Here is a 57,671-nt window from a genome sequence, read left to right as displayed (position 1 = left end):
GTGTCAACATTACCGGTAATTATCATCTATCCATTTTTACAAAAGTATTTTGTAAAAGGTATGATGGTTGGTTCATTAAAAGGTTAAAAGGGGAGAAAAAGAAAGATGAAGACAAAGAACGGAACAAAGTTAGCAATTGGTTTATTAGTTTGTGGCCTATTCCTAACAGCATGTGGTGGCAATAACAAAAGTGCTGATGGAGGTAAAGAAAGCAAAATAGAGTTAACAGAAAAAGGTTTTCCTATTGTAAAAGATGAAGTGACAATGAAAATGATGGGACCTAGTACTGGTTTAGCTGAGTGGAAAGATATGGCATTTTTCAAAGATTATGCGAAAAAAACAGGCATTAACTTTAAATTTACTACGCCACCAACTAGTGACTTTTCAACTAAATTGAACTTAGCATTAGCAAGTGGAGATTTACCAGATGTTATTTTTGCAACTAGCTCAAATGATTTAACGCCTTCTATGGAGATGGATTATGGATCCCAAGGAATTTTGGTTGCAATTGAAGATAAAATTGAAAAAAATATGCCTAATTTAACTAAGGCTATGGAGGAAGATCCATCGATTAGAAAATCAATTACTACACCAGATGGACATATTTATTCTCTTCCAATGATTTCAAGAGGAGATACAGCTATTTGGCCAAGAGGACCAATGTGGTACAGAGGGGATTGGTTAAAAGCTTTAGGAGTAACAGAATTACCTAAAACAACAGATGAGTTTTACGCACTAATGAAACGATTTAAAGAAGAGGATCCAAATGGTAATGGTAAAGCAGATGAAGTTCCACTAACAGATGTTAAAATGGAAAGCACTCGTCCTTGGCTAATGGCTGGTTTTGGAATGAGAACTCTAGGTATTCAAGAAGATGATGGCAAAGTAACCTATACCCCAATTTCTGAAAACTATAAAGCTTATTTAGAATTTATGAATAAATTATATAGTGAAAAATTATTAGATCAAGAAGTATATGGTCAATCTGATGAACAAAGAAAAGCAAAAGGTCAAAACAATCAAGTAGGAGTATTTCCAGATTGGTTTTCTTATTTCACAACAGGTAAAGATGAAAAAACAGCTTTAGATGATCCAATGTTCCAACCTTTAAGTTCTAAATGGTCTAAAGAAACAGTGGTACCAGGTAGTCCTCGAATGGTTCGTGAAACAATGACGATTACTAAAACGTGTCCTTCACCAGATGCTATTCTTCGTTGGGCAGATTACTTCTATTCTAAAGAAGGAGCAGACTATTTAAGTAATGGTCCAGAAGGTTCTTTATGGGAGTGGAAAGAAAACGATAAGGGAGAAAAAGTTAGAGTTTATGCAGAAGGTATTGATTTAACTAATACGGAAGATGAGCGTGGAAAAATTACACCGAACTATGGTTTAACAGTCCCAACTTTAGGTTACCCACTTGAAACAAAAGACATTATTAAAAAAGATGCTAATGAAGAACCTTACACAGCTTTCAATGATTTTATTGCAAGTGAAACTGAAAATAAAATTACTAAGTATGCGAAAGTACCTTTCCCACTTTTATACTTAACAAATGAAGAAACAGAACAAGTGAGAGATATTAAAACGGATTTAGAAACTTATGTAGAACAAATGGAAGCTAAATTCATTACAGGAGTAGAACCTATAGAAAATTGGGATAAATATGTTAAAACCATAGAATCTATGGGAGTTAAAAAATACGTTAAAACGTATCAAAGTGCTTATGATCGTTGGGAAAAATCTGAATAATTAATGACTTGAATAGTAAGAGGCTAAGACCTCTTACTATTTCTGCTATTTAAATAATACTCGTTATTTATAAAAAAGCTATTGCACTGTATCAATTTCTTTGTTAAATTAAACCTCGTAGAATGAAAAAGGAGGAGATTATAATAGATAATACAACAGGATTTGTTAAGGGAAGTTACCGGCTAGGAAGTTTTATCATAAAAGCATTGTGGCTTCAATTGTTAACTGTTTGCTATACATTAAAAGGTTGTTTATTATTAGGTCTATTTCCGTCAATAACTACTAGTTTTAGATTAGTTCATCAAAACTTTAAGGAAGATTTAACAGCAAAAGAATTGAGACAAAAATTTAAACATTATTATCAAGAAACCTTTAAAGAAAGTAATCAAGTAGGATATATTTTAACTGTGTTAGGTCTATTTCTAGTTATTGATTTAAAAGTTTCTAGTATCTATATCCAATCTGTTATGCTACATATGTTGCTACTTGTTTTTTTTATTGGTTATTTAGGGGTTTGTTTATTTATTTTCCCTGTAATAGCTCGGTATCAGTTAACTACCCAACAATATCTTAAACAAGCTTTCCTGCTTTTTCTAGCTAGTCCCGTTGAAACAATAGCAATTGTAATCGCTTTATCCTTGTTAGGCATTATTTGGACAGCGTGTCCCATCCTTTTATTTATAGCAAGCATTCCTATGGTTACGGGAGTGATTCTTTGGTTTTCAAAGCAAGGAATACTGAGAAGTGAAAGGAAACATTTATCCAATGAATAAGATTAAAACATATCTGAACAATCATGCTAAAACATTCATGTCTAAATATGTCTATTCTTATTTTTTGATTTTTTTGATTCCTTTTTTGCTCGTTTCTACTATTTGGTATCGGACCTCTTTGAAAAGTATTTCCCAGCAAATTGATGCCACAATGGATAGTTATTTGTTGCAAGTAGACAATTCTTGGGTAAATCAGTTGAGTCAATTGGAAAATTTAGCTGCTCAAATTTCACAAGATTATAAACTTTCTAGTTACATGGTAAATCACAGTTATTATTCAAAAGAGGCGAAAGAAGAGTTAGTACGTTATAAACTAAATAGTCAGTTAGTTGATGATGTTTATCTTTATTTTTATAATACCCCCAATCAGTTTTATTCATCAGTAGGTTATTTAAGTTTAGATACCTTTGCTCGTCAGCGATACAGTAATTACAATATTCCGTTGGAGAGTATTAAACAAGACTTGCACCAACAGGTACCAAAGATTTCTCCTATTTATAAAAAAAATTCCCCTTCTCCAATGGAAGAGCTTGGTTTTTTAGTTTATTATGTGCCGTTAGTTAATTCAGAAGGGACTAACTATGGCTCTGTTATGTATAAGTTAAACTTACAAGGTATACAGAAAAAACTAACTCCTTTAATAGAGCACCAAAATGGCAATGTTTTTATTGTAAATAAAGAAGGAAAAATCCTTGCTAATGTTAATGATTCACTGCTAACAACACATCCGCTAAAATCTCAACAGCTGATGGATATTTCTAAGCGAGATAAAATAACGTTGAATAAACAAAAATATTTAGTTAGCAGAGCTCAAAATAAACTATATGGTTTAACATATATTACACTAATGGATGCTAAACAAGCATATCATCCTATAAAAAAAATGCATTACTGGATGATGTTAGGTTTGCTAATTGTGTTTGTGATAGGTACCATAGTAGCAACTTATTTAGGTCGAAGACATTATAAACCTATTCAACAATTAGAAGCAGCGATTCAACAACAAATGGGAGCAGTGCAAGAAACAGATTCTTTAGATGATTTTGACCGAATTGAACAACAATTATCTCAATTTTTTGAACAAAACCAACAGCTTTTAGAAGAAATTAAACGTCAAACTCCCTATGCAAGAGAACAGGTTTTAAGACGGTTACTAAACGGAAAGCTGAATCATACAAAACAACTAGATATTTTGTTAGAATCGGTAGCCATTCAATTTTATGAAGAAATCTTTTTTGTTATTTTAATAGACACGCACATGATGAACAAAAAAGTGACTATTCAGAACCAAGCCTTTTTAATGGAAGTTTTAAGCGAATTGGAAGGTACTAGTTACCGAGCTTATGGTACAGAATTACTAACTTCACCAGCTATAGCTTTATTAGTCAGTACTAATAAACCTGTTGTACCTGTGCAGATGGTAAAAATTATTCAAGAGATACTGACTTACATGGAAAAAGAACAATCCATTATTCCTAATATCTGTGTAGGGAATCCAGTGACTGAATTAACAGAAATTAACCGCTCTTACATTGAAGCATTAGCAGTTTTAGATTATCAGGCCATGCATGGTCAGGCTGAAGAAATTATATTTTATACTGATTTAGATCAACAAGGCTACACTCAGCAGTTTAATTATCCAACCAACGAACAATTAAAGTTAGTTCAAAGTTTAAATCAAGGAGATCTACATATTGCCAGAGAAAGTATCAATCATTTAATTCAATACGGAATTAAGTATCAACAAAGTGTGAATGGTTTACGGTTATATGGGTATTACCTATTAAATACGGTACTAAAAACAGGAATGGATTTATGTGGAGACGATTTTTTCATAGAAGGAGAACAACAAGCTGAGTTTCAATCAATGGAAGATTTAAGAAGGAGATTGGTAACCTTAGTCGAAAAAATTTGTTTAGTCGTTTCTAACAAGCCTAAAAATCAAGAATCTGCATTAAAAGAAGAAATTTTCACCTATATTGATCAATACTATGCTTCTCACGATCTATCACTAGATAGTTTAGCAGAGCATTTAGATGTATCTATTTCATATTTAAGTCGATTTATAAAAAAAGAAAGCGGTTTGACTTTTTCAAAATATGTGCAACAATTACGATTAGAACGAATAAAAGAGGCTTTAGTCGAAACTGATTTACCTATTAAAGATATTATACAATCTTCTGGGTATTATGACGTATCCAACTATACACGAAAATTTAAAACACTGGTCGGTGTAACACCAGGGCAATATCGATTGTTACAACGATACGAAGAAGGGTGATTAACATGGTAAAAAGATTAATTAGTGCTAACTTTAGTGAATTAGGACAAATGAACGGAGCAGAATTAAAAGAATCTATTCGAGCAAGTGAAGGACGTGTCATAGCTAGCGAAAATGTTTGTGTACAACCTCCAGCAGATGGCGAGTTAACTAATGGAGAATTAGCTAGTGCCTTTGGTGCTGACTTGATTTTGTTAAATTTATTTGATTGTTTTAATCCAGTCATTTTAGGCTTACCAGGTATGAGTTTATCTAAAGCGATGAATTTTTGGGAACATCCAGAAGAAAACCAAGAAAATCCTATTGCTCAGTTAAAAGAATTAATCGGTCGTCCAGTTGGGATTAATTTAGAGCCAATTTCTTTAGAGGCAGATTTAATGAGTGAGCGTGTTGGCATTAACCAAGGCCGAATTAGTTCAAAAGAAACTTTCCAACAAGCAGATAAATTGGGAGTTGATTTTATTTGTTTGACAGGAAATCCTGGCACAGGTGTAACTAATCAGCAAATTGGTGAGGCAATTAAGGTAGCAAAAGACAATTTTTCAGGTTTGATTATAGCTGGAAAAATGCATAGTTCAGGGGTAGATGAACCAGTTGCGACGAAAGAATCAGTCGAAATTTTTGCTAAAGCAGGAGCAGATGTATTATTACTTCCTGCTGTAGGAACAGTTCCAGGTTTTACTGAACAAGATATGATTGAAGCTGTTAAAATTGCTAAACAAAATGATCTATTAACGATGTCAGCTATTGGCACTAGTCAAGAAACCTCATCAAGAGAAACTATTCGTCAAATTGCGATTCAAAACAAAATGTGTGGTGTAGACATTCAACATATTGGGGATGCAGGAGCTGGAGGAGTGGCACCGGTTGAAAATATTTATGAAATGTCTGTAGCTATTCGTGGAATGCGTCATACGATTAACCGGATGGCTCGTTCTATTAACCGCTAATATACTAAAAAATAATAAGAAGAAACGAGTAAAGAGCTAATTTTTTATTCGTTTCTTTTTTTGACTAGTGAAAAAGAAATACATATTGCACAGAATACGCTCTCTTAATATAGTGGAAGTAACAAAAAGCAGAAGAAATGAGGAATCTGATATGGAAAAAATATTTCCAGAGTCTTTTCTTTGGGGAGCAGCAGCCTCAGCACCTCAAACAGAAGGGGCAGCGTTGATAGATGGAAAAAGTCCTTCGACTTGGGACAAGTGGTATGAACTAGAACCACAGCAATTTTTTAATCAAATAGGACCAAAAGATACATCTAACACGTATTACCTTTATAAAGAAGATGTTCGGTTAATGAAAGAGATGGGATTAAATTCCTATAGAACATCGATTGCCTGGACTAGATTATTGCCAGATGGACAAACTCTTAATACCAAAGCAGTTTCTTTTTATAGAAATTATTTTACAGAGATGCTTCAAGCAGGAATTAAGCCTATTATTAATCTGTTTCACTTTGATATGCCTTGGTGGTTAATGGAAAAAGGTGGTTGGGAGATGCGTGAAGCAGTTGATGCTTTTGCTTTTTATGCCCAAACTGCTTTTGAACAATTTGGCGATTTGGTTAAAGACTGGACTACTTTTAATGAGCCGATGGTTCACATCGAATGTGGCTATTTAGGAGAGGCCCATTATCCTAAAGTGATTGATTTTAAACGCGCAATTCAAGTAGGCTATCACACGTTAATGGCTCATGTCAAAGCTGTTCAAGCCTTTAGACAAGTTGGAATTTCTAAAGGGAAAATTGGTATTATTTTAAATTTATCGCCAATTTATGCTAAAAGTCAGAACCCAGAAGATCAACAGGCTCAGTTTTATGCAGACTTATTTTATACCCGTAGCTTTTTAGATCCAGTTGTAAAAGGAGAAATTCCCCTTGAGTTAAAAAATGTTTTACAGGAACATGGATTAACACCTAAAACAAATGCTGGTGATAAAGAATTAATCAGACAGTATAAGATTGATTTTTTAGGGGTGAATTACTACCAACCTTTACGGGTTCAAGCACCAAAAAATCAAGTATTTCCTGCTAAATCACCAGGCTATTTTGCCCGAGGCTATAATTGGCCAGAAAAACGGATAAATCCTCACCGAGGATGGGAGATTTATCCTGCAGGTATGTATGATTTAGCTAAAAGAATTCAACAGGAGTATGACAATATTCCCTGGTATGTTTCAGAAAATGGCATGGGAGTAGAAGGGGAAGAAAAATTTACTAAGAATCAGGTTATTCAAGATCAGTACCGGATTGCATTTGTTAAAGAACATTTAGAGTATTTACATCAAGCTATTGCTGAAGGTAGCCATTGTTTTGGTTATCATGTGTGGACATTTATTGATTGTTGGTCATGGCTTAATGGGTATAAAAATCGGTATGGTTTTTATCAAGTTGATTTAGATAATCAGTTTATTCGGAAACCTAAACTAAGCAGTTTTTGGTTTAAAAAGATTAGTTCACAGAATGGATTTTAAATTGATGTATTAAAAAGGTCTTTCCTATTTTGCTAGGAAAGATCTTTTTTAACAAATGGATGGTAAAAAATCCACTCAATTGGCTCTTTTGTTTCAGTCAGTTATTTTGTAAACTGAATGAGAGAAGGAGGGATTGTTTTGGTTAAACATATTTTAACAATTGCAGGTTCAGATTCCACAGGTGGCGGTGGATTTGAAGCAGATTTACGTACCTTTCAAGAATACGAACTATTTGGTTATAGTGCAGTAACTTGTATTGTGACGATTCAGCATGAAAAAGAAGTTGATATCTATCCTATTCCAACTGAAGTATTGGATAAGCAGTTACAGACATTGCTAGATTCTTCAGTTAATTTACCTTATATAAAAGTGGGCATGTTAGGATCACTAGAAAACGTGACTTGGTTTAGTCAATTTATTCAAGAACATCCTAATCAACAATTTATTATCGATCCAGTTTTTTCTTTTAAAGAAACAGGTAGCTACCTAAAAGGACAAACAGATATTGTTTCTTTTTATCAACAAGAAATTTTACCCCATACTTTTTTAACCACTCCCAATTTATTGGAAGCTTCTTTACTAGCTGAGATGCCTCCGTTAACTAGTGAGTCAGAGATGAAGGAAGCGGCTGAAAAAATTTGGCAACTAGGAGTTCAACATGTTGTGATTAAAGGTGGTACACGTATGGCAGGAGAAGAAGCAGTAGATTTATATTATGATGGACAACATTTTCAATTTTTTAGACTACCTAAATTGACAACTAATAGAATTAATGGAGCTGGTTGTACGTTTGCTTCAGCCATAACTGCTCGGTTAGCTCAAGAAGCAACACCAGCAGTAGCAATTAAAGATGCTAAAGAGTTTGTTCATCAAAGTATCCAAGGAGGCCAACCTTTTTATCAACAAATAGGCAATGTTTGGCAAGGAGCGAATCGTTCATGAAAACAAATAAAACCTTAATGATAACTAGAATTGCAGTTATTTCAGCTTTGTCAGTTGGTTTAGCTATGTTATTTGTTATCCCTGTCCCTTTAACAAAAGGTTATATTAACTTATTAGAAGTAGGGATTTATACAAGTGCTATTTTATTTGGTTCAGTAACAGGTGGATTTGTTGGAGGAATCAGCGGTGGGCTATTAGATTTATTGCTAGGTTATCCTCAGTGGATTATTTTTTCCGTGATCATTCATGGTCTACAAGGGTATGTAGCCGGTCGTCTAAAAAAGAGAGGACTGTTTCTTTCTTTAATCATTAGTGCAGGTGTGATGATCGTTGGCTATTTTTTTGCCACATCTTTGTTATACGGAGTAGGAGCAGGAGTTGCTTCTATTATTGGTAATATTTGGCAAAACCTGATAGGTGGTCTATTATCAGTAGTAGTGAGCCGTTTATTAGCACAACGTCAGGCTATCAAACAATAAGGAGGAAGTAACATGATTTCAATGAAACAATTAGAAACAGATTTAACTGAGATTGTGACGGATGTTTTAGAAAAATCCGGTATTCAATCAGGAGAGATCTTTGTGTTAGGATGTAGTAGTAGTGAAGTAGCAGGCGGAACTATTGGTCAAAATTCTAGTAAAGAAATTGGTGAAACAATTATTAGGGTGTTAAAACACATACTAGATGAAAAAGGCATACATTTAGCTGTTCAAGGTTGTGAACATATTAACCGAGCATTGACTATTGAAAAACAAGTTGCGGTTACTCATCATTTTGAACAAGTCAATGTTGTTCCAGCTCTGCATGCAGGAGGTTCATGTGCGGTAGCAGCTTACGAACAAATGACAGATCCTATTGAAATTGAACACATTACAGCTAAAGCTGGTATAGATATTGGAGATACTTCAATTGGTATGCACATTAAGCACGTACAAGTTCCTATTCGACCTGTTCTAAAAGAGTTAGGAGGAGCTCATGTAACAGCGTTAACCTCTAGACCAAAATTAATTGGCGGCGAACGTGCAGTTTATAAATAATAATAAAATGAATAAAAAATTAGTTAGCGATTAGGCTAGCTAATTTTTTTTATTAAAAAACATTTGCTATCATAAAAAAAACGTGCAGTTTACAGTAGATTATTTTATAATACTAGTATTGAGGTGCACATGTTGAAGGTTATAAACATGTAAGCGTTTTTAAAAAAGGGGAAGATTATGGAAGAAAAACAGAAAAGCTTACCAAGAACTCTAGGATTTACAACAGCATTAATGACTATTTTAGGGATTGTGATTGGCTCTGGTATTTTCTTTAAACCTTATGCCATATTTAAGGCTACTGGTGGAGCACCTGGTTTAGGGATGATAGCATGGATTGTAGCAGGAATATTAACTATGGCTGGAGCTTTAACTGTTTCAGAAATAGCGACAATTGTGCCAGAAACAGGTGGCATGGTGACTTATGTTACGAAAGTCTACGGAAAGAAACTAGGTTTTTTAGCAGGTTGGACAGATTCCTTGTTATATCAAGTTGGTTTAGTGGCAGCTTCTGCAGTTATTTTTGGTGTTCAGGCAACTTATTTATTAGGGTTTTCAGAAGATATGAAATGGATGAAGCTAACTATCTCGATAGCAGCCATTTTGTTTGTAGCCTTTATGAATACGTTAAGTGCTAAGCTAAGTGGCTACTTTCAAACGATTATTACATTAGGTAAATTTGTGCCTATTTTAGTTATTATGATAGTTAGTTTTTCTAAAGGAACAGGACATTCGATAGCCAGTCCAATTATAGCGCCAGATATTCAACCGTTTAATGCTTTTTCCATTGCTTTATTAGCTTGTTTATTTGCGTTTGATGGTTGGATGGGAGTAGGACAAATTGCTGGAGAGATGAAAGAACCGGGAAAAGATTTACCGAAAGCTTTAATTATGGGGATTAGTATTGCATCTATGGTGTTTATTTTGATGAATATCGCTTATATGTGGGTACTTCCAGCCAATGAATTAATGTTAACAGAAACTCCTGCAACTCAAGTCGCTATGAAAATCTTTGGTAATAGTGGTGGAAAAATTGTAGCGATGGGTATTTTAGTGGTTGTTTACGGGACCCTTAATGGCTATGTGTTTACAGGAGCTAGATCAACCTATACGTTAGCGAAGACTAATTGCATTCCTATGGCAAAACATTTACAAAAGGTAAATAAATCTGGTGTTCCAGCTAATGCAATTTGGTATGTTAGTGTAGTAGCTTGTATTTACTGTTTAACAGGTAAATATGACATGTTAACAGATATTGCTATTTTTGTAGCATGGATTTTTAATACGTTAACGTTTATCGGTGTTTTAATTCTTAGAAGGAAAGAGCCTGATTTGAAACGGGTTTACCGAGTACCTTTGTATCCGTTTATTCCGATGTTAGCGATTGTTGGCGGAAGTTATGTAGTTATTAGTACACTTTTAGCTCAGCCTTCTAACGCATTAATTGGCTTAGCCGTTTTACTGCTAGGTTTACCAGTTTATGCCATCTATACGAAAAAAAATCAATTGCTAGCGAGTCAGTCATTGCAAAAGATTAAACATTAATTTGATAGCAAGAAGCCTATTTAGTTGTAGAAAATAGGCTTCTTTTTTAAGAGGAATGTCTATCTATTTTATATAATATTGTATATACTGTTTGGTATAGATTTGTAGAAGGAGAGGTACTATGACTCAAGAGAAATTATTTGAACAAGTTGCCCAAGCAATTTATCAAAGAGTACAAGATGGTGTATATGTTAGTTCGCAAAAATTGCCCTCTGAATATGATTTAGCTGAAGAGTTTCAAGTCAGTCGTTTAACAGTGAGACGCGCTATTTCAGAACTTATTAAGCGAAATGTTTTGATTAAACAAAAAGGAAAAGGAACCTATATTTTACCTCAAGAAAAAATTCAAAGTGGTAGTAAAGGATTACAAGGGTTTACTGAAGTAGCAAAAGAACAAGGAAAAGCCCCCGATACCCAAGTTGTTTTATTTGAAAAAAAAGCAAACATTCCTAATCATATAGCCAAAGAATTAGAATTGAATTATGGAGATTATGTCTATCATATTATCCGAATCAGGTCTTTGGATAATGAACCGATGACTATGGAAAATCTGTACATAAAAGAATGTTTCATGCGGAATATATCTGAAGAAAGTGCTAGCCATTCTTTGTTTGATCAAATTGAAGAAAACATCTCGATTGCTTACTCTAATCAAGAAATAGAAGCGTTACTAGCGACTGATGAATTAGCGGAACGATTAACAGTGTCGACGGGAAGTGCCTTATTAAAAGTAAATTCGGTGGTCTATTCTATTACTAGTGTGCCAATTATGTACGATGAATCGTATTACCGAGGAGATAAGTATACGTTTAAAAATATATTGTATAGGAATAGTCATTAAAAAACACTAAATCATCTCATTACTGAGGTGGTTTAGTGTTTTTTATTTTTTAACAATGCTTGCATTTTTATCCTAAATTATTTAAACTAATAACCGGGAATGAAAATCATTCTCAATAAGAGAAAGGAGAAGATGTTTTGAAAAAAGGAATTCTCTTGATTGGTTTGATGATAGCAGCAGTTAGTTCCTTATTTATAGGTGTTCATAGTATTCCAATAACAGATTTATTTCATTTAAATGTGCAGCAAGAATTTATCTTGTGGCAAACCAGAATTCCTAGAACCGTTAGTTTGATGATTGCAGGAGCTACTGCAAGTGTGTCTGGATTAATTATGCAACATTTGACTCAAAATAAATTTGTGTCACCAACTACAGTGGGGACTATGGATAGTGCTAGGCTAGGTATTCTAGTGACTATGTTGTACTTTCCTACAGCTTCAATATTAACTAGATCAGTCGTTGCTTTTATTTTTGCGTTAACTGGTACCTTGTTATTCATGTGGTTACTGCAAAAGATGTCTTTAAAAAATCCTATCATGGTACCGCTTTTAGGAATAATGTTTGGAAATGTCATCGGTTCATTTGTTACATTTATAGCTTACAAGAAACAATTAATTCAAAATATCTCTACTTGGCTTGAAGGAAATTTTGCTACAGTGACAAAAGGTGATTATGAACTTATTTATTTATCCGTTCCTTTATTGATTGTGGCTTATTTATATGCCTATCCCTTAACGGTTAGTGGATTAGGGGAGGATTTAGCTATCAATTTAGGTTTAAATTATCGGTTAGTTCAACTAATTGGTATGACTATTGTAGCGTTAGCCAGCAGTGTCACCTTAGTAACTGTGGGAACATTACCTTTTTTAGGCATTATTATTCCTAATATTATTTCCGTTTACTATGGAGACCAAATGAAAGAAACTTTAGCTATTACAGCAGTAGCTGGCTCTTTATTTTTAATTTTATGTGACATTATAGCCAGAGTAGTTATTTTTCCTTATGAGGTGTCTGTTAGCTTAATTGTCAGCATATTAGGTAGTTTAATTTTTATTTATTTACTATGGAAAGGAGTAAATAAATGAAACAGAAGATGAAATCAAGAGTTTTTTTATTAGGCACTCTATTTTTCGTAGCAGTAGCTATTATGCTTATTTATCTTACATATCACACTTATGGTAACTGGGAGTTTGCTTTAGCTCTGCGTGGTAAAAAAATACTAGGCTTTATTATTGTGGGAGTTGCTATTAGTTTTAGTACGATTACTTTCCAAACAGTTACTCATAGTCATTTTTTAACTCCAAATATTTTAGGGATAGATGCTCTTTATTTGTTAATACAAACTATTTTATTTTATAGTTTTGGGCAAGTCATGTACCAACTCTATCCATATAAATTATTAGTGTTCGCAGTGAATGTACTGATTATGGTAATCATGAGCACCAGTCTTATTAGTTTTTTATTAAAAAAAGGCGGCCATAATTTGTTTCTTTTGTTAATGATTGGCATGATTTTAGGAAGTTTTTTAACTAGTTTGAGTACATTTTTTCAAGTGTTAATGGATCCCAATGAATTTGACAAATTGCAAGGAGCTTTATTTGCCAGCTTTTCTAAAGTAGAAGTAGATTTACTAGCAGTATCAGGTCTTTTATTAATATTAGGTGTTAGTTACTTATTTCGAATGTCTGCTCACTTAGACGTTTTACATTTAGGACAAGATCATGGAATTAACTTAGGGATTAATGTGCCAGTATTTCAAAAAAAATTATTAATTGTGGTTAGTGTTTTAGTCGCTATTTCAACTGCATTAGTTGGTCCTGTAACTTTTTTAGGGTTTATTGTATCCAATGTAACCTATTCTTTTATGAAAGAGTACCAGCATAAGTATTTATTTATAGGAAGTAGTTTGATCAGCCTGATTCTACTTGTTGGGGGACAATTTATGGTGGAACATGTGTTTCATTGGAATACTACGATTAGTGTCATGATTGAATTTGTTGGCGGAATTTATTTTATTTGGAAAACTTATCAGAAAGGTAGTCAGTAATGTATATACAAAATGTTTCAAAAACTTATCGGCAAAAAGAAGTTGTGCAAGAAGTTAATCTAAAACTGTCAGAGCATAAACTAACAGCGTTTATTGGACCTAATGGAGCTGGAAAAAGTACGTTATTATCTATGATGAGTCGCTTACTGGAAAAAGATTGTGGGGATATATATATTTCAGGCAATGAGATTACTACATTTAAATCAAAAGAGTTAGCTAAAAAATTAGCGATTTTAAAGCAAAGTAATCAAATTGATTTAGTGTTAACTGTTAGAGAATTGGTTTCTTTTGGCCGTTTTCCTTATAGTCAAGGGCGTTTAACAGAGGAAGATCACCGGCTAATTGAAGAGGCTTTACATTATTTAGGGTTAGACAATTTAGCGGATAGACAAATTAATGAACTATCAGGTGGACAATTGCAACGAGTCTATATTGCCATGATTTTGGCTCAGGATACAGATTATATTTTATTAGATGAACCGTTAAATAATTTAGATATGAGTTATGCTGCGCAGTTGATGAAAGTGTTAAGACGATTAGTAGATGAAAAAGGGAAGACCGTGGTGATTGTTCTTCATGATATTAATTTTGCTTCAAGTTATGCTGATGAAATTGTAGCGATGAAAGCAGGTCAAGTGGTCTATCATGATATAACAGAACAGGTGATTCAAAAACCAGTGTTAGATGAGTTATACGAGATGAATATTCAAGTGTGCGAGTTAGCTGGAAAACGATTTTGTTTATATTTTAATGAATAAATAATAGTGGAGGAATAGCATGAAGAAAAAATTATTAGGAAGTTTAATTGGTTTAATGGCAATTGGATTATTAGTAACAGGATGTGGCAGTGATAAAAGTGGGGCAAAACAAGCAGAGTCTACTAAGCCACAAGAAGAATTTATTACCATAAAAGATCAGCAACAAGAAGAAGTTAAAATAAAAAAAGACTTAACATCAGTAGTAGTGTTTGATATGGGTTCTTTAGATACAATGGATGAGTTGGGAGAGGGAAGTAAGGTTGTAGGAGTTCCTACTCAAAATTTACCTAACTATTTAAAGTCCTATGACAAGACAGAATCAGTAGGAGGCATTAAAGAGCCAGATTTAGAAAAAATCAATCAGTTACAACCGGATTTAATTATTATTTCTGGTCGTCAAGAAGATTTTAAAGAACAACTTAGCCGAATTGCTCCTACTATTTATTTGGGAGTAGATAGTACTCGAGTATTTCAATCAACAAGTGAAAATATTCAGACAATAGGGAAAATTTTTGGTAAAGAACAACAAGCTAAGAAAGAAATAAGCCAGCTAGAGACAGCTATTCAACAAGTGAAACAGCAAGCCGAAAAAAGTAATAGACGTACGTTAATGACTTTAGTCAACGAAGGGAAATTATCTGCTTTTGGAGAAGGGTCTCGTTTTGCTATTGTGCATGATACGTTTGGTTTTAAACAAGCGGATGATAAAATTGAAGCGTCAACTCACGGTCAATCAGTTTCTTATGAATATGTACTAGATCAAAATCCTGATGTTATTTTTGTAGTCGACCGAACTAAAGCAATTGGTGGAGATGATAGTCATAATCATGTGGCAGAAAATGAATTAGTGAAACAAACAGTAGCTGGAAAAGAGAACCGAGTTATTTCTTTACAACCTGATGTATGGTATTTATCAGGTGGGGGGTTACAGTCAACTAAATTAATGTTAGATGATGTGAAAAAAGGATTAGAGTAAAGAATTAAAAACCATTACAAAACTTTTGTAATGGTTTTTTTATTAATTCATAAAAACAATTTTGTTTTTTAAAAAACAGCTTAAATAAGCCTTTTTAAATTCATTTTTTCTTTAAAAAGAGGATAAATGAAAGTTATAAGCAACAAATAATTGTTTTTTTTAGATGCATGATATACTGCCGATAGTTTAGTAAGGGGGAAAGATAATGGTAAAGGATGCGACTTTTTGGTCAACACAAATTAAACACAAAAGATTAAGTGTGGATGAGCTTTTAAAGGAAACTGAAGACAAAGTCAATAGGTTTAATCCGCTTTATAAGGCGATGGTAACTTTTAATAAAAAACAAGCAATAGATGACTGGTATAGACGACAAGTAGCGATTGACACTCCATTTTATGGGGTACCCATTCCTTTGAAAATGTTAGGACAAGATAAACAGGGATGGCTTGCGACTTCTTCTTCACGGTTATTTAAACATAATATCGCAGCTACAACAGATAATTATGTGAAACAACTAGAAACATTAGGCTTTTTACCTTTAGGACAAACCAATGCACCTGAATTTGGTTTTAAAAATATTACAGATCCAACCTTATACGGAACTACTCGCAACGTTTGGAATAAAAATTATCATGCAGGTGGGTCTAGTGGGGGAGCGGCTTCCGCATTAGCTAGTGGGATGTATCCTATTGCATGTGCCAGTGATGGTGGTGGTTCAATTAGGATACCTGCTTCTTTTTCTAGTTTAATTGGGTTAAAACCAACACGTGGTAGCATGCCAACGGGACCAAATGGCTTTAGAGGTTGGCAAGGTGCGTCTATTAATTTTGCTTTGACCATCTCTATGCGTGATACTGAAAAAATGTTTTATGGTATGAATTATAATACAAAAGCTTCTCCTTACCTAGCGCCTAATGTCCTTAAAATAGGAAAAAGTAATCGACCTTTAAAGATTGCTTTTACCACTGAGTCGCCTATAGGGTTAACTGTTTCCGAACAGGCAAAATTAGCTGTTAAAGATTCAGTGAAATTTCTAGAGAGTTTAGGACATGAAGTAATAGAAATACCTTATCCTGTTGATGGTATTGATTTAATAAAAAGTTATTATTCTATGAATGGTAGTGAAACGAGTGCGATGATGGCTAATATTTCACGATTATTAGAGCGTCCTTTGACTAAACAGGATATGGAGCCAATGACTTGGGCTATTTTCCAATATGGGGAAACAATTTTAGCAAAAGAATATGTGGATATGTTGAATAAATGGGATCAAGCAGCTATGGTAATGGAACGATTGTTTGAGACATTTGATTTATTTTTAACCCCAACTGCAACAGATATAGCTCCGAAATTAGGAGAGGATTTGCAAAGTGAAGTTATTAGGCATCAGTGTGAGTATGCTGAAGAATTAACTAATAAGGAATTAAGTGGGTTAGTTTACGATATGTTTGAAAAAAGTTTAGCCATAACACCTTATACTCAATTAGCTAATTTAACAGGTCAACCAGCTATTAGTTTACCTACACACTTAACTCCTGACAATTTGCCGATTGGAATTCAGTTTATGGCCTCTAAAAGTCGTGAAGACTTATTAATGCGAATAGGTTATGAATTTGAAGGGGAAGATAAATTAATCTTACCTGAATACTACCAAGGATAGGAGAAAATATTTGACTATGAAGAAAAAATTAGTGTTTTTTAGTCTATTAAGCATAATGACGATGGGATTAATCGGTTGTGTAAATAGTAGTGAAAAAAGTCAAAAAGTTTCAAAAGAAGATAATAGTTGGAAGGCTATTCAAAATAAGGGGACGTTAACAGTTGGAACATCTGGTACGCTGTTTCCAACCTCTTATTACAATGATAAAAATGAACTAACTGGCTATGATATAGAAGTTATTAAGGACATTGCGAAACGACTTCATCTTGTTGTTAAATTTAAAGAATATAATGTAGATGGAACAATTGCTGCGCTTAATAACGGGACCATTGATTTAGCAGCCAATGATTTTTCACTAAATAAAGAAAGGGCCAAACAATTTAGTTTATCCACTCCAATTAAGCATTCATTTGATAGTATGATTGTTAGAAAAAAAGATAACTCTGAAATTCACTCATTAGAAGATTTAAAAGGGAAAAAAGCGGCAGGTGAAAGTAGTACAGGGTATATGAAAATAGCTGAAAAATTTGGGGCGACATTAGTTAGTTATGACAATGCTACTAATGATCAATACTTGACAGATGTTGCAAATGGTAGGACTGATGTTATACTAAATGATTATTACTTACAAAAAATGTCTGTTAATGCGCTACCTCATATTCCTGTTAAAATTTTAGAAGGTGTTTATTTTAATCCATCATCTTCTGGTTTTCTATTTAGAAAAGATCAAAAAATATTACGTCAACAGGTAAATGAAGAGCTTAACAACATGGAAGAAGATGGAACATTGTCTAAATTAGCCAAACAATTTTTTGGAGATGACGTGTCGAAACAACCTCAAGTTAAAGTAAACCGAAAGGTATCTGTTAATTGATGGTAATGGATCTAAATGATTTTATTCTAGGTGTTAATTATATGCCAAAGATAAATTTACGGTTAATGATAGATTCCTTACCAGTTGTACTGCAAGGTATTCCTTATACGTTAGGTTTGACTTTGATTTCTTTTATTTTAGGGAATGTTTTGGCTATACTGCTAACCTTAGTTTATTTATATGCTCCTGTTATATTTCAGCTAATGACTCGCTTCTATATTTCTTTTTTTAGAGGGATTCCTGCATTGGTTTTATTGTTTATGTTGTACTTTGGCCTACCTTATCAATTAACGGCTATTCAAGCTGTTATCATTTGTTTTACTATGACTAGTAGTGCCTTTTTAACCGAAATCTATCGAGGAGCGATTCTAGGGATTGATGAAGGGCAATGGGACGCTGCAAGAGCACTAGGTTTACCTTTTTGGATAATCATTCGTAAAATTATCTTACCTCAAGTTTTTAGACTCTCTATTCCGGCATTAAGCAATGTGGCAATGGATTTAGCTAAAGGCACTTCTTTAGCCGCAATGATTACGGTACCTGAAATGTTTCAAAAAGCTAAAATGATAGGGGGAAGAGAATTTGATTATATGACTCTTTACGTACTTGTTGCAATTATTTATTGGTTAATTTGCATTGGCATAGGCTATTTACAAAATAGACTGGAAAAAATATTCCATTATTAAATAAAGAAGAGAGGGTCCTATCCTCTTTTCTTTTTTTTGAAAAAAATTAAAAATCCTGAATATCTTTCATCTTTTTCAATCAATTTAATGATTTTTTTTGAAATTTCAAGTATACTAGCATAGGAATATAAGGAAGCAAGGGGACTTATGATGGCGCAACTTTTTTTTAAATACGGAGCAATGAACAGTGGTAAAACGATTGAAATTTTGAAAGTTGCTCACAATTATGAAGAACAAAATAAGCCTGTTGTATTAATGACTAGTGGGGTTGATACACGGGATGGAATTGGGACTGTTTCAAGTCGGATTGGCTTAACAAGAGAAGCTACCCCTATTTTTCATGAAACAGATATCTTTGACTGGATTCAAGCTCTGTCTTTTAAACCTTATTGTATACTCATTGATGAAGCCCAATTTTTAGAAAAACATCATGTCAAACAGTTAGCACAAATTGTGGATCAGTTGGGAATTCCAGTGATGGCTTTTGGATTAAAAAATGATTTTCGTAATGAATTGTTTGAAGGGTCTAAATATTTATTGCTCTATGCAGATAAAATAGAAGAGCTGAAAACAATTTGTTGGTTTTGTCACAAAAAAGCGACCATGAATTTACGTGTACTAAATGGCAAACCGGTTTATGAAGGCGAACAAATTCAAATCGGTGGGAATGAAGCCTATTTCCCTGTTTGTCGCAAGCATTACCTAGCTCCTCCACTATAGGAATAGTTAGGATGCAAAATAGGAGATTATAAAAAAGGAGATACCAAAATGTACGATCAACTACAAGCGGTAGAAGACCGTTATGAAGAATTAGGGGAGCTGTTAAGCGATCCTGAAGTTATTTCAGATACAAAACGTTTTATGGAATTATCAAAAGAAGAAGCTAATTTGCGAGAAACGGTTGAAGTTTATCGTCGCTATAAAGAAGTCATTCAAGGAATTGCTGATTCTGAAGAGTTGTTAGCTGAAAATTTAGAAGATGAGTTAGCAGAATTAGCTAAAGAAGAGTTAAATGACTTTAAAAAAGAAAAAGAAGCCTTAGAAGAGCAAATTAAAATTTTACTTATTCCAAAAGATCCTAATGATGATAAAAACATTATTATGGAAATTCGCGGAGCAGCTGGCGGAGACGAAGCAGCTTTATTCGCAGGGGATTTATTCAATATGTATCAAAGCTATGCTTCAAGCCAAGGGTGGAAATTTGAAGTGATGGATGCCAATATTACAGACATTGGTGGTTATAAAGAAGTGACCATTATGATTTCTGGTGATAAAGTTTACTCTAAATTGAAGTATGAAAGTGGTGCTCATAGAGTTCAGCGCGTCCCTTCAACTGAATCTCAAGGCCGTGTCCATACATCAACAGCTACAGTGGTGGTATTACCAGAAGCTGAAGATGTTGAAATTGATATTGAAGACAAAGACATTCGAACTGATATCTATCATGCTAGTGGAGCTGGTGGTCAGCACGTCAACAAAACAGCTTCAGCAGTTCGTTTGACTCACTTACCTACAGGCATTGTAGTAGCTATGCAAGATGAGCGTTCTCAGCTTAAAAACCGTGAAAAAGCTATGAAAGTTTTGCGTGCTCGTGTGTATGACCATATCCAACAAGCAGCTCAAAGTAAATATGATGCTAGTCGGAAATCAGCTGTAGGAACAGGGGATCGATCAGAAAGAATTCGAACATATAATTTCCCTCAAAACCGAGTGACTGATCATCGAATTGGTTTAACTATTCAAAAATTAGATCGTATTTTAGCAGGTGAATTAGGTGAGATTGTGGATGCTTTAATTATTTATGATCAAACAGCTAAATTGGAAGAGATGCAAAATGGCGAATAAGACCTACTTAGAAGTCCTAAATTGGGCTTCTTCTTTTTTAGAAGAGAATGGCCAAGAAAAAACTATAGCAAAATATTTGTTAATGGAACGTTATGGGTTTACACTAACAGAATGGATTTCTCACCTACCTAAACAAGTACCAGAAGAAGACTGGTTAGCCATTCAAAATGAGTTACAACGAATTATTCAACATGAACCTGTTCAATACGTACTAGGTCATGCTCCTTTTTACGGTGAAGATTTTATTGTGAATGAACATACCTTAATTCCTCGACCAGAAACAGAAGAATTAGTGGATTTAGCTATTCAGACATTTGCTAAGGAGTTACCTTTAAAGGTAGTGGATGTAGGAACAGGCACAGGGATTATTGGTATTACTCTAAAAAAACAATGTCCTAATTGGCAAGTAACAGCTGTTGATATTTCAAAAGAAGCTCTTGAGGTAGCTTGTCAAAACGCTAAAAAATTAGGCGTATCTGTTCAGTTTGTAGAAGGTAATTTACTAGAGCCGATTGAGGAACCGATTGATTTATTGATAGCCAATCCTCCTTATATTAGTTTTAAAGAATGGGAAGAAATGGACGAAAGTGTGCGAACCCATGAGCCAGCGATTGCTTTGTATGCAGCTAATGATGGTTTAGCTATTTATCAGCAATTAGCTAAGCAAATACAAGGAAAACTAGCAGAAAATGGTGGTATTTTATTAGAAGTAGGTTATCAGCAAGGGAAAGCTGTTCAAGAAATTTTTCAACAAGTCTTTCCAGAGAAACATGTTAAAATTCATCAAGATTTAGCAGGGAAAGACCGAATGATTAGTGTTTGTTAATAAGGTCTAATGAATTCTTTCTTTTGTAATAAATCCTAGATAAAAAAACATGAATAACTCTAGAGATAGCTAGATGTAAAAGAAATCCACAACTTTATCAACAGTCTAATTATTTAAGTTATCCACATTTGTGGATAACTTAAATAATTAGACTGTTGATAACTAAGAGTTAAGGTGTGTAGAAAGGTGTGAATAAACTGTGGAAACAAAAATTTTAAAACCTTCGGAATTAGCTGAAGCAGTCTCAATGTTAGAACAAGGAGGACTAGTTTCTTTTCCAACTGAAACAGTCTATGGATTAGGAGCTGACGCTATGCAGGAGACAGCTGTTAAACGGGTCTATCAGGCGAAAGGACGTCCTAGTGACAATCCCTTGATTGTTCATGTTGCTAGCATAGATGAGATTAAACAATATGTGGAAAACTTTCCTGAAAAAGCGCAACAATTAGGAGAAAAATTCTGGCCTGGACCCTTAACTATGATTTTTCCAATAAAAGAGGGTATTTTTTCAACAGCTGTTACAGGAGGCTTATCCACAGTTGCTTTCAGAATACCTAATAACATAGAAACTATCCGTTTAATAAATCAATTTGGGCATCCTTTAGTAGGTCCTAGTGCTAATACATCAGGTAAACCTAGTCCAACTACTGCAGAACATGTGTACCATGATTTAAATGGGAAAATAGAAGGGATTTTAGATGGAGGAGCGACTACTGTCGGGATTGAGTCAACAGTAGTGGACATGACAGGAGAGTTACCAATGATTTTAAGACCAGGTGCGATTACTTTAGAACAGTTGTCAGAAGTTGTAGGCACTGTTTTAGTGGATAAGCATTTAGTAGCAGAAGAGGAAACTCCTAAAGCCCCAGGTATGAAATACAAACACTACTCTCCTAATACACCGGTGTATATGATTGATTGGCAAAAAAACAATTGGCAGGCAGCCATTGACTGGGCAAAAGCCACTGGTCAACAGTACGGATTACTAGCTAATCAAGAAATTATTGATCAATACGGAGCCGATGCTTATGCTTGTCATACATTATCTGAAAAGCGAAATGTATCAGCAGCCATGACACAGCTTTTTGCTGGATTAAGAGCTTTAGATGAATCAGGATTAGATTCTACTGTTATTTTTTCAGAAACTTATCCTGAAAACGGTCAAGGAATAGCTTTCATGAACCGCTTAAAGAAAGCATCTGGACAAAAATATTTTGATGAGAAAAATCTATAAACTATAGCCACTGTGTCATTTATTTGTTAGAATAAAGGTGAATAAAGTGAAAATGAGGTGGAAGTGGATGGATTACAAAGAGTTTGATAAAGAATTATGGGATGCTATTGAAATGGAAAAGAATCGTCAGGAGCGAAATATTGAATTAATTGCTTCAGAAAATTTTGTTTCAGAAGGTGTCAGAGCAGCTCAAGGAAGTGTATTAACGAATAAATATGCTGAAGGTTATCCAGGACGTCGCTACTATGGTGGGTGTGAATATGTTGATATTGTTGAAAATTTAGCAATTGAAAGAGCTAAGAAATTATTCAATGCCAAATTTGCCAATGTACAAGCCCATTCAGGATCTCAAGCTAACACAGCAGCATACATGTCTTTAATAGAACCTGGAGATACTGTTTTAGGAATGGATTTGACTCACGGCGGACACTTAACTCATGGTTCACCTGTTAACTTTAGTGGGAAAACCTATGATTTTCATGCTTATGGAGTGAATCCAGCAAGTGAAACGATTGATTATGAGGTTGTTAGACTGAAAGCAAGAGAAATTAAACCAAAATTAATCGTTGCTGGTGCTAGTGCGTATGGTCGTTACATTGATTTTGCTAAATTTAGAGAAATAGCTGATGAAGTTGGCGCAAAATTAATGGTAGATATGGCTCATATCGCAGGACTTGTGGCAGCTGGTTTACATCAAAATCCAGTAGAGTATGCGGACATTGTGACTTCTACTACCCATAAAACATTACGTGGTCCACGTGGGGGACTTATTTTAACTAATGATGAAGGATTGGCTAAAAAAATCAACAGCGCTATTTTCCCTGGTATTCAAGGGGGACCTTTAGAGCACGTTATTGCCGGAAAAGCAGTTGCCTTTAAAGAAGCGTTAGACGAGGACTTTGTTGATTACCAAAAACAAGTGCTGGCAAACGCAAAAGCAATGGCTAAAGTCTTTAATCAAAGTGAAAAAGGTCGATTAATCAGTGGAGATGTAGATAATCATTTATTATTAATAGATGTAAGTAATTATGGTTTAACTGGGAAAGATGCTGAAGCTATTTTAGATAGTGTTCACATCACTGTTAATAAAAACACGATTCCTTTTGAAGTTTTAAGTCCATTTAAAACAAGTGGTATTCGTATAGGGACACCAGCGATTACAACTCGTGGTCTTAAAGAAGCTAATGCAACACGTATTGCAGAATTAATTGACAGTGCGTTATTAAACCATGAAGACCAAGCTGTATTAGAAAATATTTCAAAAGAAATTAAAGCTATTACTGAAAAATTCCCACTATATAAATAATAAATAATCTTTTTTGAGTGATTGACTAGTCAATCACTCTTTTTTGCTTTACAATAGATAAGAATAAATTTTGAAGGAGAATCGATATGGGAAAATTTCAAGTAATTGATCATCCGTTAATTCAACACAAGTTAACGATCATTCGTGATAAAAATTGTGGGACAAAAGAATTTCGTGAGGTAGTAAATGAAATTGCAATGTTGATGGCTTATGAAGTTTCAAGAGATATGCCATTAGAAGATGTTGTAATTGAAACACCAATGGGAAAATCTACCCAGAAAAAATTATCTGGTAAGAAAGTGGCAATCGTACCGATTCTTCGTGCAGGTATTGGCATGGTAGATGGTATGTTATCTCTTATTCCAGCTGCTAAGGTTGGTCATATTGGGATGTACCGTGATCATGATACTTTAGAGCCTGTAGAGTATTTTGTAAAATTACCATCTGATATTTCAACACGTCAGCTTTTTGTAGTAGATCCAATGTTAGCTACAGGAGGTTCAGCTATTTTAGCAGTAGATGCTTTGAAACGTCGTGGAGGTAACAATATTAAATTTGTTTGTCTAGTAGCAGCTCCAGAAGGGATTAAAGCTTTACAAGAAGCTCATCCAGATGTAGACATTTATACAGCTGGTTTAGATGATCATCTAAATGAGGATGGTTACATCGTTCCTGGTCTTGGTGACGCAGGGGACCGTTTATTTGGAACAAAATAAGTATAAAAAAATAAGCTCTTGTCTATAGACAAGAGCTTATTTTAGTTGATTTATGATTTTTTATGTAAATCTTGATAACTGACTACCGTATTTCCTTGTGTTTGGAAAATAACTTCATCATTGTTAGTTGTTTCTTTAATTTCTACAATTGCAGCGTTTTGGAGCTGTTTGACAACTTTGCCTGTTTCTAATTGTCCATGCAAATAAAAAGTAACAACGGTTTGTGGTTTAAACTGTTTACCTTCATCAGATACAGTTCTTTTTGTAGGTCTGAACAATAAACTTCACTCCTTTTTTATAGTTCGATAAAACACATAGATATGTACTTACATTATAGCATAAATACTAAAATAAAGCTAATTTACTAACAATAACAATTAAAGAACAAAAAACACACCCTTAAAATTATATAATTTTAAGGGTGTGATGCTGGCTGCAGGAGTTGAACCTGTGACCTACGCATTACGAATGCGTTGCTCTACCAACTGAGCTAAGCCAGCCTAATATCTATTAAAATCCTTTTTAGGTTAAATGTCAATAAAATAATGGAAAATAGAATTGTGATTCTGTCAAAAAAAAGATACAATAGTGGGTACTGTATTAATATTAAGTAAAAGGAGTTCAGTCTATGAAAGAAATGATAAAAGACACTCTTATGATTTTAGGAGTTTGTTTAGTTTTTAGCATATATGTGATGGTATTTACTCCATATCCTGCTATTGACTATTTGAAAGTATCAGAAAAAAATGAATGGGTAACTAAAGAGCCTAAAAATTTTGCTGAGATAAAAAAGACAGTGGCCTACTATAAGGATCAAACCTATCCTTCATTAGCTTCTAATAATCAGTATGATTTATATGTAACAAAAGAACCTAATCGACCTTTAGTGATTTGGATACACGGTGGACAGTTTGTGACAGGAGATAAGTCAGATGCTAGAACGTATGGTTACTTATTAGCTAATCAAGGTTATAACGTAGCGAGTATTAACTACGAACTGCTTCCAAATGGACAAAATCCGTTACCATTAATTCAAGTCAATGATTTCATAAAAGAAATAAAATCAAAGGCTAATAAATATGGGATTAATTTAGAGCAACTTTATTTTGCAGGTAATGGGTCTGGTGGAACTTTAGCAGGTCAGTATGTGAATTTACAAATGAATGAGAAATACCGCAAACAGCTTAGTTTTAACCAAGAGTTAGATCCCACTCACATTAAAGGCGCCTTATTTTATGCCTCACCTTTTTCTATCAAGGAATTTAAAGAAAAGAACAAACTAGTATCTTCTGATTATTTAATGAAACGGTTAGGTTGGGCCTATTTTGGCAAAGCTCAGTGGGAAGAAACATCTGTGGTTTCTGATTTAGCTTGGCCTAAGATGATTGACCACTATCCTCCAGTATTTTTAACAGATGGTAACACTTTGCCTATTTTTGAGCAAAGTAGTGGGTCGTTAACCACCTTACTAGAACGTAAAGGCATACCCGTAACAGCTGTCCATTATTCTAAAGAAAAAAGTAAGGTATCTAATGAATCTTTATTTAATTTCCATCAACCCCAAAGTAAAGAAACATTCATTAAAACTTTACAATTTTTACAGTTACAGGAACGATAAACTTTTCTTAAAATCCTTTTTAACTCAACTTTTTTAAGAAAAGTTGAGTATAATAAAAGAGTTAGATGATAATGAACTAAAGAAAGAGATGAGATATGGTTACTGAAAAAAACAATTTAGATAGCCGCATAGATTATGGAATTATTTTACCTGTATTTCTTTTGTTAGGAGTAGGATTAGTTTCTCTTTATGTGTCCTTGACAAATGATGGAAATGTGATGGATGTTACTAGCCAAATGATTAAGCAAGTATTATGGATCTTGATTGGTTGTTTAGCAGTAATTGTGATGATGCAATTTTCTTCCAAGGCTTTGTGGAAAGCCACGCCTGTTTTTTACGGAGGAGGTCTGTTAGTGATGACCGCCTTGTTAAAGTATTATGATAGTCATTTATATACGTTAACAGGTTCTAAAAACTGGTTTAGTTTCGCAGGATTTACCTTTCAACCTTCTGAAGTTATGAAAATTGCTTATATCTTAATGTTGGCATATATTGTTGCCAATCATAATATGAATCATCCTCATACGATTCAACATGATTTTCAGTTGATTGGGAAACTATTTTTAGCCACTGTACCAGTTGCTATTTTATTAAAATATCAACATGATTTTGGTACACTACTAGTGTATGTAGCGATATTAGGTGGAATTTTTATCATGTCTGGTATTTCTTGGAAAATTATTTTACCAACAATAGCCTTGTTTGTTGCATTTTCTGGCACAGTTCTTTACTTAGTTACCACAGAAAATGGTCGAGCATTTTTGTATCATTTAGGTGTTAAGCAGTATCAATTATTTAGAATTGATTCTTGGTTAGATCCCTTCCATGATTCTACAGGGAATTCTTATCAGCAAGCCCAGGCTTTGATTGCCATTGGATCAGGTGGTATGTTTGGGAAAGGATTTAATGTGACAGATGTGTATGTTCCGGTTAGAGAATCAGATATGATTTTTACTGTGATTGGTGAAAACTTTGGTTTTATTGGAAGTACTTTTGTTATTATTTTATACTTTATGCTGATTTATCGGATGATTCGTGTGTGTTTCGATACAAATAACCAGTTTTATGCTTATATTGCTACAGGAATCATTATGATGATTTTATTCCATGTGTTTGAAAACATTGGGGCTAATATCGGTTTATTACCTTTAACAGGTATTCCGTTACCCTTTATCAGTCAAGGAGGTTCTTCCTTGTTAGGTAATATGATTGGAGTTGGAATTATTTTATCCATGCGTTTCCAACAAGATGATGAATTGCCTTATCAATAAATAAAAAAGAAATCATAGCTTTTATTACAAAGTTATGGTTTCTTTTTATTCTGTTTCTAGAATATGCTATACTAAAAGCAAAAATAACGGAGAAGAGGATTTAAAATATGATAACATTTTATTGGTACCACCGTTGTTCAACTTGTAAAAAAGCTAAAGCTTGGTTAGATAATCAAGGTATTTCTTACCAGCTAGTAGAAATGATAGACACACCGCCTACTCAAGAATTGATTGAGAAGTGGATGGAAGATAACGAATGGCCTATTAGACGCTACTTTAATACGAGTGGTAAATTATATCGTGAAGCAGGCTTGAAAGATTTAGTTGGACAAATGACAGCCAAAGAAGCAGCTAATAAGCTAAGCCAAAATGGTATGCTAATTAAACGTCCAATCTTAGAGAAAGATGGGCAAGTATTACTAGGGTTTAAAGAAGAAGCATACGAAGCCTTAGTGAATAATTAAGAGGAGTTTTTTTATGGAAAATTATGTAACAGGTCAATTGTGGCTGAAAAAAGAAGCAGAAATTATTACTATTGCCTTATCTAAGCAAGGACAAGAAGACTTAGGTGGGATTAGCTTTATAACGTTACCAAAATTAGGAGATAAGTTACAAGTAGATGATCCTATCGCAGATGTAGAGGCGGAAAAAGCAGTGACAGAATTATTAACCCCGATTGCTGGAGAAGTTGTAGCTATTAATGAAGAAGCGATGGATGATCCAACGTTACTAGATAATCCTGAAGAAGGTAGTGCTTGGCTAGTTAAATTAAAAGAAATACCTGAAAATTAAATGAGAAAAAGTTAATAAAAGTGATTGACTTTTTAATCAAGCCCTGATATAGTATCAATTAAACTTAGATAATTAAAAAGCTTTGAAAAGAAGAGTACATTTCAAGAATGTTTTTTTAGAGAGCTCAGTTAGGTGAAAGTGAGTAGCAGGATAGGAATGGAAGATGGTCTTTGAGCAAGAATAAACGAGCTAGTAGTGAGTTTATTACGGGTGCATCCGTTAAAATGCCACAGTATCGGAATATCTTTCCTGTACTGACTGAGTCGATTATTGTAAAATAATTGAAAATTAAGGTGGTAACACGGTGGAATTTATCCTCCCGTCCTTGTTTATTTAACAAGGGCGGGAGTTTTTTTGTCTAAAGAAATTGAATAGGGGGAAATGATGTGGCATTTATTGAATTAAAGCAAGTGAGTAAGCAATTTATTCAAAAAAATCAACGAATTGATGCAGTTAATCAAGTCGATTTAACCATTCAAAAAGGGGAAATTTTTGGGATTGTTGGTTATTCTGGAGCTGGAAAAAGTACGTTGATTCGTTTATTTAATGGGTTAGAAAAGCCAACAGCGGGGAAGATTACTATTAATGGTGAAGAAATTCAGCAACTAAAAGGAAAAGAGTTACGAAAGTTTCGAAAAAAAGTTGGCATGATTTTTCAACATTTTAATCTATTATGGTCTCGGACAGTTGAAGAAAATATTTTATTGCCGTTAGAGTTAGCCGGCGTCGCTAAAGAAGAAAGAGAAGAACGGGCTAAAGAGTTAATCCAGTTAGTTGGTTTATCTGGGAAAAATAACACCTATCCAGCACAGCTTTCCGGGGGACAAAAGCAACGGGTAGGGATTGCTAGAGCTTTAGCTAATCAGCCAGAAATACTATTAGTGGATGAGGGAACTAGTGCACTAGATCCTCAAACAACAGATGAGGTATTAGAGTTATTAGCAGAAGTTAATCAGCGATTAGGAGTCACGATTATTTTTATTACACATGAAATGCACGTGATTAGAAAAATTTGTCAGAAAGTGGCAGTGATGGAATCAGGTAAGGTGGTAGAGTTTGGGGAGGTAACGGAAGTTTTTGAACATCCAAAGCAAGCGGTGACTAAACGATTTGTCCAACAGGAAACTATACCAGAAGCTAACTTAGCTGATTTTTCAGATCAATATACCGAAGGAAAATTAGTTAAATTAACCTTTAGAGGGGATCAAGCAAGACAGCCTATTTTATCTCAAGTGATACGCAAGTTTCAAATTGATATGAGTGTGATTCAAGGCCAAATTCAAGCCATGAGAGAAACGTCTTTTGGGACTTTGATTGTAGAAATTATTGGGGAAGAAAAAGAAATGGACCGAGCTTTATTATTTTTAGTAGAACAAGGAATTGGTGTGGAGGTTGTAGATCATGCATAAAGGGAATTTTAAAGAGATGTATTTAAATACAGAACAGCTAGATTTGGGAAAGTTTAAAGTAGCCACATCAGAAACCTTATATATGACAGTTGTTTCTATGCTATTTGTTATAATTATTGGCTTGATTTTAGGCTTACTCTTATATAATTTAGGAAAAAGTAAACGGATAGGGGCTAAAATTTTTTATAATTTATTGTCGATTATCAGTAATATTTGCCGCTCTGTTCCTTTTATTATCTTAATCATTTTACTGATTCCTTTTACCAAAGCGTTAATGGGAACTTTTTTAGGAGCAAAAGCAGCCATTCCTTCTCTAGTTATTTCCGCCGCTCCCTTTTACGGTCGGCTAGTTGAGATGGCTTTTAGAGAAGTGGATCATGGTGTATTAGAAGCTGCTAATAGTATGGGAGCTAACAAGTGGGAATTAGTCACCAAAGTATTAATTCCGGAAAGCTTACCAGCTTTAATTTCAGGTGTTACAGTCACAGTTATTACGATGATTGGATTCACAGCTATGGCAGGAGCTATTGGAGCAGGTGGTTTAGGAGGTTTGGCTTATCAAGAAGGATTTATGCGTAACCGACCTACGATTACCTTATTTGCTACCATTTGTGTGTTAGTTATTGTTTTTATGGTGCAATGGTTAGGTGATTGGGCTGTGAAAAAAACAGATAAACGTTAAAAAACAATTAGGAGGAAATACAATGAAACGAAAAGTCTTTGGCATTATTTTATGTACTCTATTAGGGGTAAGTTTAGTTGCTTGCGGAGCTCAGAAAGAATCAAAAGAAAGTACGGAAGGAAAAAGTAAGTTAACAGAATTAAAAATAGGGGCTTCCCCTACGCCACATGCTGAAATTTTAGAGCATGTAAAACCTGAATTAGAAAAAGAAGGAATAAAATTGGATATTGTCCCTTTTGAAGACTACATTATGCCCAATAAAGCATTAGCAGAAAATGAAATTGATGCTAATTATTTTCAGCATATTCCTTTCTTTGACAAGTCAGTAAAAGAAAATGACTATGATTTTGCCAATGCAGGTGGCGTTCATATTGAATTGATGGCTCTATATTCTAAACGATTGAAAAATATTGCGGATCTAAAAAAAGGTGGAACAGTCTTAACTAGCAATTCAGAAGCAGATTGGGGCCGGATTTTAACTATTTTAACCGATGCTAAGTTGATAAAATTAAAAGATGGAGTAGATCCATTAACTGCAACATTTGAAGATGTAGTAAGTAACCCTAAACAGTTGAAGTTTAAACATGATGTTAATCCAGAACTTCTTACTACAGCTTATAACAACGATGAAGCAGATTTAATTGCAATTAATGCTAACTTTGTAACAGATTTAGGTCTTTCTCCAGTAGAAGATGGGTTGTTAGTTGAGAAAAACAATTCCCCCTATGCTAACATTGTAGCGGTTCGCTCTGAAGATAAAAATAAAGCAGAGATCAAGAAATTAATGGAAGTCTTACATAGCAAAGAAACCCAAGACTGGATCAGTAAAAAATGGCAAGGACGGATTACTCCTGTGTCAAAATAGTCATTAAAAAAGCCTTAGAAAAATTCTAAGGCTTTTTTAGTGCTATTTTTAATGATTAACTAACTGGCCTTCTTTCATAATAACTGACATGTTTTCTGCTGAAATAGCCCGAATATCGTCTAAAGGATTTCCATCAATGACTAATAAATCAGCAAACTTACCAGCTTCTAAAGTACCAGTAACATCTAAAACATTTAACATGTCAGCTCCGTTTCGAGTTGCGGCTAAAATAACGTCCATATTTGGAATGCCAGCTTTTTCATTGAAGGCATACATTTCTCCAATTGCGGTGATACCATAAGGAGTTAAACTAGAACAGAATGAGTCAGAACCGATTGTTAAGACAATACCTTTTTCTTTTGCTCGTCTTAAATTACCATATACACGATTTAATTCTTTTTCTGCAACAGTATCTCCTGGATATTGATCATGGACTTCAGGAATATAAGGAGGTTCATAGGTCTTAAACCATTCATTTAAAAACTGAATAGTTGGACAGAAATAAATGCCTTTTTCAGCCATAATATCTAGACATTCATCATTTAATGTTTGACCGTGAATAATTAAATGAACACCTGCTTTACATGAGTCTAATGCTCCGCCGTAACCTTCTGCATGAGACCAGACAGGAATGCCCACCATATTACATTCATCTACTACTGCTTGTATTTCTTCTAAGGTGTAGTGTTGATCTAGTTTTTTATCCCAACGCCAAATACCTCCACCAGTTGACCAAATCTTAATGGCATCTGGATTATCTCGTAAGCGACGACGGACAGCCTTTCTTAATTCCCAAGGGCCATCTACTCGTTCAGCCCAAGGATGAGATTCATCATTATACCAAGCAGGAAGGTGGTGAGAGTCGCCGTGACCACAAGTTCTAGCAAAGCCTAAACCAGTCCCAACTACTCTAGGTCCTTCCATGACTCCAGCTTCTACCATATTACGAATATGTAGACCAGAGCGAGAGATTTCCCCAACTGTCGTAAGTCCTCTTTGCAGACATTCATGGGCTTGTTGAACTGCTACTACTGTTTTTTGAACAGGATCTTCTAGTACCCAATCAGTATCATTGTCTGTCAAATTTCCAGAAAAATGTAAGTGACTATCAATTAACCCAGGCATGATAGTTTTTCCTGAAATATCCATCACTTGATAATCAGCTGGTATTTCTTTTTTCTCACCTGCGTAAATAATTTTCTTGTCCTCGACTAACACTAAAGAAGAAGAGATAGGTTTCTCCCCTGTTCCGTTAATTAATAGTCCATTGATAAATGCTTGTTTCATAGACTTGTTTCCCCACTTTCTTTTAAATGTGATTGTTTTGAGAGTATTGAAAAAATAGCGCCTAATACTAACCATGCAATAACGATGATCCACTCAACTGTTGTTAAAGCAGCAGGTGAGAAAGGTAATACCATTAAAAGGACGATACATAGTCCTGCTAGAATAGCTAAAGTAATCCCAAATTTTCCACCAGGAACTTGATAAGGTCTAGGTAAATCAGGTTCTGTGTAACGCATTTTTAAACAAGCTGCACTACACATCATACAAGCGAAGATAAAAGCAAGGGCTGAAACATTGGTTAGAGGTAGTAACATATTCCCTCCAAGGAATGGTCCAATAACTGTTAAAGCAGCCATTAAATAGTTGGCAGTTTTAGGAGCACCTGTTTTTTCATCAATTTCTTCAAATGCTTGAGGTAATTGTTTTTTTCGGCCCATAGCTAATAAAATTCTAGACGTTGCTCCGAAGAATGAATTCATTGGCCCTAAAGGCCCTAAAATGGCGATGCAAGTCATCACATAATAGAAAACTAAATTAATATTTTTTAGCACGCCTAAAGATGGAACAGAACCATCTTTTCCCATAGCAACAAATTCTTTCCACGGAATAATCGTTCCAAAAGCATAAATACAGCAGGCATAAAAAACACCAGAAGCAATTAAAGCTAAAGAAATAACTTGTCCAAATTTTTTCCAATCGAGTCCTTCAGCAGCTTCTTCAGCTTGTTGTGGAATGGTATCGAATCCTGCATAAAAAAATGGTGTCATAACTAAGACAGGGATGATACCTAATAATAAGTTACTTCCTTTGCCAGAAGGAGCTTCATAAAGAGGTTGTAAGTTACTAGGTCCTCCTGTAAATAAAGAAAATCCCATTGCGATTAACATACCACCAAGTAGCATCTTAGTTAGAAAAGCTTGTAGTTTAGCAGCACTAGAAGCTCCTTTAAAGTTTAAACGAATAACATATAAAGCAAATAAAATCGAGATAAGTAAGGGTGGTAAGTAAACGGTTGAGCCCAAAATAGTATACAAGGGAAGAATATTCAGCTGTGGAAATAACATACTCACTAGCTTAGAAATAGCAATCGCTTCCCAAGGGCATAAAATCCCATTGCCTAGAGCTAAAAGCCATCCAGTGTAGTAAGACCATTTTTTTCCAAAAGAGCGGTCGACATATTCAATAATGCCTCCAGAAATTGGAATAGCACTAGTTAATTCTCCGAAAACAGCGCCGATAGGTAATAAAAAAATAGCTCCTACAATAAAGGCAATGATGGCAGCCAGAGGACCTCCGCCAACCTCCATCCAATTATGAACTTGTAAAACCCAACCTGTTCCAATAATGGCACCAAATCCGATTGTGAAGAAGTTCCAATTGGTTAGTGTTTTTTTCATTCCGGAGTTTTCGTTAGATTCTGCCATTATATTTCCTCCTTTCTTTTAATAAAACCTTATGATTAATGATAACGCTTTCTTATGATGAGTTCAATATGTTTATTAAATAAAAAATAATAATTTGTATATTAAATATCTGAAATGTTATTTTTTAAAACAATTATCAAATAAAATGTAATGTTTATTAATTGATAATAAAAACAGTCCTTTTTGAAAAAGGAGGTTAATTAAAAGACTGTTTAGTTGCATAGGTTATGTAATATCGCTAAACTAAAGATAAAATGGGGACAATTGAGGTGAATAGAATGTATCAAGTAATTGAAATGTATGGAGACAATGAACCCTGGTGGTTTTTTGAAGGTTGGGAAGAAGATATTAACCAAGAGAAAGTATTTGAAGAGTTAGAGCAAGCTATTCATTATTACGAAAAAAAATATCAACAATTAGCACAGGAATATAGTATGATGAAAACAAAAGATAGATATCTGACAGCTTTTTGGAAAGACGGAGATAGTCGTTTTTGTGAAGAGTGTGATGATGATCTACAACAATATAAAGGATTGGTTTTATTAAAGAATTGCCACCCTTTAATAAAGAATGGAAAGGAACAACATGAAACAATTAGTTATAGCGGAAAAGCCAAGTGTTGCAAAAGACTTAGCCCAAGTACTAGGAGCCAGCACGAAGCATAAAAATTATTACGAAGGACCACAAGTTGTGGTGACTTGGGCATTAGGACATTTGTTAGGGCTAAAAATGCCAGAAGATTACACTAAAAAATGGCAAAAATGGGAGATGGAAACTCTTCCTATGATTCCTAAAAGTTTTGGAATAAAACCTTTACCCAAAACAAATCACCAACTTAAAACGATTAAACAATTAGCTAATCGCCAAGATATTCAAAGTGCGGTTATTGCCACAGATGCTGGAAGAGAAGGAGAGCTAGTGGCTCGGTGGATTTTAGAGTTTGTAGGCTTTAAAAAACCAGTAAAACGCCTTTGGATTTCTTCTCAAACAGATAAAGCAATTCGAGAAGGATTTAAACACTTACGTCCTAGTAAAGAATACGATGATTTATACGAATCAGCCTTAGCTAGAGCAAAAGCTGATTGGTTAGTAGGATTAAATGTTACCCGAGCGTTAACAGTGAAGTACCAAGATAATTTATCAGCTGGTCGTGTACAAACACCTACTTTAGCCTTGGTCAGAAAACAAGAAGAAAAAATTGAAAAATTTAGACCAAGCACATATTATGTTTTAAGCTTAACAAAAGAGGGATTAACAGGAGAAATGGTAGTAAATCAACCTATTTCTAATCATGAACAGGCAGATAAACTATTAAAACAACTACAAGTTGGCAAAAGCATTGTTTCTCGAGTAGAAGGGACAGCGAAAAAAGAACAGGCTCCTTTACCTTATGATTTAACAGAACTTCAACGAGTAGCTAACCAAAAATATGGTTATTCTGCTAAAAAAACTTTATCTTTGGTTCAGAGCTTATATGAATTTCATAAAATTGTTAGCTACCCTCGGACAGACTCTAAATATTTAACCACAGATATGAAGAGTACTATGAAAGAACGTTTAGATGCAGTGAGGGATATTTATCCAGAGGTATCGAAGCAAATTATGAGAAACGGAGCGAAAGTTACACGATCTGGGGTATTTCAAAATAGTAAAGTAACAGATCACCATGCCTTACTTCCAACAGAGCAAGCTCCTCGCTTTGATAAATTAACGACAGATGAACAGCGAATTTATTTTTTAATTGTAGACCGCTTTTTAGGCTTATTTTTGGAACCTTATCAATATAAAGTAGAAAATATTTGGGTTCAAAACGGGAAACAAACCTTTAAATTCCAACAAAAACAAGTGACTGAATTAGGTTTTAAAAAATTAACAGAAAAACGAGAACAAGGGGCAAAAGTAACTTTTGAAGTGGGGCAAACTATCAGTGGTAACTATACTAGTGAAAAACGCTTAACCCAACCACCCAAACCATTAACGGAAGCAAGTTTGCTAGGTAAAATGGAACATCATCAACTTGGAACACCTGCCACTCGTGCTGAAATCATTGAAAAATTAATTCAGACGGAATTAATGACACGTAATGGTAATTACTTAGGTGTTAGTCCTAAAGGTAAACAATTGTTACAATTAGTTAATCCTTCTTTAGTTAGCCCTGCGTTAACAGCGAAATGGGAGCAAGAGTTGGAAGATATTTCTAAAGGTAAAAAACAAGGTAGTCAGTTTATCAAAGAAATTGAAGCGGCAACTAAAAACTTAGTTAAAGAAATTAAAATGAGTGAAGAAACTTATGTTGATTTTGCTTTAACTCAAAAAAAATGTCCAGAATGTGGTGCTTTCTTAAAAGAAAAGACAACAAGGCAAGGGAAAATATATCAATGTAGTAATACAGAATGTACCTACCATCGTAGGAAAGATCCTAAACTGTCTAATCATCGTTGCCCTCAATGTCATAAAAAAATGGAAATTTTAGAAGGAAAAAATGGAGCATTCTTTAAATGTAAATATTGCTCTATTACAGAGAAAATTCCTGATAAAAAAGAACGCAAAAAGAAAATGACTAAGCACGAGGAAAGACGACTAGTTAAAAAATATAGTCAAGAAGCAACACCAGAAGAAAGTCCTTTAGCTTTAGCATTGAAAGCAGCAATGAAAGAAGAGTAAAGCGTATTTATCCGTTTTACTCTTCTTTCATTCGCTAGGAAATGTGGGCGCTGTGGCTAAATTCGTGTATAATAATGAAGGGAATGAAAGGAGGATATCTATGGCAAAAAAGAAAAATTCACGAGCCAAACAAACTAAAAAAGCCCAAGAGCAAAAAAATCAATTGATGTTTACTTTGACGGGACTAGCATTTATTTTGTTAGGTATCTTTGCTAGTTTTAAATTAGGTTTTTTAGGGCGATTAATTGCCAATGTGTTTCGTTTCTTAGTAGGAAATACTTATCTAGTTTTTTCTATTATGATGGTGTTATATGGTTTGATTTTAGTCTTTTTACGGAAAGAGCCTAGATTAAAAAATCGTAAACACTTTTTAGGTGGCATATTTATTTATACAGGAGTTTTAATTTTTTTACACGCCTGGTTATTTAGAAATATTATGACAAAAGATACCCATGTTTTATCTTTGACCTGGCAAAAATTATTAACAGATATTAGAGCTAACGTTATTGATGCAAATGTGGGAGGAGGAATGATTGGAGCACTGCTATATAATCTGACTCACTTTTTAGTGGATCAAGTAGGCACATACGTGATAGTGTTCTTTCTAATTTTAGTGGGAACTTTTTTTGCGGGGGATTTTCATTGGTCAAACGTAGTCGAAAAACTTCAGCTTTGGATGAAGGGGATCAGTGAAAATCTTTCTCAAAAAAAAGCAGACAACCTAGAAAAAAAGAGAATTCAAGCCTTAAAACAAGAGTTACAACCGGAAAAAGTGGAAGAGGAAAGACCCTCTCCTATGTTGGATGTTAAAGAAACTAAAACAAATCCAACGGAAGTTTCTCCTATTGAAATTGATAGTTATCAAAAGCAATATCAACAAGATACACAAGTTAAACAACAAGACTTAGCTTCAATTGAAGATGAGGAAGAATTAAAAGATTTTACTATGCAAATTGAAACAGAAAATCCAGATTATTTATTACCTACAAGTAGCTTGTTAAATGATATTCCAGTTGTAGATCAAAGTGAAGAATACGCCACGATTGAGAAAAAGATTGGGGTATTGGAAAAAACATTTCAAAGTTTTGGGGTAGATGCAAAAGTTGTGAGAGCTAGCTTAGGACCTGCCGTAACTAAATATGAAATCCAACCTGCTGTAGGCGTTAAGGTAAGTAAAATTGTCAGTTTATCAGATGATTTAGCCTTAGCTTTAGCTGCCAAGGATATTCGAATGGAGGCACCAATACCTGGTAAGTCAGTAATAGGAATCGAAGTGCCTAACAGTCAAGTCAGCACGGTGTCTTTTAGAGATGTAATAGAGTCTCAAGCGCCCAATACTAAAGTGTTAGAAGTTCCTTTAGGTCGGGACATTTCTGGAACGGTTATTTCAGCAGATTTAGCAAAAATGCCTCATTTACTTATTGCTGGCTCAACTGGTAGTGGTAAATCAGTGTGTATTAACGGGATTATTACTAGCCTGTTAATGCGAGCAAAACCCCACGAAGTTAAACTGATGATGATTGATCCTAAGATGGTGGAACTAAATGTTTATAATGGAATTCCTCATTTATTGACCCCGGTCGTAACTAATCCAAGAAAAGCAGCTCAGGCCCTGCATAAAGTAGTAGAAGAGATGGAAAAACGTTATGAGCTATTTGCAGCTAATGGTGTCCGAAACATGCAGGGTTACAATGAGATGATTCAAGAATTTAACGAAGAAACTGGTGAAGCTAAACCGATATTGCCGTTTATTGTGGTTATTGTGGATGAATTAGCTGATTTGATGATGGTTGCCAGTAATGAAGTGGAAGACGCTATTATACGTTTAGCACAAATGGCAAGGGCTGCAGGGATTCACATGATATTAGCTACACAAAGACCGAGTGTAGATGTTATTACTGGGATTATTAAAGCCAACGTACCATCTAGAATTGCTTTTGCTGTGTCTAGTGGAACTGATTCACGAACGATTATTGATAGTAATGGAGCTGAAAAATTGCTTGGTCGAGGAGATATGTTATTTTTACCGATGGGAGAAAACAAACCTGTCCGTGTTCAAGGAGCCTTTATATCAGATCATGAAGTAGAACATATCGTAAACTTTGTTAAAGATCAACAAGAGGCCAACTATCAAGAAGATATGATTCCAACTGATGAGCCAACTGCTAGTCACGGAGAACCTCAAGATGAGTTGTATGATGAGGCTGTAGCTTTAGTAGTAGATATGGAAACCGCGAGTATCTCTATGTTGCAGCGTAAATTCCGTATTGGTTACAACCGAGCGGCCCGGTTAATTGATGAAATGGAAGCTCATCATATAGTAGGACCATCTGAAGGTAGTAAGCCAAGAAAAGTGTTATTAGAGGCTTCTAAGCTAACTAATGAACTAGAATAACTGATTATATGTATGCTAAAAAGAGCTTTAAACGCTAGAAGGACTTTCTCAACGTTTAGAGCTCTTTTTATTTATTGAAATAAAGATGTTTCGTAATAATTAATAGATTGTCGTAATTTGTTTGCCGTACCCATTGAGATTTGTCCATGTTGATAAAGATTTTGAACGGTTTCTCTTTCAGTATCTAAGGCTCTCATATAATACTTCTGTAATAAGTTTTGATATTCTTGGCGAGTAAAACTGCTCAGATGCTTAATCCGTTGTAGTTTGTACAAGTATTCATGGAGCAACTGATTAGTAATATGTTGTTCTAAAGGGTTCACGTGAGTTTTTTCTTCTAACCCTTGTCGGTGATTACGTAAAGCATGAATGGCTCCTTTAGTACTCGCAATTTCTAGTTTAATAAGAGCGGATTCTCCAATAACCTCTGCTTTGTTCATTTTAGAAGCATTATAACGTAGGATAGAGCGATTTAGTTGTCTTTGCATGTTATACAAAGAACGTCTAAACGTATTTTTTAACGTAAAGGTACGAATATGACTTCTAGAACGAATATTTTTTTGATAATTTTTAGCTAAATTATGGGAGATTTCTTTCGTTTCCTCTAACTCTTTAATCCCTAAAAGTTCTCCTTGAATAGCAATTTGTTGCACCTGTTTTTCAATACTAGAATACTTAGAGTTAGTGGACGGATCATTGTCTTCCCGATATAGATAACGTAACCGTGTTTCAAATTCATGAATTAAATCAGTTAAAATCATGGGATGAATGTCTTCACTAGCTTCTTCTTTTAAAGATTGTAAAGCAGTTTGAACCATGACCTTTCGTGCTTCAATTTCTGTTAGTGGATGATTTGGTTCTTTTTCTTTCATAGCTTCTAAATCATCAGAAGGTTCATCCGTTACAAGCATTAATCTTTTTCGTTGTTTGGTTAGAACTGGTAAGGTAATGGTAGCTACAACTAGACTAGTTAACACAACCCCACACGCTAGAAAAATTAATAAAGAACGCTCCTGAAAATAATCTCCAGTATCTAAAAAGAAAGGCATAGACATAATAGAAGCCATAGTAACCGCGCCTCTTACACCAGTAATTCCAGTTAATAAGGCTGTATTTAACAGCGGCTTTTTCCGGTTGTCTGGTTCAGTTTTTAAATAAGTAATCCATAAATTGACATAGGTCCAAACAACTCGAACTAACAGTAACATGAGCCAAATAGCTATAATGTAAAAGATTAACAACCAGTTACTAATGGAAGGATTTTGCAAGGTTTCGCTCATAGCAGTAGGAAGCTGAGCACCTAGGACAACAAAAACAATTCCGTTTAATAAATAAACTAAGATATCCCATAATTTTGTGGTAACAAGACGTACTTCAGAATACTGACTTCTAAAGATTGGTTCTTGATTAATACTTAAAACTCCTGCCGTTACTACAGCAATCACACCAGAAGCATGAGCTAATTCATCTGCCACAATGAAAATAATAAAAGGAGTTAGTAAATGAATAGTTGTATGCAAAATAACATCATGAATACCTTGCTGAACAAGAAACATGCGAATGAAATGAATGAAGTAGATGAGGATAAACCCAATGATGCCTCCGACCAATGACATATAGAGGAAATTACTAGCGGCTTGAGTAAAAGAAAAATAACCTGTCATAAAAGCTGCTAAAGCATAACGAAAGGCAATTAAGCCACTGGCGTCATTAATCAAACTTTCACCGCTGATCAAACTTAGAATTTTTTTGGGCAGTTTAATTTGTTCGGCAATCCCGTGAACCGCAACAGGATCAGTTGGAGATAGTACTGCAATCAAGGCCATTGCTAAAGGTAAGGGGATTTCAGGAACTAACCAACTAACAAAATAACCTCCTACAATGGTGGTAAGAAAAACGAGGATAATAGCATTAGCAAAAATCGGTGCCCGTAATTCCCATAACTCATCTTTTGGAAAATGTTTGCCATCATTAAATAAAAGAGGAGCAACAAAAAGCAACATAAACCAATCTGCTTGTAAACTGATATGGATATTAAACAGTAAAACAAAGAGTAAACCGATCCCTATTTCAATTAAAGCAGTTGGTAAAAACACAACATAGTGACTGATAATATTTGAAACGACTACGAGTAAAATTAACACAATACTTGCCATTAATATTTCCATAAATTCACCTCTCTTAAAAATATTATATCAAATTTGTTTAAAGAAATAGTGAATAAAGGTCAATTAGTTATATTTACTTGAGGATGATTGCAATCAGAGTAAGAATGAGCTATAGTGTTCACAGAATATTTTGTAGAAATGAGGAAGTCTTTTGACTAAACAATCAATTTATAGTTTAACCCAAGAGGAACTAATCGCTTGGTTTGAAGAACATGGAGAAAAGAAATTTCGGGCAACTCAGGTTTGGGACTGGCTGTATCAAAAACGGGTTCGTGAATTTAATGAGATGAGTAATTTATCTAAAGCTACTATTGAATTATTAGATCAGTCATTTGAAATCAGTCCTTTAAAAGAGGCTGTCGTACAAGAGTCTCAAGATGGCACAGTTAAATATTTATTTGAATTATCTGATAAAAACATGATTGAAACAGTTTTAATGAGACATGATTATGGTTTATCTGTTTGTGTAACAACACAAGTAGGCTGTAATATAGGCTGTACATTTTGTGCCAGTGGTTTGTTGAAAAAAAATAGAGATTTAACTGCTGGAGAAATTGTGGCCCAAATCATTCAAGTGCAACGTTACTTAGACGAACAAGGAAAAAATGAACGGGTAAGTCATGTGGTTGTTATGGGGATTGGAGAACCTTTTGATAACTATGACAATGTTTTAAACTTTTTATATATCATTAATGATGCGAAAGGATTAGCTATCGGTGCGCGCCACATTACTGTTTCTACCAGTGGTTTAATTCCTAAAATTCGAGAATTTGCAGATAATGGTTTGCAAGTGAATTTAGCTATCTCTTTACATGCTTCTAATAATGATGTTAGAACCTCTATTATGCGAATTAATCGGAGCAACCCAATTGAAAAATTAATGGATGCTGTGGATGATTACTTGGCGAAAACTAATCGCCGAATTACTTTTGAATATATTATGTTAGCTAATGTCAATGACCGGCCAGAGCATGCCAAAGAGTTGGCAGCTTTATTGGCTAATAAGAAAAAATTGGCTTATGTGAATTTGATACCTTATAATCCTGTAAGTGAACACGATCAATATCAACGAAGTGCTAAAGAAGATGTTTTAGCTTTTTATGATATTTTGAAAAAACAGGGCATTAACTGTGTCATTAGAAGAGAACATGGAACAGATATTGATGCTGCATGTGGTCAGCTAAGAAGTAAGCAAATCAAAAAACAAGGATAATTCAATAGAACCCTCCTAAAGAGACAGATTTTTGTCTGTTTCTTTAGGAGGGTTTAGAGTATCAAATTAGACTTAGACTACAATATCCTTTATTATAATATATATAGGAAATTTGTTATAGAATTTTTGTCTGTTTTTCTGTTTGAAAAGTGGGAGTCTATTTAGATGTAAATACTAGTTGCATTTTGTGGGTTTTTATCTTGACTAAAATAGAAATTTAGGTAGAAAGTTAGCTTTTTTCTATATAATCAGTTCAAATAATTATATTATTTAATGACTATTAACATGTTATTCCATTATGTTAGCCCTTTTATTTGGACTGAAATTTAATCGGAGAGGAACATGTTCATTGAATATTTTATTAACGTTAGGTTTGATTATTTTATGTACCAAATTAGCAGATAGTTTTGCCATTAAAGTAGGTTTGCCAGCAGTGGTAGGCAGTTTGTTAGTGGGTATCTTATTAGGACCAGCTATGCTAGGGGTGATTGAAGAAAGTCAATTAATCCATCTATTTTCAGAAATAGGTGTGATTTTACTAATGTTTTTAGCTGGACTAGAAAGTGATTTGCAAACGTTAAAAAAATTCTTTAAACCGTCATTGTTAGTCGGTCTTTTAGGAGTCGGAGTTCCGTTCGTAGTCTTTACGAGTTTTTCTAAGTTATTTGGTTACGATACTGGAGCTGCTTTGTTTATTGGGTTAATTTTTGGAGCAACTTCATTAAGTATCACCATTCAGGTATTAAAAGAGCTTCATTTTGTCAGGACGAAAGAAGGGTCAGTTATCATCGGTTCCGCTATTTTAGATGATATTATTGTCATTATTTTACTGAACCTAGTGTTAACCTCCATAGGCCCTACATCCACCTCTATTGTGTCGATTTTAGGCTTATTAGGTAAAAATTTACTTTTCTTTGTCTTGATTTATTTGTTTAATCGTTTTGTTCTACCACTTCTTCTAAAGGGCTTGAAAAAAGTGAAAGCACCAGAAAAAAATACCGCCTTTGCTTTAGCTTTCGCCTTTATTTTGAGCTATTTTGCTCAAATGATTGGTATGTCAGATATCATTGGCGCTTTTTTTGCCGGTCTAATGCTTTCACAAACTAAAATTGCTCACCAAGTCGAAAGAAAAATAGAAAGTACTACTCTAGCTATCTTTGCTCCTGTATTTTTTGTAAGTATTGGTTTAAACTTAAATTTCAAGGGCATGGGTAATCAGATAGTCTTCATTGTTGTCTTTAGTATTTTAGCTGTTCTTACTAAGTTTTTAGGTGGTTATTTAGGAGGACGACTGAATGGCTTTAACCGAGAAAGTAGTAGTATCATAGGAACTAGTTTAATTTCAAGAGGCGAAATGGCTTTAATTTTAGTGAGTTTAGGATTGTCAAAAAATCTTATTACACAAGAAGTGTATGGTGCTATTGTCCTAGTGGTTATTGTGAGTACCATTGTCGCTCCTATTTTATTAAAAAAACAAATTATGAAACAACAAGAAACAACTGAAAGAATACCAGAGGCTCATCCAGAAGCTTCTGTTGAATCTGGTTCATAAGGATAGTACAGTATATAAATAAAAAAAGCTCAGAAGTTAGGCAACTGATTTTTCTTGCCAACTTCTGAGCTTTTTAAATAGCTTTAAGTCGATAAATTTTAGAAGGACGTCCAATTCCTGTTGGACGTTCACCAACTTCTACTAAGTATTCTAACATCGCTTTTTTAAAGTTAGAATGGTCAATATCCTTATAAGAAATACCTAAAAATTTAGCAAAAACTTTTCTTGCTTCAGTTATTGAAAAGTCTTCTCCCAATACTTGTAAGACATTTGGTTCGTGATGCATTTTTTCTGTAATGTGATTAAAGGCAGTTAGAATAATCTTGGCATGATCGAAAGCCAAGGTATCTGGGCCTAAAGTGTCTCCTGTATCCAAATCTAATATAATATGAGCCTTTGTATCTTCATTAGTTAGATGGATGTGATGATCTTTTCTTTCTAAGGTAAACCACTTAGCTTCTCTTGTGTCATCTCCAGCTGTTAGAGGTTCTTCACCAATGAAGGCAAGATAGCTAACGGTGATAACCCAACCTCTAGGGTCACGGTAGGGATCGCTAAAAGTATGGAGCTGAGCTAAGTTATGAATATCAATAGAGACACCTGTTTCTTCAAAGGTTTCTCTCATACAGGTTTCTTCTGTTGCCTCTGTTCGTTTAACAAAGCCACCAGGAAGAGCCCAAGAGTATTGATAAGGGTGTGTATTCCGCTGAACAAGTAACAGTTTTAATTGATCGGATGTTTTATTGTAGCACATTAAAACGTTATCAATTGTAACGGAAGGCATGTCATATTTAGGTAATGTTTGTTGCTTGTACCAATCTAGGTACGCAGTTTCTGAAGCTTGGGTTTCAAAATAGTGTTTTTCTTCATGTTTGGAAGAAAAAGACTTCATGAGAATCATCCTCTCGATAAAAGTATTCTGTACTTAATTGTAACAGAAAACTTAAAAATGTGAACTATTGTTTAGTTAGGAAAAAAGCAACTGGATTGAAAGCCTTTTCCTAACTAGTTAGGAAGAAAGTCAATATAGCGGAAAGTGCTTACAAGACTTATGATGTTGTTGAGGAGGAAAGTTGGATGCGCAGTCAATATGTAAAGTTAATTGTTTTATTGAAAGAAGAGCAAGATTATATAAATGGTAATCAATTAGCCCAGTCTTTAGGAGTTTCTACTAGAAGTATACGTAATTATGTCAAAGATTTAAATGAAAATTATTTGATTGACTCTAAAATTCAAGCTCATCAAAACAAAGGATACAAATTAGTAGGACAAATGCAACAATTTAAAAAAGATGAACATTTAGAATTTGAAGAGCGAGCATTTTTCATTGTTAAGTTTCTACTAGAAAATCAAGAATCTATTACGTACGAGCAAATTGCTCATCAGCTTTATTTTTCTTCTCAGACAATCAGAAAAGATATTTTAAAAATTCAACAAATGATTGCTGATCAAAAAAGAGAGTTAACTTTAGAAACAATTATTTTCGAAGGCATTAAATTAACTGGTTCTGAGTTAGATAAGCGGCTATTTTTAGATAGTTTAATCACACCAGCCATTATCAACCGAGACAACATCCAAGATGTATTGACTTATTACTTTAAAGAATGGATATCTTCTGAGGAACTTGTTAAGTTACTACAGGTAATAGATGATGTTACTAAAATTAACATGTCTTTAACACCAGAAAGTTTATTGCCTATTATCAGTTACTTAGTGATTGCCATGACAAGAATGAAACAAGGTCATTATATCGAGTCCCAACATTTTACAATTGATGTTAAACATTCAACTGAATACCATACATCCAAGCGAATTTTCTCTAAACTGGTTTCAGAGTTTAATAGTCAATATTATGAAGCTGAAATAATTTTCTTTAGTGTGTATTTAATGAGTAAACGGTTACTGAATGATTTCGATGATGGGGAACTTAGCCAATTAATTTCAACAAAATTAAAAGGAGAGATAAAACGCGTCTTAACTTTAATGAGTCAGCAATATCAACTTAATTTAATTGAAGATAGTCAGTTATATTCTGGTTTGCTTTTGCATTTATTTAGAGATTTATATCCTATTTTATACAATTTTTATATAGAAAATACTTATATCAGCTATATAAAAACAGAATATATTCAAGCTCATAATATGGCCGTAACGTTTGCTTATTTATTAAAGAGTGAGACAGATATTCAATTACCAGAAAATGAGATTGGTTATGTGGCGCTACACTTTGCTTCATTTTTAGAACGAGTGGCTAAAAAGACCGTTAAAGTAGCTATTATTCAAGGAAGAAACATGGCAACTGCTGATTTACTGAATTATGAAATACTTAGAAGATTTAGTGAAGTTGAAGTTGTTCAAACACTGAATGCTAATGAAATAGACCAACTAGATACTTCTCTTAACTTTGTTGTATCTCAAGCAAGTCCAACATTACTTAATCAAGTATCGGTACCAGTAGTTTATGTGAATGATTTTCCAACTAAAGAGGATTATCAAAAAATTAATCAATTAATTCATCAAAAAGTATTGTTGAATTATTTAAATCCTGACTATTTCTTCAAACTAAATGAAGTAACCAAAGAAGATATATTAAAAAAGATGGTTATAGCAATGGATGCTGAAGAATTATATGAAAGTATTCTAGATAGGGAAGGTTTATCAACAACGGATGTAGGGAACGAAGTCGCTTTGCCTCACCCGATTGATTATTCAACAAATGAAATTTTTAAAATAGGGGTAGCTATCAATGAGACACCGGTTAATTGGGGAGAGAAAGATGTTCAACTTGTTTTTCTCATTTTACCTAGTGTCAAACAAACCCTAGAAAATTCGCAAGTGTTTAGTGAAATTTATCAGTTATTGAAAGTAACAAAAAAAGTAGAGCAACTAAAAAAAATAACTGATTTTAATGAATTTATTACCTATTTAAATCAAGTCTAAAAAAGAAAGAAGAGATTGTTATGTTAATTAGTACAAAAGAAATGTTAAATGTGGCTTATCAAAATAATTTTGGTGTGGGAGCTTATAATATCGGTAATAGCGAGTTTGTAAAAGCAGTTATTGAAGTAGCAGAAGAGCTTAATGCTCCAGCCATTTTACAAATTCATCCATTAGAAGTGGAATTATTAACTAACGACTTTATGACCTATGTAAAAGAAGCAGCTCAAAATGCTAAAGTTCCAATTTCTATTCATTTGGATCATGGAAGAGATGCAAAAGATTGTATTCAAGCTATTCGTAATGGCTATACCTCAGTTATGATTGATGCTTCACACTTGCCTTTTGAAGAAAATATTCGGGTAACAAAGGAAGTTGTAGATATCGCTCATCAAGTAGGAGTTTCTGTTGAAGCTGAATTAGGAACGATTGGCAGTAATAAAGGAAGCGGAGAAACAACTACAGCTGAAGCTTTATATACTGACCCAAGTCAAGCTAAACAATTTGTCGATGAAACAGGGGTAGATTTCTTAGCAGTAGCTATCGGGACTATTCATGGTATTTATCCTAAAGGTAAAAAACCAAATATTCAAATTGATCGTTTACAAGAAATCAGAAACGCTGTAGATATGCCTCTTGTTTTACACGGGGGATCAGATAATCCAGAAGAAAAAATTCAAGCAGCAGTAGAAAATGGAATCGCTAAAGTTAATTTATCTAGTGATATGAAAGTAGCTTTTTACAACACATTTAAAGAAACTATGATAGAAATGCCAGATGATTATGAACCATGGATTATTACTCCACAAGCAACAGAAGCAGCTAAGAAAGTTTTAAGAGATAAAATGCATCTATTTGAATCTGTAAATAAAGCATCTTTATATGTGTAAAGGAGTGAAGAATAATGAAGATTTCTGATTTATTACTAGTAGACAACATTCAATTAAATTTGAATGCAACAAATAAAAGTGAGATTATTGACCAATTAGTTCATACTTTATCAGAAAATGGCTATTTAAGTGATGAAGCTGCATATAAACAAGATATTTGGGATAGAGAAAATACTATTTCAACAGAGGTAGGAGCAGGAATTGCTATTCCTCATGCTAAATCAGCTGCAGTTAAACAACCAGGATTAGCTTTTGGCCGTTCTTTAGAGGGCATTACTTATGATAAAGAAAAATGCCATTTATTCTTTATGATTGCAGCAGATGAGCATGCAACAAATGAACATTTGAAAACGTTATCTAAGTTGTCTACTTACTTAATGGATGAATTATTTAGAGCCAAACTTATTTTGGCTACTTCACCAGAAGAAGTTTTAGAGATTATTAATCAAAAAGAGTTAGAAGAAGAACAAGAGTCAGCTATTGTAGAAGAATCAGTAGAAAATAGTTCAAAAGATACTTTTTTAGTTGGAGTCACAGCTTGTACCGCAGGAATTGCTCATACTTATATGGCTGCAGAATCACTAAGAGATGCTGCTAAAAGTATGGGAATGACAATGAAAGTTCAAACCGATGGATCTAGTGGTACGGAAAATGAGTTGACTCCAGAAGAAATTGAACAAGCAGCTGGTGTTATTATAGCTGCAGATCGCTCAATAGATACATCACGCTTTGCAGGTAAAAAAATAATTGAAACTAACACTAAAAAAGGAATCAATCATCCAAAAGAATTAATCAATCAAGTGTTAGCTATGCCAGAACCTGATCTTTCAACTGTGAAGAAAAAAGTAGTGGAAGAGAAAAAAGACAGTAAGAAAAATGGAGCTTTGTCAATTTATCAACATTTGATGAATGGTGTGTCTTTCATGTTACCTTTCGTAGTGGCAGGAGGAATTTTGATTGCGATTTCATTTATGTTTGGTGTAGATGCTGCGAATCCAAAAAGTGATCAATTTAACCAGTTTGCTGCTTTCTTAAAAACAGTTGGAGGCGAAGCGGCCTTTGGTTTAATGGTTCCTATTTTTGCAGGATATGTAGCATATAGTATTGCTGATAGACCTGGTTTAGCACCAGGAGCAATTGGTGGTATGATTGCTTCTATGGGTGGTTCTGGTTTCTTAGGTGGGTTAATTGCAGGGTTTGTTGCAGGATATGTTGTTGTTGCTCTGAAAAAAGTTTTCATTAAGTTACCTAAATCTATCCAAGGGTTAAGTCCTGTGTTGCTTTATCCAGTTTTTGGCACACTAGCAACAACGATTGTGATTCAATATGTGGTTAACAAACCAGTTAGTCATTTAAATGAAGGAATGGCTACATGGTTAACGAATATGAGTGGTTCTAATGCGATGTTAGTAGGAGCTATTTTAGCTGCTTTACTAGTAAGCGATATGGGAGGCCCTCTTAATAAAATTGCCTACGCTTTCGGTATTCAAATGATAACAAGTGGTGTTTATGAACCTATGGCTGCGTTAATGTGTGGAGGAATGATTCCACCAATCGGATTAGGATTAGCGACAACTATTTTCAGAAATAAATTTACAGAAGCTGAACGTGAAGCAGGAAAAGTTGCTTATGTTTTAGGCGCATGTTTTATCACTGAAGGAGTGATTCCTTTTGCCGGAGCAGATCCACTAAGAGTGATTCCAGCTAATATTATTGGGGCAGCAGTAGGTGGCGCTATGTCTATGGCGATGAATATTACTTTATCTGCTCCTCATGGTGGTATCTTTGTGATTCCAATTGCTGTGAATAAACCGGTTTTATATTTAGTTTGTATCTTAGTAGGTAGTGCTGTAACAGCATTAGTTGCAGGATTATTAAAAAAACCAATTGCACAACAAAGTTTAGAAGTAGCCATTTAATATGAAACAAAAAATAAGAAGCTTGGCATTTGCCTAAGCTTCTTATTTTTTATGCCGTTATTTATCGCGAATAACTTCAATCTTATAGCCATCAGGGTCAGTAATAAAGTAGTAAGAAGGTGGTACACCAGGTAATGCTTTTAAGTCGGTTATATTAAAACCATTAGCTTGATGCTGTTGATGTAACTCTTCTAGATTATTGACTGAAATAGCTATGTGACCGTAGCCATTTCCTAAGTCATAGCCTTCAGAATCATAATTGTAAGTTAATTCAAGTTCGTACTCATCTCCTGGTAGAGTTAAGTAAACTAAAGTAAATTTATTTTCCGGAAAATCACGACGACGAGACTCTTTAAAATTAAAGGCAGCTTGATAAAATGCTAAAGAAGCATCTAAATCTTTTACACGAATACAAGTATGAGCCATTTTCATAACTTATCTTCCTTTCTTTTGTTCATAGTATGAGTCAAATGACTCAATTAAAGTGTAACATATTCTAAAGGAGTCGTTAATTTTCTTGATTGGGGTTAACAATTCGTCCGTTATGAAAGTAGGATGTAAAACATTGTACCTTATCATCAAACAACGTAATAGACTGACTGCCTAACATTTCTTTTGGAAAAAAGAAGCGATCATCTCCGTGAATTTGACCTGAGAGTGCTTGAACTAAGTCACTGACTTGTGACAATTCAACTAATGTTCCATCTTTTTCTTGTAGCTCGATTTGTGTTCGGTGTTTAGACTCTTCTGGACGATAAAGATCATAAGGTAAGTCATAACTACCATGAACAGCTGTGTAGTAAATAGGGTCAAAGCCGACTTTTTCAATTAAATGAGTCAAGTCTGCTACAAGCCACTGATCTGTTTTAGAGTTAAATTTAGCAGATTTAAGAGGTTTGCGGTTTAAAAAACGATTAGCTAAATCACTTAATATAGGATCTGAATGATCTGTCCATAGCATAAAGTTGGTGGTTAAACTACTATCATCTAAGCGTAGGTAATCTTCCAAAGTGTACTGATTAGTAAAAAAAGGAATAAGTAAGGAAGACTCACAGGGAAAACTAGCTGGTTCTTCTTGATACAAATAAGCTGCCCGTTTTAACAAGTGATGTAAGACGACTTCCATACCTCTTGAAACAGGGTGAAAATAAATTTGCATATACATTTGGTACCGGCTAACAATATAATCCTCTACAGCATGCATGCCATTCATGCCAAAAGTAATCCCTTCTTTATAAGGTCTAATCACTCTTAAAATTCTAGTTAAATCAAAGGTGCCATATTCCGTTCCTGTATAATAAGCATCTCTTAGTAGATAATCCATTCTATCTGCATCAATTTGGCTAGAAATCATTTGTACAACTTGTTGATTCGGGTAAGTTTTTTGTATCACACTAGCTACTTTTTCAGGGAAACCTGGCTCAACTTGATTTAAAATCTGATAAATTTCAGTGGTAGGTGAAGTGATAATTGCTACAGTGATAGCTTCATGGTCGGTTTGAAAGATACCTTCAAAAGTATGAGAATAAGGACCATGGCCAACATCATGTAACAGTGCCGCACACAAAGCGACCAATCGTTCACTGTCATCCCAGCCGTTTTCGTTATCTTTTTCAAGAGAAAAATTACGAGTGAAAATATTACAAATCTGTCTAGTAATTTCATAAACACCTAAAGAATGTGAAAAACGACTATGCTCACCTCCGTGGAAAGTATAGGAAGTAGTCCCTAATTGTTTAATTCGCCGCAAACGTTGAAACTCTTTTGAGTCAATTAAGTCCAAAATAACTTGATGTTGGACGTGAATATAATTGTGGACAGGATCACGAAACACTTTTTCCATAGGGAGCATTTGCTGTTTATACCCTGTTTCAGTCATGTAAAATCACTCCTTCATTTCGTTTTTCCATCTTGTTTTGATGTTTAAGTAACTCTTGTTGGTAATGGTGACTTCGAACAAATTCCTCCGAAGTTGTTGAGATTAGTCTATATGATTTTTCTAAGGTGTCTAATAAACGTTTTTTTACAGCTGAGATGGTTAACTCTTCCCCAAGTAAATCAGATAAATTAGCCATAGAATTAGGATTAATTGGCGGGTAACCCTTTGTTCCGAATTGCTGTTTTAAACTAGCTTGATAAAATTCTTTCATCAATTGTCCTCTAGCAGATTGATCTCCGTGAACACTTAAATAAATCATGACACTAATGCCTTCTTTGATTCTTCGTTGGGCAATGCCAGCAAACTTTTGACCTTGAATACTTAAATCAAACTCTCCAGGGCAATAAGAGTCGCTTATTTCCTTAGCTTCAATCGCTACATGAAAGTCAGAGAAGCTATCTTGAATTAAGTCGACCATTTTAGCATAGCCTTCAGGAATACTTATTTGATGATCAGGATTAGGGAGAAATAACGAAACATTTAAAACTCCCTCATTGGAAACAACGCCAAGCCCTCCTGAATTTCTAGCTAAGTAACGGAAACCTGCTTGATGCAAGAGGTTTAAACCATCAGTTAGAAAAGGAAGACGGGTATCTTTCATTCCAAGGATAACTGTTCGGTCAAATTCCCAGAAATGAACTAAGTGTTCTTGAGTTTGACTAGTATGTAAGGTGTATAAGTCGGTATAAGCAAAAGGGGCAAATAAGTTTGGTTCAACAGGGTCATTTATAATAGTTAAGGGTGTAAGTGAATTCATTTAGGTATCTAACTCCTTTAATAGTTATTAACTTGATTTTGTTATTATATATTATATAAGATAGTGATAGAATATGGCATTAATATGTTTGAACGAAGAACTTTTAAGAAAAACTTGACTTTTTTTATATAAAGACGTAACGTAACGATTGCATGAATTTGGTAAGCTAGTTACAATAATGGAGAATAGAGAGAAAGGGGCTTTTTATGGTAAAAAGAGAGCAAATTCCAGTTTCCGTGTATTTGCGTACAGAGGTAACGCAGGAAGGGAATACAAATGAACATGTATTTAATGTGGTAGGACAAGCAGTTAAAATAGGCTCGTCTATTTATTTACGCTATAAGGAACCTGAACAAAATGGTAAAAGTGTTCCTGTGACGATTAAAATAGATGCTACAGGTCACGTTCAATTAACTCGCACAACAGATTATAAATTAACATTAGGGTTTACCCATCAAGATTATCATCTAACTCATTATCGTACCCCTTATGGTTTGTTAGAAATTAACACGTATACCAGTCGGTTACATTTGTTGTTAAATGAGCAGCCGTTTTCTGGAAAAGTAGAGATTGACTACCAATTGCTTACAGGTGAGGAAGAGTTAGGAAATTACCAGTTGTACTTAGAATTTATGGCATAATTATGTTTTTATTGGAATTTTCATTGCATTTTATAAAGTATCTATTGTATGATAAGGAATAGACTGTGAAAGGACGTGTGTCAGGTGGAATTAAAGGTTTTTAAAGATGTGAACAAAGAAGAATTATCCATGATTGAAGTGGCTCATGCTTTATTGGAAGCAAATGGCGATATTATGGATTTTACTGACTTAGTAAACCAAATTCAAAATTATTTAGGAAAAGCAGATAAAGATATTCGTGAAGATTTATCACAATTTTATACAGATTTAAACATAGATGGTAGTTTTATTTCTCTAGGAGACAATCGATGGGGACTACGCTCTTGGTATCCAATCGACTCAATTGACGAAGAAGTTTCTCATTTTGGGGATGACGATGAAGATGAAGAAGATCGCCCACGTCGTAAAAAACGTCGTAAAGTTAATGCATTTTTAGATACAGATGATGAAGATGCTATTGATTACAATGACGATGATCCTGAAGATGCAGATGATATTGATGAAGATGACGAAGAGTACGATGACGATGAAAAAGATGATGAAGAAATTGCTGAATACGGCAAAGACTTATCAGAAATCGGTGCAGATGATATTGATGAAGAAGATGTACCAGAAGGCGTTGAAGATGAATTAAGTATTGTTGATGAAGACGATATGGATGATTATGACGACGAGGATGAAGACTTATAAAGCGTCTTTATCTAGTTTTAGCAAAAAAGGTTCTAGAGAAGTTAACTTCTCTAGAGCCTTTTTTTATTATTTTTCCTCTGCATCTTGTTTTAAAAAGTCATATTGATCGACAGCAGCATGAGCGATGCGACTAGCTGCAGCAGCTGCAATTGCTCCTACAATATCATCTAAAAAAGTATGAATATGGTCACCACTATGATCGTTTAACTGTTTTAAAATGCCAGGTTTAACTTTGTCAATATAGCCGTAGTTAGTAAAGCCAATGGAACCATAAACATTTACAATAGCCAATGCCAAAATTTCATCGATTCCGTATAAACCTTCATCTTCTTCAATGATTTGTTGTAGCGGAGCTAAGAGTGTACCTTGTTCAGCAGCTAAATCAAGCTGAATACCTGTTAAGATAGCGTTTTGTACTTCTCGTTTTTTTAATACCATTTCTACATTATGGTAACAATGCTCAATAGTTAATTCTGCCACATAAGGTTTTTGCAAAAAGTAAACTAATTCTGCAATATCCTGGATGGTAACACCTCGTTGGATTAATAAGTCTTTTGCACGTTGTTCTAAAATATCTTTATCTGTTGTCATAATTTTCCTCTTTCTTATCAGACTACTACTAGAGTAATAGACATTAATAGGCTTATTTATTTGCTGACATTAAGTAAACAGCAATCAGTTCGTTTCTAAAAACTCTTAATTTAATGATATACTATAATGAACAAAAAAGACAAGGAGTGGTTGAATGAATCCTTTATTAGAATGTTGCGAACAAAACCTGGCTAAAGGATTAGACCAAGTGGTTAACTTACCTGAGATTGCCTCAAGGGTAGATTTAGTTACTTATGGGTGCATGAATGAGTGCCAAACCTGCGCTAAAATGTATTACGGCTTTTTAGAAGGAGAATGGGTAACTGGTAATACTTTAGTTGAATTTAAAACTCATCTATTAGAAGCACTAGAACATTGGGAAAAAGAAAATCTGTAGGCAAAAGGCTACAGATTTTTCTTTTTGTCTGAGTTAGAAAATAAACTAGTACTATGCATTGGTTGTACTCTTAACTCTGGTTGGATAAAATGTAGAGCATTATTGACAGCTGTAGGAGCTTCCCCTAGTCCAGTAGCAATCAATTTTACTTTTCCTGGATAGGTACAAACGTCTCCAGCAGCATATACTCCTGGAATATTGGTAGACATATCTGCCTTTACCTTAATTAAATGGTTGTCTAAATCAAGACCAAGATTTGCTAGATAATCATGGGAGCTGATAAAACCGTAATTGACTAAAAGCATATCAGCGGGAATTATTTCTGTTAAATCTTCTTTAGGATTATATAACTCTAGCTCTGTAATTTGCCTTGCCTCATGGATCACACTATTAATAACAAAAGGAGTTTGCAAGATGACAGAGGAATTATTTAATTTTAAAACATTATGTTCTAGGGCACGAAAATTAGGACGCCTGTGAGTAAGGGTAACCGATTTAGCTAATGGTTCTAACTCTAAAGCCCAGTCAATAGCAGAATCTCCACCACCTGCAATGACCACATTTTTATCTTTAAATAAAGAAAGATCGCGAACAAAATAAAATAAAGACACATTCTCACAACTATCCAAATCTGGAATAGACAGTTTTCGCGGCTGAAAAGCCCCATTTCCTGTTGTAATAATGATGCTTTTAGTATAGTGAACCCCTTGATTGGTTTCTATTTTTAAAAGGTCAGAGGACAAAGGAGTGAGTTGAGTCAGTGTTTCTTCTAGACAAATAGTTGGTTCAAATTGCATGGCTTGCTCTGTTAACTGGGTGACAAGTGTGCTGGCTTTTATTTTAGGAAATCCAGCAATATCATAAATATGTTTATCCGGGTAAAGCATGCTAAGTTGCCCACCTAGTTGGGGAAGGCTATCAATTAATTTAGTTTTTGCCTGCCTCATTCCAGCATAAAAAGCTGTAAATAAACCAACAGGACCTGCCCCGATAATCGTTATATCATATATCTCTTTTTCATCTATAGTCATAAGGTATCTACCTCCAGTTTAATTGGTACTAATCTTAGTATATAAAAAAAAGGAAAATCAAGACATAAATATGATTTCATGATACACTTAATCAATAAAAAAAGAATATGTTGGAGGTATGAAAGAATGAGCTTTCCTCAGTTATCATTAGAGTCCGTTACAGGTCCTATTGCGACTATAAAAACAAATAAAGGGGATATTCGTATTCAATTATTCCCTGAACAAGCACCTAAAACAGTTGAAAATTTTGTTGAGTTAGCTAAAAAAGGCTACTATGATGGTGTGATTTTTCACCGAGTTATCCCTGAATTTATGATTCAAGGAGGAGACCCAACTGGAACTGGTATGGGCGGAGAAAGTATTTACGGCCAATCATTTGAAGATGAATTCTCAAATGAATTGTTTAACTTACGTGGTGCTTTATCAATGGCTAATGCAGGACCTAACACAAATGGTAGTCAATTTTTTATTGTTCAAAAAAGTGATATGCCAAAAGAGATGGTGGAACAAATGGCTAATGCTGGTTTTCCAGAAGAAATTATTGAAGCCTATAAAAATGGTGGAACACCTTGGTTAGATTTCCGTCATACAGTATTTGGTCAAGTTATGGATGATGATATGGCAGTAGTAGATGATATTGCTCAAACTAAAACTGGCGCACAAGATAAACCTGTTTATGATGTTACTATTGAAACAGTAGAAATAACTGAAGCTTAAAGTACCGATAAACCAACAAACAAGTATTACTTGTTTGTTGGTTTATTTTAAATGTAAGAACAATCCGTTATACTTATGATAGAAGTAATAAAAAGGATGTGGAAGCATGGTATACAAAATAGGAATGATTCTAGAAGGACAGATTACAGGTATTCAACCTTACGGAGCATTTGTTTCATTAAAGGATCAACAACAAGGATTGATTCATATTTCGGAAATTTTTCATGGGTATATCAAAGATATCAATGAAGTTTTGTCTGTTGGTGATAAAGTAACAGTTAAAGTTATAGACATTGATGAATATACGAAAAAAATCAGTTTATCGCTAAGAGCAATGCAAGAAAATCAAATCCTTCCAGGAAGAAAAAAGAAAATCTATTTTACTAATCGCAAGAAAAAAATTGGGTTTGAAACATTGGAAAAGGCGATGCCTAAATGGATTGAGGAGTCTATAGAGTATTTGCAAATGTAATACTTATGGATTTTTTCTGAAAATATGCTATTATAAGAAGTGCAAGTTTAAAAAAGTGAATTAGAGGTGGATGAAATGAGCACCCAACTAGTAGCTGGTACTATTATGTTAAATCGTGCCAACGGGGAGAAAAAGTTTTTAGTAAAAGAAGAACAGTCAGGCCAACACTTTGTTACCACTAAAATGAATCAAGAGTACACAAGCTTAGCCAATATTTTACAGGCATTGAAGTTAGAAGTATTAGTAGATATTCACTCTATGGATTTAGTTGAACTTACCACAATTTGTCTAGATGATAGAAAGATTCCTTTGTATGTGTTTGAAATGGAAGAAACACAATGGACACATGAACTTGAAAATGGTTATACTTGGGCAAAACCAAGTACACTAAGAAATTTGTTGAAAAATTTTTCAATCTCAGATGTTCCAATTTTTGAGTAATTAAAAGAAATAATAAAAAAACAGATTTTATCCTTGCTTTTTATAAATATATTTGATATATTATTACTTGTCGTTAAGATAAAGGGTTTGTGATAATGTAGCGAATCCTTGCGACAAGAATAATAAAAAATATCAAAAAAAGTTGTTGACAAAGTCAACTGCTTCTGATATGATTAAGTAGTTGTTGGAAAAGACGACGAAACAAATAGATCTTTGAAAACTGAACAAAGAATAAGACGAACCAAATGTGTAGGGCGTTTTTACAAGATGTAAAAACAAACTTATATTATTATAGTGAAGTCAATTCGCTAGCAAACAAAATTGAGCTAAATGTCTTC

General features: G+C 34.2%; 55 protein-coding genes, 1 tRNA gene and 1 other annotated feature (1 of these 57 running past the window's edge). Of the genes, 45 read left to right on the top strand and 11 right to left on the bottom strand.

The window, feature by feature from the left end; translation table 11 throughout:
* The 24 genes from C7P63_RS08495 to upp form a co-directional block, all read left to right on the top strand.
* Window positions 1–87: the 3' portion of a carbohydrate ABC transporter permease gene (locus C7P63_RS08495; RefSeq protein ID WP_125943729.1), read on the top strand. It extends 828 nt beyond the left edge of the window; only the last 87 of its 915 coding nucleotides appear in the window; its start codon lies beyond the left edge, outside the window; it ends in the stop codon at window positions 85–87.
* 18 nt (window positions 88–105) lie between these two features.
* Window positions 106–1,749: an extracellular solute-binding protein gene (locus C7P63_RS08490; RefSeq protein ID WP_125943728.1), complete on the top strand. Its 1,644-nt coding sequence runs from the start codon at window positions 106–108 to the stop codon at window positions 1,747–1,749.
* A gap of 122 nt (window positions 1,750–1,871) precedes the next feature.
* Window positions 1,872–2,522, top strand: coding sequence for a YesL family protein (locus C7P63_RS08485; protein ID WP_125943727.1), 651 nt, complete (start codon window positions 1,872–1,874; stop codon window positions 2,520–2,522).
* The gene (locus C7P63_RS08480; RefSeq protein WP_125943726.1) at window positions 2,515–4,803 is read left to right on the top strand and encodes a helix-turn-helix domain-containing protein; all 2,289 of its coding nucleotides are present in this window, start codon (window positions 2,515–2,517) and stop codon (window positions 4,801–4,803) included. The genes C7P63_RS08485 and C7P63_RS08480 overlap by 8 nt, the downstream gene beginning before the upstream one ends.
* A 5-nt stretch (window positions 4,804–4,808) precedes the next feature.
* Window positions 4,809–5,753, top strand: coding sequence for a DUF7916 family protein (locus C7P63_RS08475; protein WP_125943725.1), 945 nt, complete (start codon window positions 4,809–4,811; stop codon window positions 5,751–5,753).
* A 151-nt stretch (window positions 5,754–5,904) separates the two neighbouring features.
* On the top strand, window positions 5,905–7,281 hold the full coding sequence (locus tag C7P63_RS08470; protein ID WP_125943724.1) for a glycoside hydrolase family 1 protein: 1,377 nt from the start codon (window positions 5,905–5,907) through the stop codon (window positions 7,279–7,281).
* 138 nt (window positions 7,282–7,419) lie between these two features.
* On the top strand, window positions 7,420–8,223 hold the full coding sequence (locus C7P63_RS08465; RefSeq protein ID WP_165863806.1) for a hydroxymethylpyrimidine/phosphomethylpyrimidine kinase: 804 nt from the start codon (window positions 7,420–7,422) through the stop codon (window positions 8,221–8,223).
* Window positions 8,220–8,702: an ECF transporter S component gene (locus C7P63_RS08460; RefSeq protein ID WP_125943722.1), complete on the top strand. Its 483-nt coding sequence runs from the start codon at window positions 8,220–8,222 to the stop codon at window positions 8,700–8,702. The genes C7P63_RS08465 and C7P63_RS08460 overlap by 4 nt, the downstream gene beginning before the upstream one ends.
* A 12-nt stretch (window positions 8,703–8,714) precedes the next feature.
* Entirely contained in the window at window positions 8,715–9,260 is a 546-nt protein-coding gene (locus C7P63_RS08455) for a TIGR01440 family protein (protein WP_125943721.1), read from the top strand.
* Window positions 9,261–9,437: 177 nt separating this feature from the next.
* On the top strand, window positions 9,438–10,802 hold the full coding sequence (locus C7P63_RS08450; RefSeq protein ID WP_125943720.1) for an APC family permease: 1,365 nt from the start codon (window positions 9,438–9,440) through the stop codon (window positions 10,800–10,802).
* 121 nt (window positions 10,803–10,923) lie between these two features.
* Window positions 10,924–11,643 carry a GntR family transcriptional regulator, LSA1692 subfamily gene (locus tag C7P63_RS08445; RefSeq protein ID WP_125943719.1) on the top strand — a complete coding sequence of 240 codons (720 nt, stop codon included), beginning with the start codon at window positions 10,924–10,926 and terminating at the stop codon, window positions 11,641–11,643.
* A gap of 137 nt (window positions 11,644–11,780) precedes the next feature.
* Window positions 11,781–12,728: an ABC transporter permease gene (locus C7P63_RS08440; RefSeq protein ID WP_125943718.1), complete on the top strand. Its 948-nt coding sequence runs from the start codon at window positions 11,781–11,783 to the stop codon at window positions 12,726–12,728.
* Window positions 12,725–13,690 (top strand): iron chelate uptake ABC transporter family permease subunit, encoded by a 966-nt coding sequence (locus tag C7P63_RS08435; RefSeq protein ID WP_125943717.1) that lies wholly within the window; start codon window positions 12,725–12,727, stop codon window positions 13,688–13,690. The genes C7P63_RS08440 and C7P63_RS08435 overlap by 4 nt, the downstream gene beginning before the upstream one ends.
* On the top strand, window positions 13,690–14,448 hold the full coding sequence (locus C7P63_RS08430) for an iron ABC transporter ATP-binding protein (RefSeq protein ID WP_125943716.1): 759 nt from the start codon (window positions 13,690–13,692) through the stop codon (window positions 14,446–14,448). Before C7P63_RS08435 ends, C7P63_RS08430 begins: the two co-directional genes overlap by 1 nt.
* 19 nt (window positions 14,449–14,467) lie before the next feature.
* Window positions 14,468–15,424: a siderophore ABC transporter substrate-binding protein gene (locus C7P63_RS08425; RefSeq protein WP_125943715.1), complete on the top strand. Its 957-nt coding sequence runs from the start codon at window positions 14,468–14,470 to the stop codon at window positions 15,422–15,424.
* A gap of 205 nt (window positions 15,425–15,629) precedes the next feature.
* A complete protein-coding gene (locus tag C7P63_RS08420; RefSeq protein WP_125943714.1) occupies window positions 15,630–17,084 on the top strand; it encodes an amidase in 1,455 nt (484 codons plus the stop codon).
* Between the two features lie 16 nt (window positions 17,085–17,100).
* Window positions 17,101–17,958: a transporter substrate-binding domain-containing protein gene (locus C7P63_RS08415; protein ID WP_125943713.1), complete on the top strand. Its 858-nt coding sequence runs from the start codon at window positions 17,101–17,103 to the stop codon at window positions 17,956–17,958.
* A gap of 41 nt (window positions 17,959–17,999) precedes the next feature.
* The gene (locus tag C7P63_RS08410; protein ID WP_243640825.1) at window positions 18,000–18,644 is read left to right on the top strand and encodes an amino acid ABC transporter permease; all 645 of its coding nucleotides are present in this window, start codon (window positions 18,000–18,002) and stop codon (window positions 18,642–18,644) included.
* Between the two features lie 150 nt (window positions 18,645–18,794).
* Window positions 18,795–19,364, top strand: coding sequence for a thymidine kinase (locus tag C7P63_RS08405; protein WP_125943712.1), 570 nt, complete (start codon window positions 18,795–18,797; stop codon window positions 19,362–19,364).
* A gap of 48 nt (window positions 19,365–19,412) precedes the next feature.
* Window positions 19,413–20,489 (top strand): peptide chain release factor 1, encoded by a 1,077-nt coding sequence (prfA, locus tag C7P63_RS08400; RefSeq protein ID WP_125943711.1) that lies wholly within the window; start codon window positions 19,413–19,415, stop codon window positions 20,487–20,489.
* Window positions 20,479–21,315: a peptide chain release factor N(5)-glutamine methyltransferase gene (gene prmC / locus C7P63_RS08395; RefSeq protein WP_125943710.1), complete on the top strand. Its 837-nt coding sequence runs from the start codon at window positions 20,479–20,481 to the stop codon at window positions 21,313–21,315. Before prfA ends, prmC begins: the two co-directional genes overlap by 11 nt.
* A gap of 199 nt (window positions 21,316–21,514) precedes the next feature.
* On the top strand, window positions 21,515–22,549 hold the full coding sequence (locus C7P63_RS08390) for an L-threonylcarbamoyladenylate synthase (protein ID WP_125943709.1): 1,035 nt from the start codon (window positions 21,515–21,517) through the stop codon (window positions 22,547–22,549).
* 67 nt (window positions 22,550–22,616) lie between these two features.
* Window positions 22,617–23,855, top strand: coding sequence for a serine hydroxymethyltransferase (gene glyA, locus C7P63_RS08385; protein ID WP_125943708.1), 1,239 nt, complete (start codon window positions 22,617–22,619; stop codon window positions 23,853–23,855).
* Between the two features lie 86 nt (window positions 23,856–23,941).
* Window positions 23,942–24,571, top strand: coding sequence for a uracil phosphoribosyltransferase (gene upp, locus C7P63_RS08380; protein ID WP_125943707.1), 630 nt, complete (start codon window positions 23,942–23,944; stop codon window positions 24,569–24,571).
* A 50-nt stretch (window positions 24,572–24,621) separates the two neighbouring features.
* Here upp and C7P63_RS08375 read toward each other — a convergent pair whose 3' ends face one another.
* Complete coding sequence (locus C7P63_RS08375; protein ID WP_125943706.1) at window positions 24,622–24,849, bottom strand: hypothetical protein; 228 nt, start codon at window positions 24,847–24,849, stop codon at window positions 24,622–24,624.
* A 149-nt stretch (window positions 24,850–24,998) separates the two neighbouring features.
* Window positions 24,999–25,071: transfer RNA gene (locus C7P63_RS08370), tRNA-Thr, on the bottom strand.
* A gap of 128 nt (window positions 25,072–25,199) precedes the next feature.
* Here C7P63_RS08370 and C7P63_RS08365 point away from each other — a divergent pair.
* The 7 genes from C7P63_RS08365 to C7P63_RS08335 all read left to right on the top strand — a co-directional run bounded on the left by C7P63_RS08365 (window position 25,200) and on the right by C7P63_RS08335 (window position 31,208).
* Window positions 25,200–26,189 (top strand): alpha/beta hydrolase, encoded by a 990-nt coding sequence (locus C7P63_RS08365; protein WP_125943705.1) that lies wholly within the window; start codon window positions 25,200–25,202, stop codon window positions 26,187–26,189.
* Window positions 26,190–26,284: 95 nt separating this feature from the next.
* The gene (locus C7P63_RS08360) at window positions 26,285–27,460 is read left to right on the top strand and encodes an FtsW/RodA/SpoVE family cell cycle protein (protein WP_125943704.1); all 1,176 of its coding nucleotides are present in this window, start codon (window positions 26,285–26,287) and stop codon (window positions 27,458–27,460) included.
* A gap of 107 nt (window positions 27,461–27,567) precedes the next feature.
* Complete coding sequence (locus C7P63_RS08355; RefSeq protein ID WP_125943703.1) at window positions 27,568–27,924, top strand: arsenate reductase family protein; 357 nt, start codon at window positions 27,568–27,570, stop codon at window positions 27,922–27,924.
* A 13-nt stretch (window positions 27,925–27,937) separates the two neighbouring features.
* Window positions 27,938–28,252, top strand: coding sequence for a glycine cleavage system H family protein (locus C7P63_RS08350; protein ID WP_125943702.1), 315 nt, complete (start codon window positions 27,938–27,940; stop codon window positions 28,250–28,252).
* A gap of 73 nt (window positions 28,253–28,325) precedes the next feature.
* Window positions 28,326–28,582: a binding site (T-box leader), on the top strand.
* A 56-nt stretch (window positions 28,583–28,638) separates the two neighbouring features.
* The gene (locus C7P63_RS08345) at window positions 28,639–29,661 is read left to right on the top strand and encodes a methionine ABC transporter ATP-binding protein (protein ID WP_125943701.1); all 1,023 of its coding nucleotides are present in this window, start codon (window positions 28,639–28,641) and stop codon (window positions 29,659–29,661) included.
* Window positions 29,654–30,343, top strand: a complete 690-nt coding sequence (locus C7P63_RS08340) for a methionine ABC transporter permease (RefSeq protein WP_125943700.1) — start codon at window positions 29,654–29,656, stop codon at window positions 30,341–30,343. The genes C7P63_RS08345 and C7P63_RS08340 overlap by 8 nt, the downstream gene beginning before the upstream one ends.
* Window positions 30,344–30,365: 22 nt before the next feature.
* Window positions 30,366–31,208, top strand: coding sequence for a MetQ/NlpA family ABC transporter substrate-binding protein (locus tag C7P63_RS08335; RefSeq protein WP_125943699.1), 843 nt, complete (start codon window positions 30,366–30,368; stop codon window positions 31,206–31,208).
* Between the two features lie 48 nt (window positions 31,209–31,256).
* Here C7P63_RS08335 and C7P63_RS08330 read toward each other — a convergent pair whose 3' ends face one another.
* Both C7P63_RS08330 and C7P63_RS08325 read right to left on the bottom strand, forming a co-directional pair.
* Window positions 31,257–32,495, bottom strand: coding sequence for a metal-dependent hydrolase family protein (locus tag C7P63_RS08330; RefSeq protein WP_125943698.1), 1,239 nt, complete (start codon window positions 32,493–32,495; stop codon window positions 31,257–31,259).
* Window positions 32,492–33,919, bottom strand: coding sequence for an APC family permease (locus tag C7P63_RS08325; RefSeq protein ID WP_125943697.1), 1,428 nt, complete (start codon window positions 33,917–33,919; stop codon window positions 32,492–32,494). Before C7P63_RS08325 ends, C7P63_RS08330 begins: the two co-directional genes overlap by 4 nt.
* A gap of 278 nt (window positions 33,920–34,197) precedes the next feature.
* Between C7P63_RS08325 and C7P63_RS08320 the strand changes: the two genes are divergently transcribed.
* The 3 genes from C7P63_RS08320 to C7P63_RS08310 all read left to right on the top strand — a co-directional run bounded on the left by C7P63_RS08320 (window position 34,198) and on the right by C7P63_RS08310 (window position 38,978).
* Window positions 34,198–34,584 carry a DUF1033 family protein gene (locus C7P63_RS08320; RefSeq protein WP_125943696.1) on the top strand — a complete coding sequence of 129 codons (387 nt, stop codon included), beginning with the start codon at window positions 34,198–34,200 and terminating at the stop codon, window positions 34,582–34,584.
* Entirely contained in the window at window positions 34,505–36,583 is a 2,079-nt protein-coding gene (locus C7P63_RS08315; RefSeq protein WP_125943695.1) for a DNA topoisomerase 3, read from the top strand. Before C7P63_RS08320 ends, C7P63_RS08315 begins: the two co-directional genes overlap by 80 nt.
* Before the next feature lie 100 nt (window positions 36,584–36,683).
* On the top strand, window positions 36,684–38,978 hold the full coding sequence (locus C7P63_RS08310; RefSeq protein ID WP_125943694.1) for a DNA translocase FtsK: 2,295 nt from the start codon (window positions 36,684–36,686) through the stop codon (window positions 38,976–38,978).
* A gap of 71 nt (window positions 38,979–39,049) precedes the next feature.
* Here the strand turns inward: C7P63_RS08310 and C7P63_RS08305 are convergent, their stop codons facing one another.
* A complete protein-coding gene (locus C7P63_RS08305; RefSeq protein ID WP_125943693.1) occupies window positions 39,050–41,146 on the bottom strand; it encodes a Na+/H+ antiporter in 2,097 nt (698 codons plus the stop codon).
* 151 nt (window positions 41,147–41,297) lie between these two features.
* Here C7P63_RS08305 and rlmN point away from each other — a divergent pair, with 151 nt between their 5' ends.
* Both rlmN and C7P63_RS08295 read left to right on the top strand, forming a co-directional pair.
* A complete protein-coding gene (gene rlmN, locus C7P63_RS08300) occupies window positions 41,298–42,359 on the top strand; it encodes a dual-specificity RNA methyltransferase RlmN (protein ID WP_125943692.1) in 1,062 nt (353 codons plus the stop codon).
* A 349-nt stretch (window positions 42,360–42,708) separates the two neighbouring features.
* Window positions 42,709–43,911, top strand: coding sequence for a cation:proton antiporter (locus tag C7P63_RS08295; RefSeq protein ID WP_165863805.1), 1,203 nt, complete (start codon window positions 42,709–42,711; stop codon window positions 43,909–43,911).
* Window positions 43,912–43,984: 73 nt separating this feature from the next.
* Here C7P63_RS08295 and C7P63_RS08290 read toward each other — a convergent pair whose 3' ends face one another.
* On the bottom strand, window positions 43,985–44,803 hold the full coding sequence (locus C7P63_RS08290) for an NUDIX hydrolase (protein WP_125943690.1): 819 nt from the start codon (window positions 44,801–44,803) through the stop codon (window positions 43,985–43,987).
* Between the two features lie 185 nt (window positions 44,804–44,988).
* On the opposite strand from C7P63_RS08290, the gene C7P63_RS08285 reads away from it, so the two are divergent.
* From C7P63_RS08285 to C7P63_RS08275, 3 genes are read left to right on the top strand one after another with little or no spacing between them, the layout of a single operon-like run.
* On the top strand, window positions 44,989–46,851 hold the full coding sequence (locus tag C7P63_RS08285) for a BglG family transcription antiterminator (protein WP_125943689.1): 1,863 nt from the start codon (window positions 44,989–44,991) through the stop codon (window positions 46,849–46,851).
* Between the two features lie 20 nt (window positions 46,852–46,871).
* Entirely contained in the window at window positions 46,872–47,738 is an 867-nt protein-coding gene (locus C7P63_RS08280) for a ketose-bisphosphate aldolase (protein WP_125943688.1), read from the top strand.
* Window positions 47,739–47,752: 14 nt separating this feature from the next.
* On the top strand, window positions 47,753–49,657 hold the full coding sequence (locus tag C7P63_RS08275; RefSeq protein WP_125943687.1) for a PTS fructose transporter subunit IIABC: 1,905 nt from the start codon (window positions 47,753–47,755) through the stop codon (window positions 49,655–49,657).
* Window positions 49,658–49,714: 57 nt separating this feature from the next.
* Here the strand turns inward: C7P63_RS08275 and gloA are convergent, their stop codons facing one another.
* The 3 genes from gloA to C7P63_RS08260 all read right to left on the bottom strand — a co-directional run bounded on the left by gloA (window position 49,715) and on the right by C7P63_RS08260 (window position 52,353).
* A complete protein-coding gene (gene gloA, locus C7P63_RS08270) occupies window positions 49,715–50,089 on the bottom strand; it encodes a lactoylglutathione lyase (RefSeq protein ID WP_125943686.1) in 375 nt (124 codons plus the stop codon).
* 76 nt (window positions 50,090–50,165) lie between these two features.
* Window positions 50,166–51,536 (bottom strand): HD domain-containing protein, encoded by a 1,371-nt coding sequence (locus C7P63_RS08265; RefSeq protein ID WP_125943685.1) that lies wholly within the window; start codon window positions 51,534–51,536, stop codon window positions 50,166–50,168.
* The gene (locus tag C7P63_RS08260; protein ID WP_125943684.1) at window positions 51,529–52,353 is read right to left on the bottom strand and encodes a lipoate--protein ligase family protein; all 825 of its coding nucleotides are present in this window, start codon (window positions 52,351–52,353) and stop codon (window positions 51,529–51,531) included. Before C7P63_RS08260 ends, C7P63_RS08265 begins: the two co-directional genes overlap by 8 nt.
* Before the next feature lie 206 nt (window positions 52,354–52,559).
* Here C7P63_RS08260 and C7P63_RS08255 point away from each other — a divergent pair, with 206 nt between their 5' ends.
* Window positions 52,560–52,994, top strand: a complete 435-nt coding sequence (locus C7P63_RS08255) for a YwiB family protein (RefSeq protein WP_125943683.1) — start codon at window positions 52,560–52,562, stop codon at window positions 52,992–52,994.
* A gap of 84 nt (window positions 52,995–53,078) precedes the next feature.
* Entirely contained in the window at window positions 53,079–53,684 is a 606-nt protein-coding gene (rpoE, locus tag C7P63_RS08250; RefSeq protein WP_125943682.1) for a DNA-directed RNA polymerase subunit delta, read from the top strand.
* 66 nt (window positions 53,685–53,750) lie between these two features.
* Here rpoE and C7P63_RS08245 read toward each other — a convergent pair whose 3' ends face one another.
* Window positions 53,751–54,275 (bottom strand): phosphatidylglycerophosphatase A family protein, encoded by a 525-nt coding sequence (locus C7P63_RS08245; RefSeq protein WP_125943681.1) that lies wholly within the window; start codon window positions 54,273–54,275, stop codon window positions 53,751–53,753.
* 154 nt (window positions 54,276–54,429) lie between these two features.
* Here C7P63_RS08245 and C7P63_RS08240 point away from each other — a divergent pair, with 154 nt between their 5' ends.
* The gene (locus C7P63_RS08240) at window positions 54,430–54,672 is read left to right on the top strand and encodes a DUF1450 domain-containing protein (RefSeq protein WP_125943680.1); all 243 of its coding nucleotides are present in this window, start codon (window positions 54,430–54,432) and stop codon (window positions 54,670–54,672) included.
* Between the two features lie 8 nt (window positions 54,673–54,680).
* On the opposite strand, the gene C7P63_RS08235 is transcribed toward C7P63_RS08240, so the two are convergent.
* Entirely contained in the window at window positions 54,681–55,703 is a 1,023-nt protein-coding gene (locus tag C7P63_RS08235; protein WP_125943679.1) for an NAD(P)/FAD-dependent oxidoreductase, read from the bottom strand.
* Between the two features lie 126 nt (window positions 55,704–55,829).
* Here C7P63_RS08235 and C7P63_RS08230 point away from each other — a divergent pair, with 126 nt between their 5' ends.
* The 3 genes from C7P63_RS08230 (at window position 55,830) to C7P63_RS08220 (ending at window position 57,333) form a co-directional block, all read left to right on the top strand.
* Window positions 55,830–56,420 carry a peptidylprolyl isomerase gene (locus C7P63_RS08230; RefSeq protein ID WP_125943678.1) on the top strand — a complete coding sequence of 197 codons (591 nt, stop codon included), beginning with the start codon at window positions 55,830–55,832 and terminating at the stop codon, window positions 56,418–56,420.
* Window positions 56,421–56,526: 106 nt separating this feature from the next.
* Complete coding sequence (locus C7P63_RS08225) at window positions 56,527–56,892, top strand: CvfD/Ygs/GSP13 family RNA-binding post-transcriptional regulator (RefSeq protein WP_125943677.1); 366 nt, start codon at window positions 56,527–56,529, stop codon at window positions 56,890–56,892.
* Between the two features lie 75 nt (window positions 56,893–56,967).
* Complete coding sequence (locus C7P63_RS08220) at window positions 56,968–57,333, top strand: hypothetical protein (RefSeq protein ID WP_125943676.1); 366 nt, start codon at window positions 56,968–56,970, stop codon at window positions 57,331–57,333.
* Window positions 57,334–57,671: the final 338 nt, after the last annotated feature.

It is taken from the genome of Vagococcus humatus (assembly GCF_003950325.1).
Classification (GTDB): Bacteria; Bacillota; Bacilli; order Lactobacillales; family Vagococcaceae; genus Vagococcus_C; species Vagococcus_C humatus.
Note: the sequence above shows the minus strand (reverse complement) of the source record. Positions and strands in the feature narration are given on the sequence as shown.

Excerpts from the sequence above, each read along its gene's own strand:
- C7P63_RS08490 (WP_125943728.1), top strand. The coding sequence starts at position 106 with ATGAAGACAAAGAACGGAACAAAGTTAGCAATTGGTTTATTAGTTTGT.
- C7P63_RS08485 (WP_125943727.1), top strand. The coding sequence starts at position 1,872 with ATGAAAAAGGAGGAGATTATAATAGATAATACAACAGGATTTGTTAAG.
- C7P63_RS08480 (WP_125943726.1), top strand. The coding sequence starts at position 2,515 with ATGAATAAGATTAAAACATATCTGAACAATCATGCTAAAACATTCATG.
- C7P63_RS08475 (WP_125943725.1), top strand. The coding sequence starts at position 4,809 with ATGGTAAAAAGATTAATTAGTGCTAACTTTAGTGAATTAGGACAAATG.
- C7P63_RS08470 (WP_125943724.1), top strand. The coding sequence starts at position 5,905 with ATGGAAAAAATATTTCCAGAGTCTTTTCTTTGGGGAGCAGCAGCCTCA.
- C7P63_RS08460 (WP_125943722.1), top strand. The coding sequence starts at position 8,220 with ATGAAAACAAATAAAACCTTAATGATAACTAGAATTGCAGTTATTTCA.
- C7P63_RS08455 (WP_125943721.1), top strand. The coding sequence starts at position 8,715 with ATGATTTCAATGAAACAATTAGAAACAGATTTAACTGAGATTGTGACG.
- C7P63_RS08450 (WP_125943720.1), top strand. The coding sequence starts at position 9,438 with ATGGAAGAAAAACAGAAAAGCTTACCAAGAACTCTAGGATTTACAACA.
- C7P63_RS08445 (WP_125943719.1), top strand. The coding sequence starts at position 10,924 with ATGACTCAAGAGAAATTATTTGAACAAGTTGCCCAAGCAATTTATCAA.
- C7P63_RS08435 (WP_125943717.1), top strand. The coding sequence starts at position 12,725 with ATGAAACAGAAGATGAAATCAAGAGTTTTTTTATTAGGCACTCTATTT.
- C7P63_RS08430 (WP_125943716.1), top strand. The coding sequence starts at position 13,690 with ATGTATATACAAAATGTTTCAAAAACTTATCGGCAAAAAGAAGTTGTG.
- C7P63_RS08425 (WP_125943715.1), top strand. The coding sequence starts at position 14,468 with ATGAAGAAAAAATTATTAGGAAGTTTAATTGGTTTAATGGCAATTGGA.
- C7P63_RS08420 (WP_125943714.1), top strand. The coding sequence starts at position 15,630 with ATGGTAAAGGATGCGACTTTTTGGTCAACACAAATTAAACACAAAAGA.
- C7P63_RS08415 (WP_125943713.1), top strand. The coding sequence starts at position 17,101 with ATGAAGAAAAAATTAGTGTTTTTTAGTCTATTAAGCATAATGACGATG.
- C7P63_RS08410 (WP_243640825.1), top strand. The coding sequence starts at position 18,000 with ATGCCAAAGATAAATTTACGGTTAATGATAGATTCCTTACCAGTTGTA.
- C7P63_RS08405 (WP_125943712.1), top strand. The coding sequence starts at position 18,795 with ATGGCGCAACTTTTTTTTAAATACGGAGCAATGAACAGTGGTAAAACG.
- prfA (WP_125943711.1), top strand. The coding sequence starts at position 19,413 with ATGTACGATCAACTACAAGCGGTAGAAGACCGTTATGAAGAATTAGGG.
- prmC (WP_125943710.1), top strand. The coding sequence starts at position 20,479 with ATGGCGAATAAGACCTACTTAGAAGTCCTAAATTGGGCTTCTTCTTTT.
- glyA (WP_125943708.1), top strand. The coding sequence starts at position 22,617 with ATGGATTACAAAGAGTTTGATAAAGAATTATGGGATGCTATTGAAATG.
- upp (WP_125943707.1), top strand. The coding sequence starts at position 23,942 with ATGGGAAAATTTCAAGTAATTGATCATCCGTTAATTCAACACAAGTTA.
- C7P63_RS08365 (WP_125943705.1), top strand. The coding sequence starts at position 25,200 with ATGAAAGAAATGATAAAAGACACTCTTATGATTTTAGGAGTTTGTTTA.
- C7P63_RS08360 (WP_125943704.1), top strand. The coding sequence starts at position 26,285 with ATGGTTACTGAAAAAAACAATTTAGATAGCCGCATAGATTATGGAATT.
- C7P63_RS08355 (WP_125943703.1), top strand. The coding sequence starts at position 27,568 with ATGATAACATTTTATTGGTACCACCGTTGTTCAACTTGTAAAAAAGCT.
- C7P63_RS08350 (WP_125943702.1), top strand. The coding sequence starts at position 27,938 with ATGGAAAATTATGTAACAGGTCAATTGTGGCTGAAAAAAGAAGCAGAA.
- C7P63_RS08340 (WP_125943700.1), top strand. The coding sequence starts at position 29,654 with ATGCATAAAGGGAATTTTAAAGAGATGTATTTAAATACAGAACAGCTA.
- C7P63_RS08335 (WP_125943699.1), top strand. The coding sequence starts at position 30,366 with ATGAAACGAAAAGTCTTTGGCATTATTTTATGTACTCTATTAGGGGTA.
- C7P63_RS08330 (WP_125943698.1), bottom strand. The coding sequence starts at position 32,495 with ATGAAACAAGCATTTATCAATGGACTATTAATTAACGGAACAGGGGAG.
- C7P63_RS08325 (WP_125943697.1), bottom strand. The coding sequence starts at position 33,919 with ATGGCAGAATCTAACGAAAACTCCGGAATGAAAAAAACACTAACCAAT.
- C7P63_RS08320 (WP_125943696.1), top strand. The coding sequence starts at position 34,198 with ATGTATCAAGTAATTGAAATGTATGGAGACAATGAACCCTGGTGGTTT.
- C7P63_RS08315 (WP_125943695.1), top strand. The coding sequence starts at position 34,505 with ATGAAACAATTAGTTATAGCGGAAAAGCCAAGTGTTGCAAAAGACTTA.
- C7P63_RS08310 (WP_125943694.1), top strand. The coding sequence starts at position 36,684 with ATGGCAAAAAAGAAAAATTCACGAGCCAAACAAACTAAAAAAGCCCAA.
- C7P63_RS08305 (WP_125943693.1), bottom strand. The coding sequence starts at position 41,146 with ATGGAAATATTAATGGCAAGTATTGTGTTAATTTTACTCGTAGTCGTT.
- C7P63_RS08290 (WP_125943690.1), bottom strand. The coding sequence starts at position 44,803 with ATGAAGTCTTTTTCTTCCAAACATGAAGAAAAACACTATTTTGAAACC.
- C7P63_RS08285 (WP_125943689.1), top strand. The coding sequence starts at position 44,989 with ATGCGCAGTCAATATGTAAAGTTAATTGTTTTATTGAAAGAAGAGCAA.
- C7P63_RS08280 (WP_125943688.1), top strand. The coding sequence starts at position 46,872 with ATGTTAATTAGTACAAAAGAAATGTTAAATGTGGCTTATCAAAATAAT.
- C7P63_RS08275 (WP_125943687.1), top strand. The coding sequence starts at position 47,753 with ATGAAGATTTCTGATTTATTACTAGTAGACAACATTCAATTAAATTTG.
- gloA (WP_125943686.1), bottom strand. The coding sequence starts at position 50,089 with ATGAAAATGGCTCATACTTGTATTCGTGTAAAAGATTTAGATGCTTCT.
- C7P63_RS08265 (WP_125943685.1), bottom strand. The coding sequence starts at position 51,536 with ATGACTGAAACAGGGTATAAACAGCAAATGCTCCCTATGGAAAAAGTG.
- C7P63_RS08260 (WP_125943684.1), bottom strand. The coding sequence starts at position 52,353 with ATGAATTCACTTACACCCTTAACTATTATAAATGACCCTGTTGAACCA.
- C7P63_RS08255 (WP_125943683.1), top strand. The coding sequence starts at position 52,560 with ATGGTAAAAAGAGAGCAAATTCCAGTTTCCGTGTATTTGCGTACAGAG.
- C7P63_RS08245 (WP_125943681.1), bottom strand. The coding sequence starts at position 54,275 with ATGACAACAGATAAAGATATTTTAGAACAACGTGCAAAAGACTTATTA.
- C7P63_RS08240 (WP_125943680.1), top strand. The coding sequence starts at position 54,430 with ATGAATCCTTTATTAGAATGTTGCGAACAAAACCTGGCTAAAGGATTA.
- C7P63_RS08235 (WP_125943679.1), bottom strand. The coding sequence starts at position 55,703 with ATGACTATAGATGAAAAAGAGATATATGATATAACGATTATCGGGGCA.
- C7P63_RS08230 (WP_125943678.1), top strand. The coding sequence starts at position 55,830 with ATGAGCTTTCCTCAGTTATCATTAGAGTCCGTTACAGGTCCTATTGCG.
- C7P63_RS08225 (WP_125943677.1), top strand. The coding sequence starts at position 56,527 with ATGGTATACAAAATAGGAATGATTCTAGAAGGACAGATTACAGGTATT.
- C7P63_RS08220 (WP_125943676.1), top strand. The coding sequence starts at position 56,968 with ATGAGCACCCAACTAGTAGCTGGTACTATTATGTTAAATCGTGCCAAC.